The 57,671-nt window shown below is 45.3% G+C and carries 49 protein-coding genes (1 of these 49 running past the window's edge); 29 read left to right on the top strand and 20 right to left on the bottom strand.

Annotated features, from left to right (window positions below; translation table 11 throughout):
• Both A4R26_RS34620 and A4R26_RS13030 read right to left on the bottom strand, forming a co-directional pair.
• A partial coding sequence (locus A4R26_RS34620) for a HipA domain-containing protein (RefSeq protein ID WP_242674894.1) occupies positions 1-457 on the bottom strand: 457 nt, incomplete at its 3' end.
• A 320-nt stretch (positions 458-777) separates the two neighbouring features.
• Positions 778-1,050 (bottom strand): HipA N-terminal domain-containing protein, encoded by a 273-nt coding sequence (locus tag A4R26_RS13030; RefSeq protein WP_242674895.1) that lies wholly within the window; start codon positions 1,048-1,050, stop codon positions 778-780.
• A gap of 180 nt (positions 1,051-1,230) precedes the next feature.
• On the opposite strand from A4R26_RS13030, the gene A4R26_RS13035 reads away from it, so the two are divergent.
• Entirely contained in the window at positions 1,231-1,590 is a 360-nt protein-coding gene (locus A4R26_RS13035; RefSeq protein ID WP_081164200.1) for a hypothetical protein, read from the top strand.
• Positions 1,591-1,778: 188 nt separating this feature from the next.
• Here A4R26_RS13035 and A4R26_RS13040 read toward each other — a convergent pair whose 3' ends face one another.
• From A4R26_RS13040 to A4R26_RS13050, 3 genes are all read right to left on the bottom strand, one after another.
• A complete protein-coding gene (locus tag A4R26_RS13040) occupies positions 1,779-2,210 on the bottom strand; it encodes an FKBP-type peptidyl-prolyl cis-trans isomerase (RefSeq protein WP_242674896.1) in 432 nt (143 codons plus the stop codon).
• A gap of 236 nt (positions 2,211-2,446) precedes the next feature.
• On the bottom strand, positions 2,447-3,535 hold the full coding sequence (locus A4R26_RS13045) for a TFIIB-type zinc ribbon-containing protein (RefSeq protein ID WP_081164202.1): 1,089 nt from the start codon (positions 3,533-3,535) through the stop codon (positions 2,447-2,449).
• A gap of 21 nt (positions 3,536-3,556) precedes the next feature.
• Positions 3,557-4,567 carry an SPFH domain-containing protein gene (locus tag A4R26_RS13050; RefSeq protein WP_081164203.1) on the bottom strand — a complete coding sequence of 337 codons (1,011 nt, stop codon included), beginning with the start codon at positions 4,565-4,567 and terminating at the stop codon, positions 3,557-3,559.
• A gap of 524 nt (positions 4,568-5,091) precedes the next feature.
• Here A4R26_RS13050 and A4R26_RS13055 point away from each other — a divergent pair.
• The 3 genes from A4R26_RS13055 to A4R26_RS13065 all read left to right on the top strand — a co-directional run bounded on the left by A4R26_RS13055 (position 5,092) and on the right by A4R26_RS13065 (position 9,965).
• Positions 5,092-7,902 carry a beta/gamma crystallin-related protein gene (locus A4R26_RS13055; protein WP_081164204.1) on the top strand — a complete coding sequence of 937 codons (2,811 nt, stop codon included), beginning with the start codon at positions 5,092-5,094 and terminating at the stop codon, positions 7,900-7,902.
• Between the two features lie 119 nt (positions 7,903-8,021).
• Positions 8,022-8,498, top strand: a complete 477-nt coding sequence (locus tag A4R26_RS13060) for a hypothetical protein (protein ID WP_081164205.1) — start codon at positions 8,022-8,024, stop codon at positions 8,496-8,498.
• A gap of 315 nt (positions 8,499-8,813) precedes the next feature.
• Positions 8,814-9,965 carry a hypothetical protein gene (locus A4R26_RS13065; protein WP_081164206.1) on the top strand — a complete coding sequence of 384 codons (1,152 nt, stop codon included), beginning with the start codon at positions 8,814-8,816 and terminating at the stop codon, positions 9,963-9,965.
• 13 nt (positions 9,966-9,978) lie between these two features.
• Here A4R26_RS13065 and A4R26_RS13070 read toward each other — a convergent pair whose 3' ends face one another.
• Complete coding sequence (locus A4R26_RS13070) at positions 9,979-10,659, bottom strand: 3-keto-disaccharide hydrolase (protein WP_081164207.1); 681 nt, start codon at positions 10,657-10,659, stop codon at positions 9,979-9,981.
• A gap of 378 nt (positions 10,660-11,037) precedes the next feature.
• Here A4R26_RS13070 and A4R26_RS13080 point away from each other — a divergent pair, with 378 nt between their 5' ends.
• A complete protein-coding gene (locus tag A4R26_RS13080) occupies positions 11,038-11,673 on the top strand; it encodes a DUF6266 family protein (RefSeq protein WP_081164209.1) in 636 nt (211 codons plus the stop codon).
• 406 nt (positions 11,674-12,079) lie between these two features.
• On the top strand, positions 12,080-12,862 hold the full coding sequence (locus A4R26_RS13085; protein WP_081164210.1) for a PI-PLC domain-containing protein: 783 nt from the start codon (positions 12,080-12,082) through the stop codon (positions 12,860-12,862).
• Positions 12,863-13,004: 142 nt separating this feature from the next.
• On the opposite strand, the gene A4R26_RS13090 is transcribed toward A4R26_RS13085, so the two are convergent.
• Positions 13,005-14,819, bottom strand: a complete 1,815-nt coding sequence (locus A4R26_RS13090; RefSeq protein ID WP_081164211.1) for a bifunctional metallophosphatase/5'-nucleotidase — start codon at positions 14,817-14,819, stop codon at positions 13,005-13,007.
• Between the two features lie 214 nt (positions 14,820-15,033).
• Here A4R26_RS13090 and A4R26_RS13095 point away from each other — a divergent pair, with 214 nt between their 5' ends.
• The 5 genes from A4R26_RS13095 (at position 15,034) to A4R26_RS13110 (ending at position 20,556) form a co-directional block, all read left to right on the top strand.
• On the top strand, positions 15,034-15,459 hold the full coding sequence (locus A4R26_RS13095; RefSeq protein WP_081164212.1) for an SRPBCC family protein: 426 nt from the start codon (positions 15,034-15,036) through the stop codon (positions 15,457-15,459).
• 294 nt (positions 15,460-15,753) lie between these two features.
• Positions 15,754-18,141: a PHP domain-containing protein gene (locus A4R26_RS13100; RefSeq protein WP_242674897.1), complete on the top strand. Its 2,388-nt coding sequence runs from the start codon at positions 15,754-15,756 to the stop codon at positions 18,139-18,141.
• 13 nt (positions 18,142-18,154) lie between these two features.
• A complete protein-coding gene (locus A4R26_RS35610; RefSeq protein WP_242674898.1) occupies positions 18,155-18,703 on the top strand; it encodes a hypothetical protein in 549 nt (182 codons plus the stop codon).
• A gap of 6 nt (positions 18,704-18,709) precedes the next feature.
• Positions 18,710-19,867, top strand: a complete 1,158-nt coding sequence (gene dinB / locus A4R26_RS13105; protein WP_081164213.1) for a DNA polymerase IV — start codon at positions 18,710-18,712, stop codon at positions 19,865-19,867.
• Positions 19,868-20,163: 296 nt separating this feature from the next.
• Entirely contained in the window at positions 20,164-20,556 is a 393-nt protein-coding gene (locus A4R26_RS13110; RefSeq protein WP_081164214.1) for a response regulator, read from the top strand.
• A 191-nt stretch (positions 20,557-20,747) separates the two neighbouring features.
• Here the strand turns inward: A4R26_RS13110 and A4R26_RS13115 are convergent, their stop codons facing one another.
• Positions 20,748-21,209 carry a YMGG-like glycine zipper-containing protein gene (locus A4R26_RS13115; RefSeq protein WP_242674899.1) on the bottom strand — a complete coding sequence of 154 codons (462 nt, stop codon included), beginning with the start codon at positions 21,207-21,209 and terminating at the stop codon, positions 20,748-20,750.
• Positions 21,210-21,992: 783 nt separating this feature from the next.
• Between A4R26_RS13115 and A4R26_RS13120 the strand changes: the two genes are divergently transcribed.
• Positions 21,993-24,437 carry a right-handed parallel beta-helix repeat-containing protein gene (locus A4R26_RS13120; protein WP_081164215.1) on the top strand — a complete coding sequence of 815 codons (2,445 nt, stop codon included), beginning with the start codon at positions 21,993-21,995 and terminating at the stop codon, positions 24,435-24,437.
• Positions 24,438-24,513: 76 nt separating this feature from the next.
• Here A4R26_RS13120 and A4R26_RS13125 read toward each other — a convergent pair whose 3' ends face one another.
• The 7 genes from A4R26_RS13125 to A4R26_RS13155 form a co-directional block, all read right to left on the bottom strand.
• Positions 24,514-25,008: a hypothetical protein gene (locus A4R26_RS13125; RefSeq protein WP_081164216.1), complete on the bottom strand. Its 495-nt coding sequence runs from the start codon at positions 25,006-25,008 to the stop codon at positions 24,514-24,516.
• Positions 25,009-25,260: 252 nt separating this feature from the next.
• The gene (locus A4R26_RS13130; protein WP_081164217.1) at positions 25,261-25,983 is read right to left on the bottom strand and encodes a head GIN domain-containing protein; all 723 of its coding nucleotides are present in this window, start codon (positions 25,981-25,983) and stop codon (positions 25,261-25,263) included.
• 52 nt (positions 25,984-26,035) lie between these two features.
• Positions 26,036-28,369, bottom strand: a complete 2,334-nt coding sequence (locus A4R26_RS13135) for a TonB-dependent receptor (protein WP_081164218.1) — start codon at positions 28,367-28,369, stop codon at positions 26,036-26,038.
• Positions 28,370-29,006: 637 nt separating this feature from the next.
• Entirely contained in the window at positions 29,007-30,131 is a 1,125-nt protein-coding gene (locus A4R26_RS13140; RefSeq protein ID WP_081164219.1) for an LA_2272 family surface repeat-containing protein, read from the bottom strand.
• A 70-nt stretch (positions 30,132-30,201) separates the two neighbouring features.
• On the bottom strand, positions 30,202-32,274 hold the full coding sequence (locus A4R26_RS13145) for a peptidase associated/transthyretin-like domain-containing protein (RefSeq protein ID WP_133054658.1): 2,073 nt from the start codon (positions 32,272-32,274) through the stop codon (positions 30,202-30,204).
• A gap of 22 nt (positions 32,275-32,296) precedes the next feature.
• Positions 32,297-33,286, bottom strand: a complete 990-nt coding sequence (locus tag A4R26_RS13150) for a FecR domain-containing protein (protein ID WP_133054659.1) — start codon at positions 33,284-33,286, stop codon at positions 32,297-32,299.
• 34 nt (positions 33,287-33,320) lie between these two features.
• Positions 33,321-33,899, bottom strand: coding sequence for an RNA polymerase sigma-70 factor (locus A4R26_RS13155; protein WP_242674900.1), 579 nt, complete (start codon positions 33,897-33,899; stop codon positions 33,321-33,323).
• Between the two features lie 362 nt (positions 33,900-34,261).
• On the opposite strand from A4R26_RS13155, the gene A4R26_RS13160 reads away from it, so the two are divergent.
• The 12 genes from A4R26_RS13160 (at position 34,262) to A4R26_RS13220 (ending at position 46,219) form a co-directional block, all read left to right on the top strand.
• Positions 34,262-35,827, top strand: coding sequence for a coiled-coil domain-containing protein (locus A4R26_RS13160; protein WP_081164223.1), 1,566 nt, complete (start codon positions 34,262-34,264; stop codon positions 35,825-35,827).
• A gap of 421 nt (positions 35,828-36,248) precedes the next feature.
• Positions 36,249-37,079: a thymidylate synthase gene (locus A4R26_RS13165; RefSeq protein WP_081164224.1), complete on the top strand. Its 831-nt coding sequence runs from the start codon at positions 36,249-36,251 to the stop codon at positions 37,077-37,079.
• A 136-nt stretch (positions 37,080-37,215) separates the two neighbouring features.
• A complete protein-coding gene (locus tag A4R26_RS13170; protein WP_081164225.1) occupies positions 37,216-37,593 on the top strand; it encodes a four helix bundle protein in 378 nt (125 codons plus the stop codon).
• A 43-nt stretch (positions 37,594-37,636) separates the two neighbouring features.
• Positions 37,637-38,143, top strand: a complete 507-nt coding sequence (locus tag A4R26_RS13175; RefSeq protein ID WP_081164226.1) for a dihydrofolate reductase — start codon at positions 37,637-37,639, stop codon at positions 38,141-38,143.
• 84 nt (positions 38,144-38,227) lie between these two features.
• Positions 38,228-39,025 carry an O-methyltransferase gene (locus tag A4R26_RS13180; RefSeq protein WP_081164317.1) on the top strand — a complete coding sequence of 266 codons (798 nt, stop codon included), beginning with the start codon at positions 38,228-38,230 and terminating at the stop codon, positions 39,023-39,025.
• Between the two features lie 192 nt (positions 39,026-39,217).
• Positions 39,218-40,330 (top strand): Re/Si-specific NAD(P)(+) transhydrogenase subunit alpha, encoded by a 1,113-nt coding sequence (locus A4R26_RS13190; RefSeq protein WP_081164228.1) that lies wholly within the window; start codon positions 39,218-39,220, stop codon positions 40,328-40,330.
• Positions 40,331-40,486: 156 nt separating this feature from the next.
• Complete coding sequence (locus A4R26_RS13195) at positions 40,487-40,819, top strand: NAD(P) transhydrogenase subunit alpha part 2 (RefSeq protein ID WP_081164229.1); 333 nt, start codon at positions 40,487-40,489, stop codon at positions 40,817-40,819.
• A gap of 14 nt (positions 40,820-40,833) precedes the next feature.
• Complete coding sequence (locus A4R26_RS13200; RefSeq protein ID WP_081164230.1) at positions 40,834-42,261, top strand: NAD(P)(+) transhydrogenase (Re/Si-specific) subunit beta; 1,428 nt, start codon at positions 40,834-40,836, stop codon at positions 42,259-42,261.
• 1 nt (position 42,262) lies between these two features.
• Positions 42,263-42,754 carry a hypothetical protein gene (locus A4R26_RS13205; protein WP_081164231.1) on the top strand — a complete coding sequence of 164 codons (492 nt, stop codon included), beginning with the start codon at positions 42,263-42,265 and terminating at the stop codon, positions 42,752-42,754.
• A gap of 159 nt (positions 42,755-42,913) precedes the next feature.
• Complete coding sequence (locus A4R26_RS13210; protein ID WP_081164232.1) at positions 42,914-43,525, top strand: toxin-antitoxin system YwqK family antitoxin; 612 nt, start codon at positions 42,914-42,916, stop codon at positions 43,523-43,525.
• A gap of 193 nt (positions 43,526-43,718) precedes the next feature.
• Positions 43,719-45,083: a methyltransferase RsmF C-terminal domain-like protein gene (locus A4R26_RS13215; protein WP_242674901.1), complete on the top strand. Its 1,365-nt coding sequence runs from the start codon at positions 43,719-43,721 to the stop codon at positions 45,081-45,083.
• Between the two features lie 149 nt (positions 45,084-45,232).
• Entirely contained in the window at positions 45,233-46,219 is a 987-nt protein-coding gene (locus A4R26_RS13220; RefSeq protein ID WP_165760258.1) for a LysM peptidoglycan-binding domain-containing protein, read from the top strand.
• A 249-nt stretch (positions 46,220-46,468) separates the two neighbouring features.
• On the opposite strand, the gene fmt is transcribed toward A4R26_RS13220, so the two are convergent.
• Complete coding sequence (gene fmt / locus A4R26_RS13225) at positions 46,469-47,488, bottom strand: methionyl-tRNA formyltransferase (RefSeq protein WP_081164235.1); 1,020 nt, start codon at positions 47,486-47,488, stop codon at positions 46,469-46,471.
• Between the two features lie 239 nt (positions 47,489-47,727).
• On the opposite strand from fmt, the gene A4R26_RS13230 reads away from it, so the two are divergent.
• Positions 47,728-48,183 (top strand): FKBP-type peptidyl-prolyl cis-trans isomerase, encoded by a 456-nt coding sequence (locus A4R26_RS13230; protein WP_081164236.1) that lies wholly within the window; start codon positions 47,728-47,730, stop codon positions 48,181-48,183.
• Positions 48,184-48,365: 182 nt separating this feature from the next.
• Positions 48,366-49,031: a hypothetical protein gene (locus A4R26_RS13235; RefSeq protein ID WP_081164237.1), complete on the top strand. Its 666-nt coding sequence runs from the start codon at positions 48,366-48,368 to the stop codon at positions 49,029-49,031.
• Positions 49,032-49,156: 125 nt separating this feature from the next.
• Here the strand turns inward: A4R26_RS13235 and A4R26_RS13240 are convergent, their stop codons facing one another.
• A complete protein-coding gene (locus tag A4R26_RS13240) occupies positions 49,157-49,708 on the bottom strand; it encodes a hypothetical protein (protein WP_081164238.1) in 552 nt (183 codons plus the stop codon).
• Between the two features lie 57 nt (positions 49,709-49,765).
• Positions 49,766-50,656, bottom strand: a complete 891-nt coding sequence (locus tag A4R26_RS13245; RefSeq protein WP_081164239.1) for a CPBP family intramembrane glutamic endopeptidase — start codon at positions 50,654-50,656, stop codon at positions 49,766-49,768.
• 53 nt (positions 50,657-50,709) lie between these two features.
• Between A4R26_RS13245 and pepT the strand changes: the two genes are divergently transcribed.
• Entirely contained in the window at positions 50,710-51,957 is a 1,248-nt protein-coding gene (gene pepT, locus A4R26_RS13250) for a peptidase T (protein ID WP_081164240.1), read from the top strand.
• A 143-nt stretch (positions 51,958-52,100) separates the two neighbouring features.
• Complete coding sequence (locus A4R26_RS13255) at positions 52,101-53,249, top strand: OmpA family protein (RefSeq protein ID WP_081164241.1); 1,149 nt, start codon at positions 52,101-52,103, stop codon at positions 53,247-53,249.
• 180 nt (positions 53,250-53,429) lie between these two features.
• On the opposite strand, the gene A4R26_RS13260 is transcribed toward A4R26_RS13255, so the two are convergent.
• Positions 53,430-54,746 carry a T9SS type A sorting domain-containing protein gene (locus tag A4R26_RS13260; protein WP_081164242.1) on the bottom strand — a complete coding sequence of 439 codons (1,317 nt, stop codon included), beginning with the start codon at positions 54,744-54,746 and terminating at the stop codon, positions 53,430-53,432.
• 494 nt (positions 54,747-55,240) lie between these two features.
• Here A4R26_RS13260 and A4R26_RS13265 point away from each other — a divergent pair, with 494 nt between their 5' ends.
• Positions 55,241-56,380, top strand: a complete 1,140-nt coding sequence (locus A4R26_RS13265; RefSeq protein WP_081164243.1) for an OmpA family protein — start codon at positions 55,241-55,243, stop codon at positions 56,378-56,380.
• Positions 56,381-56,756: 376 nt separating this feature from the next.
• Here A4R26_RS13265 and A4R26_RS13270 read toward each other — a convergent pair whose 3' ends face one another.
• Positions 56,757-57,671 carry the 3' portion of a YpdA family putative bacillithiol disulfide reductase gene (locus A4R26_RS13270; RefSeq protein ID WP_081164244.1) on the bottom strand. Its footprint extends 66 nt past the window's final position, so the window shows 915 of its 981 coding nt (coding positions 67-981); its start codon lies beyond the right edge, outside the window — the gene reads right to left on this strand; it ends in the stop codon at positions 56,757-56,759.

Below are 57,671 nucleotides of genomic sequence, written 5' to 3' on the forward strand. Positions count from 1 at the left end.
AATCAAAATCATTTTTTTTAAGTTTTCTTTTTCGACCGTTAATAGTTAAGGCCATTTCTTCTTTGTCTTCAGGCATGGCTACTTTGGTACTTTCCAAATCAAAGGCCGGGGATAATATAATATCGTTATCTTCATTGGTAAGCAGTGCAAAATTTTTCAAGTGCATATCAGCATTGCCAATTAAAAAGCAGAACAATGTAGTTTCAAAGAAAGTGATGGCATCAATGCCAGGGCGTGATGAAAATTTCAGGATTTGTTTTCCCACTTTTTCCATAGAGCTCCGGTATTTATCTTCTGTTAGGGTTTCCGTTAGTTGGCACATATCTTCCATCGCTAATTTGCTGTCATTAGTTCGGTCAAACCGCTTTGTGAGATATGCCAATTCTCCTGATCTTAACCGTATTAAGCTGTGATCAACTGAAGGGATACCAAACACATTGCTAAGATGCATGGTCACGTCTTCATTTTCCGGTAAATGAGGGAACTCCTCTGTAGGTGGTTTCAATATGAACCTGCCCCAAAGACCAACGATGGTAAACCTTGAATGCTTGGGGTCGCCAGGTATTTTTTCCAGTGTTATTGATAATTTGGGTTATACACCGGTTGCTGCAATGCTTTTGATTACAATTTGCTTTGCCAACTCCTGCATTTGCGCATTATCATAATCCAGGAGGGGTGGGGCAGAAGTGCCAAAGAATTTACGGCAGCATTTTTCATGGAACTCATCAGTGTCTTTAGCTAAAGGCTGATAACAATATAAACATCGTTTATTACTCATTATTCTTCTTTCGTTTCAATGACTTCAATACTTACCGCGCCTAAGCAATCCTTACAAGCAACCAATAATAAACCCATCCTTTCCCGGCTGTCCAGTTTCCAATTTTTAAGTGTTATGTTTAATAACCATCCTTCAGGAATCAAACCGTCAAAAAAGGGAATCATGGTATTACTTTTATACGGCTCGGGCCTAAGCGGCAGTGTAAGACTAACAGGACTGGCATTTTGATTGTAAATAATGAGGGGTATATTGGAACCCGTATCCTTCCTCATCCTGCCAAATGATCCCTGCTTCCCGATTTTGAAAAAAAACTTTTCCTGAGCGACTCGACAATCTGCCGGCGGACTCCACTCCTTTGCCCTTGACTTTCAGGGGCTTTTTGTTGCCCGAAAACTAATTAAAAGAGCGAATCCCCGGTACTCATTATATTTGTAACACTTTTGGCAAACAATATGACATACGAAGAACTGGTAAAAAAACATCCTGGCTCCCTGGTGGAGAAGATCGTTACGGAAGTAGTGAGCAAAGATGCCGTTGACGTTTACTTTGAAGATGAGGGCGACGAACAGTGGGCGGTAATCAAAGTGCATATTTATGAAGAGGACAAAGAAATGGCCATCCGGCTGCTATCTGATAGCAGATGGGTATTGCAGTTCGGATACTATGATGACGAGGATGAATTCATTGAGCTGCTTCAGCCGCTTACTCAACCCGAAATCGACCTGATTCCAAAAGGGCTTCAAAAGGTTATGCTCAAGGTCGTAGCCAGTGAAGAAGGCTTGCGGCTTCCGGGAAATTTTTTGTCCAAATAGGATTTTATTTTTATTCCGCTCAGTAAACGTATTCACTTACATAATAACAGCCGGACGGATAAAAGTATGCCGGTCCTGCCTGGAATTAATCGATCCGGGGGAGTTTCGTTTATTTTTTGAAACATCCCCTTTTTTGGGATGAAGCCGTCAGCTGGAAGATTGTTCCGGAGTTGTTGCACTCCCCTGGCTTATTGCACTTCCAGTAATTCCACATCAAAAACAAGTATGGAATTGCCCGGAATACCCCTGTAATCATCACATCCATAACCCAGGTAAGGCGGAATGATCAATTTTATCTTTCCTCCCTGGTTGATAAGTGGAATACCTATTTGCCAGCCCGCAATTACGCCCGACAATGGAAAACTTGCTGTTCCCCCGTCGAAGGTAGTGTTGTTGGTGAATTTACCTGTATATGTTGCTTTCACAGTTGAACTTACTGTGGGGGTTGCTCCACTGCCCGCCTCAATGATCTGGTAATACATTCCACTGGCATGTTTGGTAGCCGTAATGCCATTGGCACTTATATAACTCTGCATTTTGGCATCATCTTCTGCTGCGGTTGTACATCCACCACCTTTGTCCTTATTACTACATCCCGTGAGCGCGAGGGCTAATATCATACTAAAAACAAGATTGATCGAACGCATGCATCTTTAAGTTTAGGGACAAATATATACACAACTCCACATTATATTTCAACAATAAGTCAATGATTGCCTTTTTATTGAATGAGCCCGGTGGCCGGCCGTTCTTTTGAAAACGCATTAAGGTTCAATTGCTTAACCAATAAATTACATAAGCCATCGCTATATTGGCTGTGAAGTAAAAATTGTCAGCCATTCATGATCATTTTATCCTATTGCTGTGAGAAAAAGTAAATGGCAAGGATAAGCGCCAGCGCCAGTACTATTACAATACTTACTTTTACAGGCGATACCGGCTTTTTGCCATAGATTTTTCCTGTTTGTCCGTTTATAAGAAAGTGATACGATTTGTTCTTGTATTTATAAGAGCAAACCCATAACGGCAACATAATATGTTTGTAGGTTTGACCTTCATACGTGGTATCCACTTCCAGGTCGCGATAGGTATCTATGCGGCAAAGGTTCGCACATTCGTCATAGATCACCCGTTCCATAAAGTCCTCGGCTTTTGCATATCCATCCTGTACTGCAATGTCATATACATCGGCCTTGAATCCAGATATGTACCGGGCGTCGAAGTTCACCAGTTCTTCGAGGTTATAAGGATAAATACTTTCGTATTCGTTTTGTGTTAATTCTGTAGCGCCGCCAATAAGAATGTCGTCGAAGGCTTGTTCGTAGTTCCCTTCACGATAGATCCATTCCGTTCTTTGTTCCTGCCTGGTGGTTTTGTTGCCATTGGCATCCGTATCACTTACGGTAACATAATAATGCCGGCCGCCATAACCGCTCCAGCGGCTATAGGTTTGCGCATCGTAGGTCCAGAAGGGAACATAAATGCCATGCAGTGCATCCTGCCGCGCAAACTCTTTGAGGTCGCGGGGCGCCCACCAGCCGTTACCCAGCCAGGTTTTAAAAATTTTGATCGATGATTGCTGATCGACTTTAAAAGGAATAATACCAGCGGGCTGAACGATGCGGGTTTTATAAGCTACCGGGTTCACTACCTCGAAGTTGCAGAAGCTGCAGACAAAAGTGGGTGTATCGGAAACAAAAACGGTTTGCGAACCACAGCGATCGCACTTATGTACTTTTTGCTCAATAACAACCGTGGGGTCGCCGGCTTCAGACATTTGCTGGCGCAGGCTGTTTTCCTTAACGCGGTCGGCGCCATTATCGATAGCTACTTTTACCCCGCAGTATTCACACTCCAGTTGCTGATGCTGTGGGTTGAAATATAATTGTGCTTTGCATCCCGGGCAAGGGAATAGCAACAGGGAATCTTGTTGTACTTGTTCCATAAGATGGTCGTAGGGATTCGGTTACAGCTTGCCTAAGATCTCGGCTTTCTTTTGGTTGAATTCCTCTTCCGTGATAACACCGGCTGTTTTCAGGTCACCCAGTTGTTTCAACAGATCGATCATTTTCTGGTGATCGTTGCCGGCAGTAGCATTACCTGCGTTTTGCTGTTGTTGCGGCTGGGGTTGCGTATTTGCCTGCATCATGTTGTTGAGTAAAATACCGGTTCCCAAACCGCCCATGTTTGCTGCGCCGGGGTTATCGGCCATTTTTTCGAGGGCGATACCAGCCTGCATCTGGTTAAACTGGTTTAGTTTGTCGCCCATCATATTCACCTGCGTAGCCTTGTCGAACATTTTTTCCACTTCTTCAGGCAGGCTCACATTCTCTATATAGAACTGCCCCAGTTCAATACCCCAGGCGTCGAAATCAGTTTGGAAGATGGGTTTTAGTCTATTGCCTATTTCGGTGAAGTTGGCTGCGAGGTCGAGTACCGAAACACCTGCTTCAGCGAGGCCTTCAGCCAGTTTGCTGGTAATGGCATTACGGCATTGCTCACTGATGGCGTCTACAGACACCCAGGGGTTGGTGCCGGCAAATTCCTTTATGAACTTTTTGGCATCCTTTACCCTGATGGTATACGTACCGAATGATCTTACACGCACCTGTTTAAATTCAGGGTCGCGCATGATAATGGGGTTAGAAGTTCCCCATTTCAGATTGGTGAACAGTTTCGTATTGACATAGAAGATATCTACTTTAAACGGCGATTCGAATAAATACTTCCATGATTTCAGCTGCGTTGTGATCGGCATGTTCTGGGTAGTAAGTTCATGCCGGCCAGGTTTGTATTCATCGCCAAACTCGCCCTCATTCATCAAAACCACAACCTGTGATTCCCGCACAGTTAACTGGGCGCCGTTCATGATCTGGTTGCCTTTATCGGGAAATTTATAAATAACGGTATTGTTGGTGTCATCAACCCAGTCAATAACTTCGATGAACTGGTTCCTGATAAAATCGAATAATCCCATATACTGTTGATTTTAGGAGTTGGTCGAAATTGGTTGTTTATTTATTCACTCAATTAGTAGTGAAACCTGGAAGAAAATTACGCTAATCTGTTTAAGAATTACAATACAGGCGAAAATTAAATGGAAGTATTTGATAATGTGAGTAATTTTTGATCTTTGCCAGCCTTTCTACCCTAAACTCTGGCCAAAACGGGGGCATTTACTATTGCGTGCAATTTGCTAAACAGGATATCTTTAACACTTAAGATAAAAACCTGTCCGAATGAGAAAAGTTATACAACGAAAAAGTAATACGACGTAATTGCTTCAATGAAAATATAGCCATAGGTATATAGCTGTTACGTAACGTTCCCTCCCCAACAAAATGTACAGCGGGTACCTGCCACTGCAAGTCGGGCGCTAATGAAATCCTTCTTCATGATGCCATTCGGGCAAGCTGTTTCCTGGTAAAATACCATGAACAGGCACTGTATGCACATTCCCCAACACGAGCTTTCATTTAACCATTAAAAATCGAGTGTATTATGAAAAAACTGTCATTATTGCTATCCGGCCTGCTGCTGCTTGGCATGGCCGGCTATAGCCAGGTAAAACCGGTACTACTGGGCCGGGCTACCGATGTGCTATCGGATCTTCGCAAACAAATTAACACAACACCTCAACAGCGTGTTACGGGTCGTTTGATGTTGCGTGTTACCGCTGCATATTCACTGCCCGGAAAGGTCAACTTCCGCCAATCTTCAGCTGCCGGTAACGAATACCTTGTTGGAGAAATAGAAAATGTGCCCGGTTCTTCTTTTTTTATTCGTATTGAAGGCGGGAGGGCAGAAGGCAATATTATTTTACGCCGAACAAAGAGGGCATTTGTTTATTCTTCAGACAATGACGGCAATATTTACATTACTGAAACGGATATACAGAAGGTGTTGTGTATCGATTATGAAAAAGCGCCTTCAGCCGCTAAAGTAAGTGCTGCAGCAGCGCTAACCGCCGGTCAGTTATACAGCCTGCAAAGCTTTCCCAACGCCAATGGTTGTGTGCTGCTCGATTTCGACGGACAATATGTTTCAGGAACCGGTTGGAATGGCGGCAACCCCATCAATGCGGCGCCGGCAACTTTATCAGATGCAGAACGGTACGAAGTGTGGCAACTGGTAAGCGAAGATTTCAGTCCGTTCAAACTCAATATCACTACCAGTGAAGCTGTGTACAACAGCTATCCGGCAAACAGGCGTATGCGTTGCATTTTTACTCCCACCAATACCGCTGCGCCTGGTGCTGGTGGTGTAGCTTACCTGAATTCATTTACCTGGGGCAATGAAACGCCCTGCTGGGTTTTTAACGGCGGTATTAAAGGCGCCGGTGATGCGGCCTCGCATGAAGTAGGGCATACCTTCGGACTGAGTCATGACGGCAGAACAAACCCCGTTGAGGAATATTACATAGGCCAGGGCAACTGGGCGCCGATCATGGGCGCCGGTTATTACGAGCCTGTTGTACAATGGAGCAAGGGCGATTATGCCAACTCAAGCCAAACGCAGGACGACCTGGCTATCATCGGTAACAATGCCAATGGGGTAGGGTTCCGTGCTGACGACCATGGTAACACGAGATCAGCCGCATCAACGGTTTCCATCAGCAGTACGGGAAGCGCATTTATTGCCGGTAATATCGAAACTACCAGCGATGCCGACTTTTTTACCTTTACAACAACTGGCGGCGCGGTTTCTTTGAACATCGCTCCGGCAACAAAACATCCCAACCTCGATGTGCTGGCTATTTTGTACGATAACGCCGGAAATGTGCTCGCCACATCGAATCCTGATGGTTTAAATGCGACATTGAGCGCAACGCTTTCTGCCGGTACGTATTTTATCTCCGTTACAGGTATCGGGTCCGGCGATCCGGCCACTACCGGTTATACGAACTATGGCTCGCTGGGGTATTATGCCATCAATGGTTCAGTTGCCGGTGGAACCGCCAATGCGGTAACTACTTTTTATAAGGATTGTAATTATACCGGAAGTTATTCCATAAGCCTGGCACCCGGGGCATATACCGTTGCTGACCTTGTGGCCAGTGGCATTATTGATAAGGACATTTCTTCCTTTACCGTTAACAACGGTTACGAAGTGTTGCTGTATAAGAACAATGCATTACAGGGCAGCTACACCAGCTTTACAGCCAATACGGCCTGTTTGGTAAGTTTTGGATTGAACGATTCAACTTCATCGCTGCGCATCAGGTCGCTTACGAACCAGGCGCCAACGGTTAGCTTCCTGAAACCGCTGGCAGGCGCTCAATACCTGGCACCAGCTACTGTTGCCATTACCGTAAACGCAGCCGACTACGACGGAACTATCAGCAAAGTGGAGTTCTACAACGGCGGTACAAAACTGGGTGAAGCTACAACCGCGCCATTTGCCTACAACTGGACCAACGTGGCAACCGGTTCTTATGTTATTACTGCTGTTGCAACCGATGACCGCGGCTCGCAGTCTTCTGCACAGGTAGCGGTAACAGTTACCAATACGCCTGTTGCAACCGTTTATAGGAATTGCAGTTTCGGCGGCACCGCTGTTGGCTTACTGCCCGGTAGTTATACATTAGGCCAGTTACAAAGCGTGGGTATCCTCAATGATGATATTTCTTCCTTACGCGTAACAAATGGGTACCAGGTTGAATTATTTGCCGACAACAACTTTGCCGGAACTTCTGTTGTCATTACGGCCGATAATAGCTGCCTGGTGGCAAACAATTTCAATGATCTTACTTCTTCCCTTAAGATCAGTGCCATAGGCGCTATATCAGCAGCTACAGTATATAAAGATTGCAATTATGGCGGCTATGCAATAGCGCTTGCCCCCGGAAATTATACACTAAGCCAGTTACAGGCGTCAGGTATTCTGAACGAGGATATTTCATCATTGAAGGTGAACAGCGGTTACCAGATCCAGTTATTTGCCAATGATAATTTTACGGGTAATTCGCAATCGTTCAGCACTGACAACCCATGCCTGGTTACCCATGGCTTCAATGACGTTACAACATCCCTCAAAGTGTTTGCGGTAGCGCCGGTGAAACCACAGCCTGGGTTAATCACTGGTATTTCCGGTTTGCAGGTATATCCAAATCCCGTACTTAACGAGCTAAGGTTCCGTAGCGAACAGGACCTTACCGGTGCGCTGATAAAAGTGTACGACTTTTCAGGAAGAGAAGTATTGCAGGCGAAGAATGTGAACAACAGCCTGAATGTTTCTAAACTGACTTCAGGTTTGTATATAGTAACAGCGGTGAAGAACGGTAAAACGATTACCGGAAGATTCATTAAGTAAGAGACAAATTATAAATTTTAGTCCCGGTTCGGGTAAGCGCAGTTTTACCGGAACCGGGATTATTATTATATTTAACTGCTCTTTTTATCAAGCGTCTTTATGAGTAAAAATAATAATGCGTGACCATCTACAAAGCCAATACAAAAAGCGAGTGGTACTACATTTTTGCATATGTGGCAGTGATGTCAGTTGCAGCGTTTGTTACGGGAAAGCCAATGATTGCCGTGTATGCGAGTGGCATTTTTATACCGCTGATCGTTATTTACAATCTTTTTTTATCAAGATTAAGTGAGGTGCAGGTAGATAAAGAGAAGGGCAGGCTCATTTTTATTTACCGCAACTATATCAGGAAGAAAAAAGAACTGGTATTCGGGATCTCAAACATAGAGTTTACCTATAAGCATGGCGATACCTATAAGAAAAATGAAGATAAAAACATTTGCACCTTATATAATGAAGGCAAAAAAATAGTGAAAATGCGCCATGGCGATGACGGCTGGACGAGCGATCAGATCTTCGATCTTATACATGAACTGAAAGACCTCGGCGTAAAACGAAAGTTCACCGGCTACATGATGAAAGATGCGGAGGTGTAAGTAGGTTCGAAACAAACAGTTACTTAAAGCATTGCAAATTGCCGGTAGTGATCTTTCATGGTAACCACCACGAAGTGATTGATTATTGCTCATTTCTGAAACTGCGATCCCATTTCAAACGGCAGGATGCCCGTATTACCCTGGAGGGGCAGTCACACAATGGAATAACCGATATTCCCGTTTACCGCACGGAGTTACAGCGGAGCCTGGCGAGGTAATGACAGGATAAATGCCGTTCTGGCAGAAGGAAAAAGTGCTTATAACCTTGCATAAACCAATCCTTTTCCGACATTTGCCCCAGAAATCCCCTAAACTATGAACAAACTGGTAGTGTTCCTTACCCTTATTACCGTGCTATCTGGTTGCCAGAACCCCATTGGAACCGAAACTGCTTTAGTAAATGGCCAGATGAACCCAATAGATACCATGCAGGCCGATGCGCTTATAGAAACCCACATTTCGGAACCACCGCAAATTGAATATCCCGGGTTTTCGATCTCCCGCACTGATTTTATGCTGATGTCCTATATTTCTTTTTCTGAAAATGAAATCATAAAGTACGACCGGAAAAGCAATATTCATGAAGAATGGCTTTTTGATAGCGTGGTAAAAACCGATACCGCCGAATACCTCGTATACCAGATCGGGCACGATGTTGCCGATGAAGGCAGCGAGAACCAGCGTTTCGTTACCGCTCAATGGGTTTACCTCGATACCGCCAAAGGTGTGCTGTATGAATACGATGTGCCCAATGAATGTCTTGATAAATGGACCTATGAAAATGACCGGCAGCTATTCTACCCCGTATATGAACTGTCGCCTAAAACCACTGCCCTGGTAGTTCCATTGAGCGCCATTGGCGAACGCAGGGGATTACTCGATAGTATCTTCAATGAGATTGCCAAAGCAGACGGTATTTATGCAACGGAGGGCATCCCCAAAACGCATACCATGTACGATTCTTCCGGTTATTATAAATTGCTGAAAAGCAGTAAGCTGGAAACCGCCTTCAGACAATACTTCGACCGGGAGTTCTATGTTTACGGCACCGAAGGTTTTACGAAAACCAAAGTAAAGGATATTGTATATGGGCTCGACCAATGCATGAGCAATATTTTTGCATTTTGTTTCGACAGGAAAACCCTGAAGTCCATTGGCCATCCTGTTTTTTGTTCCGACAAATTGATTGACCTTAATTATGGAAAAGATTACAGTATAATAGAAAAAACTATCCAGGACTACGATGCCCGGCACCCGGGCGACTATTCAGACAGTATAAAAACCAAAACATTTGCCCATGTGGGTGAGTTTTATTTTACCTACAACGATGACTTTCTGTGGGCACAGAAAAATAACAAATCAAAATGTAAGTTCCCGTCCCGCGCCATTTATTGGGCAGATACCAAAGGTTCGGTAGATCATTTTTGGGCCGATGGGCTCGACCTGTTTGGAATACCCTGCGACTGATGTATTCCGGCTATCACAACCGGGTGATCACAATTTTCCGGAACTCAACTTCTGAACCTTCGGCCTGTAAAGCGATCTGTCCCTGCGAGGCGGTGCAATCGGTACCGTCATTCACCAGATCGTTATTCACCCATACTTTAATGTTATCTTCTTTGCATTCAATGACCATGGTATTCCATTGCCCCAATGGTTTTTCAGAGTTGTCGGTAAGGTTCTTTACGCGGCGTTGTTTCCCTTCGGAAACACCCCATTCATTTTTGGGTCCACGCCGTTTTTCCATATCAGGCACGGTAATATCTTCCTGAATGCACCAGAAGTCACCGGCATTCTCATGCATCATTTGCACTTCCAGTGACTTCGGGAACATCTTATACAGCGCCCTTGGCGTTGATGCATGTACAAGCACGCCGCAATTGCCGGGTTTGCCCGGAAAACGATATTCTACCTGCAGCCGGTAATTCTTATATACCGAATCGGTAAGCAAATGTCCCTTGGGATTTCCGAGGCTTACCAGCATACCGTCTCTTACAACAAAAGGATTTTTAGCAGAAGGGTTATTGTCCATGTCAGGAACATCGGCATGCCAGCCGCTGAGGTCTTTGCCATTGAACAGGGAGTAAGATACGTTTTGTGAGAAGGCGGTGCCGTGATTAAGCGCAATAACAATGATCGATAAGAGGAACGTTTTTTTCATAATGCAAGGTGTAAAGTTGGTGCGGGATAAATTTACTGAAATGCTTTCATCCCGCGCAACTCAGGGGCCAGCTGCCGCGGATAATTTGAAATTTCACAATTTTAAACGGTCTTTTTTTCAATTGCGCTGCCACCAGGCATTTCCGGCCGGGGCCGTCTTTCTTTTTACCGGCTGTAAGGGAAACGATGGCTGACTGGTTGTGGTTTCTGTGCTTTAAATCGCACGGCAAATGCAGACCAAGCCCAGACCAAACCCAGACAAACCCCAGGCATTTTCTGCGTTTTGTATGTGTTTAATGTACGTTAAGTATTAAAATATTTTGCATTGTATGCCATTAATCTATATTGTATTACGAATCTTCACCATTAAATCAACTTTATGGCAACTTATTTTGATGGCATAAACGGCAGCTTCAAAGGCAAAGTAGGTACAGTGATCGGCTCCTCCTGGAAAGGGATTCCTTATATGAAATCGCTGTACCATAAGCGTACAATTCCGCCACATGAAATGGAGCAGCAAAACCGTAACAAATTCGGCATGGCGCATCGTTGGCTGCAGCCTGTAATAGAATTTGTGCGGGCGGGTTATAAGGGCTACAGTTCAACCGTGGAAGGTTTTCTTGCCGCCAAATCATGTATTTTAAAAAATGCATTTGTGGTTGATGGTAAGAACATGGTTATAGATCCGGCGTTGGTGCAGGTAAGTTTTGGCGATCTGCCCTTGCCGGCAAATATAACGGCGGTAAAGACCGCGCCTGATGAATTGCAGATACTTTGGGATGCGGTTGACAAAAGGTATGAAGAGGCCTATGATCAGATAATGATGCTGGCATATGATATAGAAAATGGCGAAGCAAATTATAATATCACCGGCCAGTTCAAATACAGCGGGTCAGATACACTGCATATACGGTCTGCCATCCCTGAACGAACTTATCATATTTATGCGGCATTCGTTGCTGCAGACAGAAGCAGGCAGTCGGCAAGCGTATACCTGGGAACGATCAATAATTAAACATCATTCTACCTAATTAGGTGTGTCACACTTTCAAAGTGTGGCACACCTTTAAGCATTTTCTATACAAAGGTTAATACATGCTTAACATGCATTGTTGCCTGTGTGTCAGGCTGTTTTACAGGCACTGGGTTATAACAGTGCATTTGGCAATATTTTTTAGCGGTTTTCGTTTATAGGATAACTTTTTCCATATTTATACCACGATGAATTATTTGACAGAAAGGTTGCCTGAAAAAGTAATTTTTTTGTATGTGGTATTGTTTTTGTTTTAGGTGTGTTAATGACATTTAATTTGTAATATTGCGTCACACTAATATCATTTTCACTCCGATTGCAGGAAGTATCCGAATTGCCAGATGGACATTAATTGTTAACCCTGCAAAAAAGATCCAATCCAATTTTTATGCGAAAGATTATGTTTTTAGTTGCTGCTTTTTCATGCTCGGCAGCCTTTGCTCAACCCAAGTCTTATTCAACGAACAATGCGCACTCGCACAATGACTACCAGCAGTCGGCTCCGCTCTTCTCGGCCTACAATCTGCAGTTTGGTAGTGTTGAAGCCGATGTGATGCTGGCAAATGATGAATTACTGGTAGCCCATACCGAGCGGGATATTCCCCAGCACCGGACGTTGGAAGAGTTATACCTGAAACCTATTCAGGGATATATTCAAACCAATAAAGGCTATCCTTATGCCGATACTTCACGCTCGCTGGTATTGATGGTAGATATTAAATCTGAAGCAATTCCTGCGTTGAACAAAATAATAGATCTTTTACAGAAGTATCCTGAACTTACCCGTTCACCCAAATTTAAAGTATTGATCAGCGGTAACAAACCTTACCCTAATACCTATATCTCATATCCTTCATTTGTAGTGTTCGATGGCTTGTTAAGCAACCGCTACTCAAAGGAAGCGTTATCGCGCATAGCCATGCTGAGCGATAACTTTATCAACTATTCAAAATGGAAAGGAAATGGTCCTATTCCTGAAAAAGACCTGGAAAGACTGCAAAAGAACATCAATAAAGCACATAGCCTGGGAAAGCTGGTACGTTTATGGAATGTGCCTGATTTCGATGATGCCTGGACCGAAGTTCTTAAATTGGGTGTTGATTATATCGACTCCGATAGTATCAAGGCCCTCGCTGCTTTCCTGAAAAAGCAACAACAATTAAAAGGTTAATCAGCTCCTAAGCGCTCGAATAAAAAGATTGGAACCTGGAGGAATGTTATCGAAAGATGCATTCCTCCATTTTATTTTAAAGAAGCCGGGCCGGAGGCCTATCTTAACATTCAGGGTGGCGTTCTAAATGGCTCCCGTTATTTTACCTGAACTCATAACCCAATCCTGTTACCTGGGTAAGCAGGGTAGCGGGCGCATCGGTGGCCGTGCACCTTCCTTCCATTACGGGTGCAATAGGAGAGTGCACCGCCAGGTATTCTTCAATGACCTTATGCATGGTGTGCCCCAGCAGTTTAGGTTGTTTAACGCCCTGCACGCGGCAAATGGTGGTATCGGGGTCGCCCTCGCGTTCACAGGCAATAAAACTGTATTCCCTGTTCAGGTCAATGGGCTGGCCGGCCACTTTGATATAGTTCACTCTTTTGCCCGCATCGTTACCCAATGTAAAATTTACCTCCATGCCTTTGAACCGCACCACCCAGCCGCCAAGCCGTTTCGCAGGGTCTTGGGCAAAGGCATTTTCCAGTTCCGTTTCCATCCATTGCCATAATTGTTTGCCCGAAATAGAACCTTTTTTCGCTTCGCTATCAACCGGCAACATGCTCCATAAATAATCCACGGTAATGTGGGCCATGCCTGTGGCGGGGTCGGGTACCAGGGGCGGACAAAACCGGAAACCATTGCTCAGCGCAATATCGGGTTTGAACTTCCACATGATGGCATCGGTGATGAAATTATCCATAGGCGATTCAATTACATAATACCTTACCAGTGGCAGTTTTGTTTTTCCTATTACCCGGTCCAGTTCTTTTTTATAAGGCTCTTTTGCCGTAGAAATAAGGCGTTTCATTTCTTCATCCGCTTTGTATTTCTCAGGATCGACATCGAGCAGTTGATATACCTGGTCTTTGATAACGCCGTTTTCCATTACGATATCCAGTTTGGCAATAAAGGAACCAAAGGCGCCCGGTTCGGTCACTTTTGCATATTTTCCCTGCACTGGTTTTCTCAGCCGTTCGTGGGTATCGGCGCCAAGAATATAATCAACTCCCTTTATCTGCTCCATATTCGACAGGCCAAATTGCTGCGCGAGGCCCATATGTGTAAGCAGGAATACCAACTGGCATTTTTCATACTCCTTCAGGATCTTAATGTATTTAGCTACATTGTTTTCAGGCGGTGTGAATTTGATGCCGTCGCAATAGGCGGGCGATTGCCGTTTTGGCGTAAGCGGATCATTGTAACCGATGAACCCTGTTTTGATGCCGGCAATATGTTTTACGAAGTAAGGTGGAAAGATGAGATCACCCTTCATTTCATCATTGGTATCGTGATACATATTGGCGCACACTTTCAACGCGTTATAACCAAACATGTCCTGCATCATCATTTCCTTGCCATAAACCACTTCCCAGTTGCCCGGCAGCATTATGTCGTAACCAATATTGTTCATCAATGGTACAATGGCCCTGCCTTCGCTCAGGGCGGCGATACCACTGCCCTGAAAACAATCACCGCCATCGATGACGAGCGTATTCACCGCATTTTGTTTGCGCAATGTATTGATCATCGTTTTCAGGCTGGCCAGTCCGCCCCGTTTTTTAAAGACCGGTTTCCCGTTCTCGATAAAGAATTCATCGTGTGCCATCACCTGCGAATGAATGTCGGCAGTATGTAATAAGGTAAGCATGGGCGCTTTGCCATTTTGCACGGCCTTGTTGCGTTGCATGCTGTTGGCTTTATACGTAGCGTCTTCATCGTGTAATGCGGCAGCGGCGAGCGGCGTGGTTATCAGTCCACCCCCGATACCCAGGCCCAGGCCAAGCCGGCCTGCTTTTTTTATGAATTCACGGCGGCCGTTTTCGGAGACTTCTATATGCAGTTCTTTTTCTGCACGGCTGATCTCATTATCATGGCAAACCGCGCAGCTGCATTGGTGTGAGTGAGTGGCAGACATAGCAATCGTTATTTTAAGTAATGGCTGGTATTGAATTGAAACATGCTAAATTACCTTGTTTATGGCTAAAATTCGCCATGCGTGTGGGTGAAACACAATAAGTCGTGAATTACCCCCTTAATTGTCCCTTTCGCCCATCAGGCGTTGTGTAAACCTGGCGTAAGTTTGTGTTGTCAATCGAGCATATCTTATTAACTAATAAAAAAACAAAAAAATGTCAACAACTAATGTAACAAGACTCACAGTAGAAAGCACAATTAATGCGCCTGTTGAAAAAGTTTGGAAATTCTGGTCATTGCCTGAGCATATAACAAAATGGTGTTCTCCTTCTCCCGACTGGCATGCACCCAGAGCTGAAAATGATTTAACCAAAGGCGGTAAATTCAATACCCGCATGGAAGCAAAGGATGGCAGCTTTGGTTTTGATTTTGAAGGCGTGTATGACGAAGTAAAAACAAATGAACTGATTGAATATACAATGAGCGATGGCCGCAGGGTGGAGATCAAATTTGCAGGCAAAGGCAACGAAACCAAAGTAACCGAAACATTCGATCCTGAGAACGAGAATCCTCTTGAAATGCAACAGGCTGGCTGGCAGGCTATTTTGGACAATTTCAAAAAGTATACCGAGGAAAACTAAGCTGAACTTTTTTGGATATTACCAGGCCCCGTTTAAAAAAACGGGGTTTTTAATTGAAAATACAACATGTATTTTTTAATGCTGAATCATAACAAAATAAGTTACGCATCATCCTTTTAAAGTACGTTCCGTACTTCGACCACTGTATTGCAAGCCTTGTTTCTAAAGCTTTTGCTTCGAAACAATTTATTGTATTGAAGATTGTTATGATCTTTCGGGTACTAATGCCTTTAGTTGTTGTATGCTAAAAAAGTTAGTAATAGTGCTAGCTTTGATGTAAAGCAACGGGGCATTATGTACTTAAACTGCAGAACATATTTTAGTGTACGATACGGAACTTATTCAACGGAAGAACTGGTGAACACCGCTGCTGAACATGGTTTACATGTGCTGGCATTAACGAACATCAATTGTACCTGCGATAGCTGGGACTTTGTGAATTTCTGCCGGCAGAAAGAAATAAAACCGGTAGTGGGGGTAGAAATAAGAAATGAAGATACCCTGCTTTATATTTTAATAGCCAGGAACAACAAGGGTTTTGCGGGTGTCAACGAGTTTTTATCATTCCATCTTCAACAAAAGGCAAACTTTCCCTACGATGCGGCCGCTTATTTTCAGGGCAGTCCTGATGTGTACATTATTTATCCCTTTGATAGAAAGGCTCCCGGTGATCTGTTGCCGGGCGAGTATATCGGCATACTGGCCGCTGAGTTAAATAAATTGTTTGGTACCGACTGGAAGAGTTACGACCACAAATTTGTCGTGCGCCAGCCGGTGACCTTTCAAAACAAACAGTATTACAACCTGCACCGGCTGCTGCGGGCAATTGATAAGAATACTTTATTGTCGAAACTGCCTGTTGAAACACAGGCTTTGCCCGATGAAATATTTGTTTCCCCGGCTACCCTGCTCGAACAGTTCAGGCAATTTCCTGCTATTGTAACGAACACCTACAAACTGCTTGACGATTGCCGCATTGAAATGGATTTCAAGGTTGATAAAAATAAAAAATGCTTTAGTGCCACCGTTGAAGATGACAGGGTGTTGCTGGAAAAGCTGGCTTCAGAAGGATTGATTGCGCGCTATGGCCGCCAAAATAAAGCGGCACAGGAACGGCTGCAAAAGGAATTGAAGATCATCAATGATCTTGGGTTCAATTCCTATTTTTTGATCAACTGGGATATTATCAGGTATGCCCAGTCGCGCGGGTTTTATTATGTAGGGCGGGGGAGCGGCGCCAATTCCATTGTAGCTTATTGTTTGCGCATTACCGATGTAGACCCTATAGAACTGAACCTTTATTTCGAACGTTTCCTGAACCCGGAAAGAACTTCTCCTCCTGATTTCGATATAGATTTCAGCTGGACCGACCGCGACGATATCATGGATTATATCTTTAAAAGATATGGAAAGAAGCATGTGGCGCTTTTAGGTTCGTATGCTACGTTTCAGCATGATGCCATCATCATGGAACTGGGAAAGGTGTTTGGGCTGCCCATCGACGAAATAAAGAACCTGCAGCGAACGGCCAGCCCTACAGATAAAATACAACGTATCATTTTGCAATATGGCGCGCTCATGAAGAATTTTCCCAACAACATCTCCATTCATCCCTGCGGTATGCTGGTGACGGAAAAACCCATCAATGAATATGCCGCCCTGTTTATGCCGCCTAAGGGATTTGCCACCACGCAGATGGATATGTTTGTGGCAGAGAACATAGGTATAAACAAGTTCGATATCCTCAGCCAGCGCGGGCTGGGCCATATAAAAGAAAGCCTGCGGTTAATAAAGGCCAATAAAGGCATAGATGTGAATATTCACGACTTCCATAATTTCAGGCACAATACAGCCATCAAAAAACAAATACGGGAGGCGGAGACCATCGGTTGTTTTTATATAGAATCACCGGCCATGCGGCAATTGTTGAAAAAGCTCCGGTGCGATGATTATGTAACGCTGGTGGCTGCCAGTTCCATCATCAGGCCGGGTGTGGCGCAATCGGGTATGATGCGCGAGTATATCACCCGCTTCCATAACCGCGATAAAGTGGTTTACCTGCACCCGCTTTTTGAAGAACATTTAAGTGAAACGTTTGGGGTAATGGTGTTCCAGGAAGATGTTATAAAGATAGCGCATTACTTTGCCGCACTGTCGTTGGGCGAAGCCGATATTCTGCGGCGGGCCATGAGCGGCAAGTACCGTTCGAACAACAAGTTCAGGCAAATAAAAGAAAAGTACCTCACGAACTGCCGCCACCTGGGATATACCGATGAACTGGCAAATGAAGTATGGCGGCAGATGGAAAGTTTTGCCGGTTACAGTTTTAACAAGGCGCACTCGGCCAGTTTTGCGGTGGAGAGTTATATGAGCCTGTATCTGAAAACTTTCTTCCCTAAAGAATTCATGGTGGCAGTGATCAATAATTTCGGCGGCTTTTATTCAACCGAACTGTATTTTCTTGAACTGATGAAGGCCGGCGGTATTATACATGCACCCTGTGTCAATAACAGTGATATCTATACTTCCATAAAAGGTGATGAAGTGTATGCCGGTTTTATTCATATAAAAGCCTTGCAGGATAAAGCGATGCAGTTGATCGTTGAAGAGAGGAAGACCGGCGGGGCGTACCTGCATTTAGGATTTTATAGAACGCACCGATATTGGCCTCGAGCAGCTTAATATACTGGTGAGTGTGGGCGCGTTCCGGTTTACCGGCAAAACAAAAAAGCAATTGTTGTGGGAAGCCAACTTCCTGCAAAAAAAGAATAAGGCGCATATCCCGGTCAGTGATTCATTATTTGAAGAAAAACCGGTGGAGTTCACCCTGCCGAAGCTAACTGACAATGCCATCGATGACCTGTACGATCAAAAAGAGATCCTGGGTTTTACGTTGACCAATCCGTTTGCCATGGTTGATGAAGAACCGGCCGGTTATATACCTGCCCGGGAAATAGGCAGTCATTTGCATAAAATAGTTACCGTGCTGGTTTATTATATCGCTACCAAACATGTGCAAACAAAAAATAACGATCTCATGTTCTTCGGAACATTTATCGATCATAACCTCGATTGGGTCGATACCGTTCATTTTCCCGATACGGCCCGCGCATATCCATTGCATAGCGGCGGGTTTTATAAAATAACCGGCCGGGTGGTCGATGATTTCGGCGTGTACAGTATAGAAGCCCGCAAAACGGAGAAGGTTGGTTTTAAGAAACGCAGTTACGATACCATTAAATAGCAAACCATGTTATTATCGAAGGACAGACATATCGCTCATTTTGACCTGGATGCATTTTTTGTATCGGTAGAGGAATTGCGCAATCCAAAGCTGAAAGGAAAACCATTGCTGGTAGGCGGGGGCAGCGACCGCGGGGTTGTGGCTGCCTGCAGTTATGCGGCGCGAAAATACGGTGTGCATAGCGCCATGCCGATGCGGGTGGCCCGCCGGCTTTGTCCCGATGCCATTGTTATCAAAAGCGATTTTGAGTCATACAGCAAATATTCCCGGCTGGTCACCGATGTGATCAGGGATACGGTGCCGCTTTTTGAAAAAGCAAGTATCGATGAGTTTTATATCGATCTCACCGGAATGGATAAGTTCTTCGGGTGTTTGCAATTCACCGACCAGCTAAAGAAAAAGATCAGTAAGGAAAGCGGTTTGCCCATTTCCTGGGGGCTGGCCTCCAATAAACTCATAAGCAAAGTGGCCACCAATGAGGTAAAGCCGAACGGGCAACTGGAAATACCTTTTGGGAATGAAAAGAATTTCCTGGCCCCGCTCAGTATTATAAAAATTCCGGGCATTGGCAGGGAAACCGGTTACAAACTGTTGAAAATGGGAGTAGAAACGGTGAAGGTGCTCAGCGAGATCCCCATTGAAATGATGGAGAACCTGATGGGTAAACCGGGGATCGATCTGTGGCGGAAGGCAAACGGTATCGATGAAACACCGGTGGTGCCCTACCATGAGCAGAAATCCATTTCAACCGAAACAACATTTCAAAGCGATACCATCGATACCGGTTTTCTGCATAGCCAGCTGGTGCGGATGACAGAGGAAATTGCTTTTCAGCTTCGGCAGCAGAACAAACTCACGGGCTGCATTACCGTAAAAATACGGTATTCTAATTTTGAGACTTTTACCAAACAGGTAACTATCTCTTACACCAATGCCGACCATGTTTTATTGAAAACGGCGAAAGAACTTTTCAACAAGCTATATGAACGGCGTTTACTCGTAAGGTTATTGGGCATCCGGTTCACTCATTTAATTCCGGGCAATTACCAGATCAGTTTATTCGACGATACACAGGAAATGATCAATCTGTACCAGGCGATCGACAGTGTGAAAAAGCGATTTGGTGAGAAAACACTGATCAGGGCTGTTGGAGTGGGGGCATAACCGTAATGGCCGGTTAATGGTTTGTCGTTTATAGTTTGTTGTTCTTTTTCTCCCGGCTTCCGGCCGGTGGCTTGCTCACTTTAGTATATGCGTGCTTTTTTAAGTGCAAATACTTATAAAAAAATAGAAAACTATTCATTTTTGAGGTTTCTGAAATTTTCTTTTGTCGAACTGTTCACTCCGGTGTATTAATAATAAAGGGATGCACTCATCTTTTTTGAGTGAGATTCCCTGAAACCTAAAACCTAATTAACGATTGTGTAGCGAGATTTTCAGAAAAAAAGAATGAAGTAACTATGAAAAAAGAACTCCCCATCACCGTAGCAGTTGTAGATGACAACGCCCTTATTCGTGAAAGTGTGAAATTCCGACTTAAATCATTGGGTTACAATGTAGTTATGGAAGCCGAAAACGGTCAGGAATTCCTTGACAAGTTGCATGTGGGTAAAATGCCGGATATCTGTGTGCTCGATATAAACATGCCGGTTATGGATGGTCTGGAAACCACGGTGCATTTGAAAAAGGACTGGCCGGCAATGAAGATCATTTTCTTTTCCATGGAGGACAGCAGCCTTTATATCAACAAAGGGATTCAGCTGGGAGCAGACGGTTTTGTCGCAAAAGACGCACCCTTTACAGATTTAAATAATATGTTGTTGTCGATCATAAACCGGGGGCAGGTAGCCTAAAAACTGATAAAAAACTCAATAAAAAGACGCGCCTTCCATTAAACCAAATAAAAAACAGCCCCGACGGGAACGTCGGGGCTTGTTTATTTTCTGGTGTATTTTATAGTTGTTAATGCTGTAATTATTCCGGGGCTGCCCTACAGGGGCCTTTATTGGCTTTTAGCTTTAGACTTTTAGCTATAGGCTTTCCCCTAATATCTTCCATCCTTTTTATCCATCGAACGGCCTACGCCATAACCAACACCGCCACCCACTACACCACCGATCACCGCACCCAAAGCCCGGTTGTTTTTTACCAGAATCGCACCGGCTGCAGCACCGGCCCCGGCGCCAATGGCTGTTCCTTTAGCCGCTTTACTCCAGCCCTTTTTCTTTTTGACAGGTGTAGCAACGGCTGGCGTTGTTTTGTTTACCGTATAATGTTTGTGCACAACGACCGGCCTGGTTGTTTTGGCGGCAGTTGTCGTTTTAGTCGTATTCTCCAGTTGTTGCTGCTGTTTCCACTCTTTGAACTCTGTATATTCAGTTTGTGAAATGGAAGCAGGCGTTACGGGAACGCTTTCCGAGGCCAGCCTTGTGTCGCTCTTACAGGCGCTCATCAACAATGCTGCGCTAATTACAATTGCTGTGGTTGAGTAAAATATCCTTTTCATAATTCTGTGTTTTTAGGTTTATCAATTAATTTCTTCGGCACAGAATAGATAGTTGAAAAAGCGTGCCATAAAAAATGGCATTTGTTAAAAGCCCTGAGAGAACGTGATTGCCGTCCTCATTGTCAATGAAATAGCAACGGCTTCATATTAACATAAAGAAATTTTAAAGGCAGCCCATGTAATAGCCTGTTAAAGGATTCAAAAGCATTATAATTTTTAGATTGTTGAGTAAACAATGCTGCCTGTTACCGACTACCGGAATAAAGCCGGTTATAACGCCGGGTACCTTTTCACAGCCTGACCCGATTTTTCGGGATTTGCCATTTGCCCCTTCACGCTTGTCGCCGGTTATTGTTCAACGATAGTCAATTGCATGGGTTGCGGCTCCGGGAACGTTTGCGTAAAAAATATGTATCCACATTATTCTTTTTAACTCACTTCTTTTTTAACTTTCCATTAGTTACATACCCATCTCCCAAATTTTCTACAATTACCCGTAACAGAATCATCCGACCCGTTTACCTGATCCCGTTATGCTAATAGCGATTGCCTGCTTATTGCTTTTCAGAACTACTCCCCTGAATAAGCCTGCGATCTGCTGAGTTAGCTTCATCAATGCTGAACGCTTAAAGCTTAAGGCTGAACGCCAATACCCGAAATTCGGGTAGCGTCTGCTGTTTCATCTTCGCAGAATATGCGAAGCGTTACCGCCTGCGCATTAGCGAACTGGCATTGTGCGTTTTGCGTTCCGTGTATTATTATTTATTATCTAAAGCTTGTTTTATGAAAAAAATGTTATTCTCATTGCTTGCCCTGTTTACTGTTTACCTGGGCGCGTATGCTCAGGACCTGTACGTTTCTCCATCCGGAAGCGCATCCAATTCCGGTACATCTATCACAGCGCCAACCACACTGGCGAATGCACTGGCCACCGTTGCCGCCGGAGGTACTATTTATATGCGTGGCGGCACATATAACTTAACCTCAACTGTTGTAATTACCGAATCGAATAGCGGAACAGCGTCGGCTACTAAAAAATTATTTGCTTATGGAAGCGAAGTGCCGGTTATCAGTTTTGCCGGAATGGCCATTTCCTCTTCTAATCGTGGTATAGTGCTGGATGGCAGCTACTGGCATGTAAGGGGGCTTATCATCGAAAGCGCCGGCGACAATGGCCTGCTGCTGTCGGGCGATAACAATACCATTGAAAGATGCATTTTCAGAAGGAATGCCGATTCGGGTTTACAGTTAAGCCGCTACAATACTTCCTACAACTCTATCAGTCAGTGGCCCAGCAATAACCTCATTTTGAATTGCGAGGCACATGATAACAAAGATCCCGATAATGAAGATGCGGATGGTTTTGCCGCCAAGTTAACCAGCGGCAATGGCAATGTGTTCCGGAATTGTGTATCGCACCATAACATCGATGATGGCTGGGACCTGTATACAAAATCCGATACAGGCCCGATCGGTGCGGTAACCCTCGAGCATTGTATTGCGCATTCAAACGGCCGGCTCACCGATGGTTCTACTTCAGGAAACGGCGACAAGAACGGTTTTAAACTGGGGGGTGAAGATATTTCAGTGAACCATATTGTAAGAAGATGTGTGGCCTTTAATAATGGCAAACATGGGTTTACCTATAACAGGAACCTTGGTACCATTGAAATGACCAATAATACCGGGTACAATAACGCCGAGCGGAATTTCAATTTCGATGGCGGTACCAGTGTATTCAAAAATAACCTGTCGTACCTCAGCGGATCGAACGATCGTATAATTGGTACGGCAACGGCGCCCAACTCATTCCAGGGCGCTGCCGGCGGTTTTACTGTAAATGCGGCTGATTTCGTTTCATTGTCACCAGGCGCCAATGCAGCCCCAACCGCAGGCGGGTTCCTGAACCTTGCTTCGGGCAGCGACCTCATCAATGCGGGCGTTACTTCAACGGGCATCTCATATAACGGTTCCGCACCTGACCTGGGAGCTATTGAGTCGGGCAGCACTTCTACGAACTATTCATTGACCACCAACGTTTCACCTTCCGGCGGCGGTACAGTGAGCCGCAGTCCCAATGCAACAACCTATGCATCGGGCACTGTAGTCACCATCACCGCTTCACCTGCCAGTGGTTATACCTTTACCGGCTGGAGCGGTGATGTTACCGGAACTTCAACTTCGGTAACTGTTACCATGACGGCCAACAGAACGGTTACAGCAAATTTCACCAATGGCACCGGAACAAGTTATACGTTAACCACTACGGTTAGTCCGGCCGCAGGCGGCAGCATTACCCGCAGTCCGAACGCATCCTCCTATACGGCCGGCACGGTTGTTACATTGACCGCAACACCTGCTTCGGGTTACAGCTTCACCGGCTGGAGCGGCGGCGCCAGCGGCACAAACGCCACCACTACAGTTACCATGAACGCCAATACCAGTGTTACTGCCAGCTTTACTACCAGTGGCGGCGGCGGTACCACCCTGCGCATCGATGATAAGTCGGGTACTGGCATCGGTTATTGCAGCGCCAACGGGTCGAGACAAAATTCCTATACCGGCGCTGATGGCGGATATTATATCAACCTGAGCAATTCGAGCGGACAGGGCATTACCTGGGCTGTAAGCGCCGGTGCAGCAGGCACCTATAATCTTCGCTGGCGATATTCCAATGCCGGTTCGCAAAGCGCCACAACGGCAAGGGTACTTGTCAACGGCGTACAGGTAAATGCAAGCGTAGCCTTCCCCAAAACCGCCACCTGGAGCACCTGGACCACCACTGCACAAATACCCGTTACCCTGGTGGCAGGCGCCAACAAGATCAGGCTTGAAACAACCGTGTCCTCAGAGTTTGCGATGATCGACTGGATAGAGATCAGTGGTACCAATCCAACGGAAGCCTCGTGCAGTGCGGCAACCGGTTCGCGTATGGCGACAGAAACGCCCGTAACGCAGGTCGACATGTTGCATTCAGCGCCGCAGGTGCTGCCAAACCCCACAACCGGCGTCTCTACCTTGCGATTTGGCGTTAGCGGTTGGGAAAAGGTGATGGTGAACCTGTATTCGGCAGATGGCCGCCTGATAAGAACCATAGCCAATAAGGTATTTTCACCCGGCAATTATACACTGCCTGTTGATTATGCCGGCTTACAGAAAGGGATCTACTTCATTACGATCAATAACGGCGGCAGGCGTACCGTTCTTCAAAATATGTTTGTACGTTAATTATAAGCCCGACATAACAAAGCCCCGCGGCTCAGCCGGGGGCTTTTGTTTTTGGTAACATAAATGTCCAAAAATATTAAGCTATCGTGGTTGGAATGTATTCGGTTTGTTCGGCTGGGGTGAGCGGAAACAGGTACCAGCAAATGCCTAGTAAAAAGCAGGCATACTCTTCATTGCTGTATTTGGTAGCCGACAGCGAAGTGAAGGAGGGCGCTTCCGTCATATCGCAAACGGCAAATGGGGCTGATACGCTATTTTCAAAGATCACAAGTTCCGAGCCGTTCTGAATGGTATAATTGTATCTTTTTCCTTCCATTTCAATAATGCCTGTTCCATGTACTTTGTCAATTGCCAGGCGGCCGATCTCTACACCGTATTCATTCTTTAAAATGGTTTTGTTATGCCATAAACCGGTTTTACCGATAAAAAAGAGCCGATGGTTTTCTTCACTACTGATACGTACTGTTTGCTGATCGAGGTTAAACTTTATTACCAGTTTGGTATTTCCATCTTCTGTCAGTTCATATTTTCTGATATAAGCAGAAGGCTGGTTAACATACACCCATTTCATAATGCGGCAATTAGTGGGTTAAGAAATTATTAGGGAAATCTCGTTTTACGCCACCAAAAATATACCTGTTCGCTATAGGAAAATGCGGTGTTGATGTTTTATTTTTCTAATGTGGAAAAAACGTGAAAGATGTTGATAAAAGTCAAGCCTTTTCCACAGTGATTACGACCTTATATTAAGTTTAGGTTATCGAATTGTTACCAGTTGCTTTTTTTCAAAAATTATTCGTAAGTGTATTGTTGTTCTATAGCGCTACTGTTGTATTACCGATCCTGAACCGGAAATATGTTTTGAAACCGTTGGCGAGCCTTTATAAAAAATAGTACCGCTGCCCGAGATATTTGCCTGCAGGGTTTGCGTGGCGAATAAACTGATATTACCTGAGCCCCTGATGCTGGCGTCTGCATCTTTTACCATAATACCTGTTATATTCATCAGGCCGCTGCCGCTGATACTTACATTGGCTTCATTGGCGCTTCCACTGCTAACGTTGATATGTCCCGACCCGTCGATAGCGGCATTTACTTCTGAAGTGGTGACGTTTTTCACCTTAATGCTGCCCGAGCCCTCCACGCGCAAATGCAAATTGGCCGGGGTAATGGGGTTCGATGTTTCGATGTAACCCGAACCATCTACATTAAACGAACGTACGTCGGGACCGCTCACAAATATTGAAATGCCATCATTTGTCCTGAGCCGGGTATCGGAATGACGCAGGCGGATGGTCAGGTTGTTATTGATAACCGTGGTTTCAATTTCATCGAGGATGTTCTCCTGCGCATGCAGCTCCACCTTAAACACGGAATCCTGGGTGAAATAGGTGTCGGCCGGAACTTTAAGAACGAGTCCATCAAAAGAAGCTGTATTGCGGCTTTCGATAACGACGGGGCCTTTACCTGTTACTTTTTTGCATGATGTGGACGACGAAACAACGAATAACAGCATTACGCAAAGTGCTAAAGGGAAATTTTTCATGGTGAAATGTTTGAAAATAATAAATGAATGTCGCCGGCAGGGCAGGGCTTGTTTACCACTCAACTTTGTAGTTCAGTACGGGTATAATGCCGTTCTGATAGTTGGTGATGGTTGTGTTTTTCAAAAGATCGTAATCCTGGTTAAAGATGTTTTTACGGTTGATCACATTTTGAATATCGAGCGACAGGGTACTGGTCAACCGCTGCCGGTTCCATTTTATGCTGAACCGGCAATCGGGGCGGAAATAGGCCGCATTCTGTAAACTATAGGCTTCTTTTTCTTTATAAATAGTATATCCTTCCTGTTGCGATGCGGGCAGATCGATAGGCGTTGTTCTGTAGCCGCCTGAATAAATGACCTTGAAATTTATTCCCAGCACGCGTTTTTGTCCGGCAAGCGGAAATTCTTTTCCTGCTACCGCATTGAAAAGGTAATTTCCATTGAAACGGGTGTTCCTTTCCACGCCATCTGCAGCGGTATATTTCGATTGATACAGGGAGCTGTTCACTGTATAATAGAAATTGTGATCGAGGTATTTCTCCAGGGTAAGTTCAATACCGTAATTTCTGCCTTTGCCATTATTGGTAAGCGGATCGGTTACGAATTCGTTCTGGATGTTGAGGGTGGAAAATGTTTTATTGGCGTTTACGGTTACCGGTACGTTATACAATTGCTGATAGTATATTTCAGCTTTTGCCCGTAAGCGATGACCCACCAGCCGGCTATAGGATAATACGAAATGATGCGCTTTGGTAAGATCAATAAATTTGTTGGGGTTGGTGTTACCGGCGTCTTTGGCAAAGTAAACGCCGAGTGCCTGCAACTGGCTGTGTAAACCATAACCAAAGGCAAGTGAACTTTTATTGTCGGGGTCCCATTTAACCGAAGCTCTAGGCTCTGCACTACCGGTGTTATTATATAAAAGCGCGAGGTAATGCATGCCAAGGTTGAACGTAAGGTTATTGTACGGTTTGTATTGCCATTGAATATATGCCTGTACGGTTTGCGTATTGCCCGAAGTGTTTATGGTTTCGAGCAGCGGTGCATTCTGGTTTTCTTTGGAAAGTTTGTAATACTTAAAGAAAATGAAATTCACATAGGCGCCGGCACGGAATGCATTACTGGCATTTACCTTATGGTTGAGGGTAGAAGATACCAGGATCTTTTTGGTGATGTAATTGTCTTTGTAATTGTCTACAACAAGTTTGCTGTTCTCGGCATACAGCTCATTGAACTTATTGGCGGTGTAGGAAAAGGCAAGCGCCGATTTCAGTGTGGTTTGATCATCGACGGGAATAGTATGCGTGATGCCGGTAGCGCCGGTATTAGCTACAAATTTACCGGCGTACCGGTCATCCTGCATTTCCCATTTAGAACTATCGGTTTCAATGTTTTGATTTTGCGAGCTAAGCCCGCCGAAACCAAACACAGTAAAAGTTCCTTTGTTTTTAGTTGGTATATATATGTTGTACGAAAGATCCTGAAAATTGGTTGTGCCTTCAGCGAGGTCAAGTCCCATCTTGTTAAGCAGCGATAAAGTTGAATACCTGTAATTCACCAGCCATGAGCCTTTATGCGATGCCGATAGCGGCCCCTCGGCAGCAGCGTTCAGGCCCAATACACCTGCCTGCAGCGCATACTCCCGTTTTTCATTATTACCTTTCCTGAGTTTGAGATCGAATACGCCGCTTAATGCATTTCCATATTCGGCGGCAAATGCGCCGGTTAGAAAATCGCTGTTGGCCAGGAGTTGAGAACTTAGGATGCTGATACCGCCGCCGCTGCTGCCTGCTTCACTGAAGTGATTGGGGTTAGGAATATCAACGCCTTCCATGCGCCATAACAACCCGGTTGGCGCATTTCCCCTGATCACAATTTCATTACCGCCGTCATCGGCGCTGGCCACGCCGGCAAAACCGGTAACCATTCGCAACGGATCATTCACCGCTGCCGCATATCGTTGAGTTTCTTCAACCGTAAATGCACGGGCGCTTACAACGCTCATATCGTTGAGTGGCCTGTTCTTTTTGCTTCCGGCGGTAATTACGACCGCTTTTTCTGTTTTAACCCTGGTTTCCATTGCAATAGTGAGCACTACTTCCTTACCGGTATTAACTATAATGTTACTGGCAACGGCATCGTTATAATTGATGTGTGAGATCACAAGCGTATAGGTGCCCGCAGCCATATTGGGTATTCTGAAATTACCCATGGAATCGGCAACTATTTTTTTATCGGTGCCGGTAATGATCACTGTTGCGCCGGCTACCGGTGTTTGAAGCAACTGGTCGGTAACCGTGCCTCTGATGGTTTGCGTTAACTGCCCCATAGCCGTGAGGCCATATAGCATACCTGCTATAAGCAAAGTGAACAATTTGTTGCTCATGGGTTGGTTGTTTGGTATTGTGACAACTAAGTAAAATGTTACCCCTATAGTAGTTTTTAGAATTTTTTTATAGAAGTGTGAAATGAGGATGTAGCTACAAGCTACAAGCTGCAAGCTGCAAGCAAATACAGAGAACAGCCGAAAGGCGAATACAGCTGCACGCTACAAGCTGCAAGCCGCAAGCAAATGCAGGGAACAGCCTAAAGGCGAATACAGCTGCACGCTACAAGCTGCAAGCCGCAAGCAAATACAGGGAACAGCCGAAAGGCGAATACAGCTGCACGCTGCAAGCTGCAAGCCACAAGCAAATACAGGGAACAGCCTAAAGCCTAAAGCAAATACAAATACAGTTGCAAGCGAATACAGCCGAACGCTGAAAGGCGAAAGCGAATACAGAATACAGCTGCAAGCTACACGCTGCAAGCTCCAAGCGAATACAAAATACAGCTGAGCCGAAATCGAATACAAGTTAAAGCCTAAAGCGAATACTGTATTCACTTCGATATTGGAAATTCATTATTCAAAATTCTTCTGTTATTCTGTATTCCCTTTTTCATTTCTCATTTTTCATTCTTCATTTATCATTTCCCTGTTTTCATTTCGATATTCTACATTGAACATTCAATATTCATCTGTTTTAAAGGAAACTAATCCCTGCCGTCCAGCCAACCCAGCCGGTGACATTGCTATGCCAGAGCTCGAATGAGTTATAACTATCATCGGGTACCAGGAATTTGTATCCTTTAACAGCTTCGGGCTGATCTGAATAATAAACGTTGAACGCCGGGCCGGCAAAAAGCGCGATTCCCTTTGCCAGTTTGAAGTTGGCCAGTACCTGAAACCTGCTCAACTGGTTTATATAATTCCAGTTACCGAGGTACAGGTATTGTGTAGTAAGTTCGGGGTTAACGGTGAACCATTTGGCCATCTTCATTTCATGCCCGATGCCATAACCGTAGGAAAAGATCTTATCGTCATTCCCTGCATTGACGCCCACCATAAGAATATTGTACAGTTTGGCATTACCCGATTTGATGGCAAGGTTAACGTTCAGTACTTCGTTGGTGCTTACAGCTATCTTGTGATATCCTTTGCGAACGATGTTCAGCAAACCGATGCTATATCCGCTGGAGGTATCGGCAATATTGATAAGGCCCAGCTGAAATCCTTTTAAGTGTTTGGTGTAGTTGACTATGCCTGCTATCTGAGCGCCGTTGGTAGTTTTGTTATTGATGTTGGCTATACCTGCCAGTTGTAAACCTTTTACCGATTGCCCGGTGTAGTTGCAAATGCCGGCATATTGTGCGCCTGTAACGCTTCCTGAAACCTGGTTGTACAAACCGGCCAGTTGTAAACCACGCACATTCCCTTTCACATAGTTCATGAGGCCGCCGTATTGAGCGCCTGTGAGGTTGCTTTTATCACTGTTGAACATCCCTGCCATTTGTAAACCGTTCACATTGCCCCTGGTGATATTGAAAAGCCCTGCATACTGAACGCCCTGCATGCGTTTCGTGTTTATATTGAACAGGTGACCGAGCTCAACGCCATTTATGCCGCCGGTCATTCCGCCGAATAAGTTCAATGAAAAGTAGCTGGTAGTAATGGAATCTTTTTTACCCTGCGTACTGATGCCGGGTATAACTCCGATGCGTACAGGTGTATTTATATTTGGTGGTAGACTGTTATTTGATTGCGCAGATACAACACTTTTCAACACAAGGCAGGCCCCAAGGCATACTGCAATTTTCCCATTTATCATAGAAATATAATTTGCAGTATGACACCTGAGCGAAATTGTTCCCCTATGTTATATGAATAAAAACTGTGTTTTAGAAAATGCTGATGCCAACATTCCAGCCTATCCATCCTTTGACGTCATTGTCCCACAATTCAAAAGTGTGATAACCCGGTGCAGGTATATCGATGTTGTTGGCAGGCCCGGCTTTTGTTTGTTTTTGATAATATGCATTGAAAGAAGGGCCGCCGAAAATGGAGAAGTACCTGCCTATTTTGAAATTGAATTGTAAATGGAACTTACCCAAAGTGTTTGAGTTTGATTCATCATCGTCTTTTTCTTCGCCGTCATCGATAAAAAGATGCTGGGCTGTAAACTCGGGATTGATACTGAACCATTTTGCGATGGAAAATTCATGGCCCAATCCGTAACCGAATGAAAAAATTTGTGATGTATCTGAATCCCAGTCGTTCGATGAGGTTCTTCCATAGCCGGCGAGCAGGATGCTGTATAGTTTGCTGTTGCCGGTTTTGAAAGCGACGTTGTATTTCAATACTTCATTCGTAGAGAAGGCTAATTTATGATAGCCTTTGAAAACGATATTGATGATGCCAATACTGTAACCGGCCGAGGTGTCGCATACATTGATAAGGCCGATCTGCACACCCCGTAATTTTTTGGCGTAATTGAACATGGTTCCAATTTGTGCACCGCTCATTTCGCGATTGGCAAAATTGCCGATAGCCGAGAGCTGCGCACCGGACACTTTTTTGTGGGCGAAGTTTACAATAGTAGCTGCCTGCAAACCGAATACACTGTCGTAGCAAACATTATGGATATTACTGAGCTGCAGCCCGATAAGTTTGCCTTTTACGAAGTTGGAAATGTTACTGGCCTGTATACCGGTAAACGATCCGGATACGTGATTGTGAATAGCGCTTAACTGAACGCCGGTAAAATCGCCTTTTACATAACTGGCTATACCTGATGCCTGCAAACCGGCAACATTACCATGAACATGATTATATATTCCGCTCGCTTGTACCCCGGTAACGGAACCTTTTATAAAGTTGGAGATGCCGGCTGCCTGAAAACCGTTTACATCGTGTAATACGTGGTTGTGAACACCGGTGAGTTGAGCGCCTTCCACACCGCCGCCGGTTATATTTAACAAGCCGGCCGCCTGCAAATATTTTACATCTTTTTTATTGATATTGAATGCGCCGGCCAGTTCAACACCATTTACCCCGGCGGTATAACCGCCGACGATATTGGCTGAGAAATTGTTGACCACCTGTGCGCTTAATTTGCCATGTGTGCTTAAACCGGGTGTTAACGAAACCTGGAAAGTACGGTCGGCAAAGAATTTCTTCAGGTTAATACTTTGAATATTTTGTTTGGCCGATAACAGGCGTTTGCCCCAGCGGGTTTTTTCTACCTGGTTTACTTCTTCTTTTGCAATGGAAGCGGTTGTAAACGTATCGGTGGGTGGTTTAACGATGATGGTGTCGGGTAATTCATCTTCAACCGGGCTAATGGTTACCACAGGTTCGCTGGCGATGACGGGGGTCATAACAATGGTTACCTGCTGGTCGAATTTGGGTTGAATAAGAACGGTGGTATCTTCAAACATTTCCCGGCTTATGGTAAGCGTTGCTGTGCTGTACCGGCTTTTCAGTTTTATTTTGAAATAGCCTTTGTCGTCAGACATGGTTGAAACCAGCCGTTTTTTTTCATAAATGGTCACATTGCCCACCTTTTCACCGGTTTCACCATTCAGAACGATTCCGGAAACCGTATACAGTTTTTCGGGAGTGGGGGTGGGGTTGGCCACCAGCACAGGGGCGGTTACAGGCGCTTTTCGTAATATTATGTAATTGTTATTTTGTTGCCATTTGTACCGGCTGCCGCAAAGCTGATCGAGTATTTGTTTTACTGATCTGTTGTACGCCGAAAATGAGATAAGGCTGTCGCGGGCTATAATACTGCTGTTATAGGAGAAATAAAAATTTCCTTTGTTGCTGATCACTTTTAATACATCTGACAAACGTTGGTTATTTGCTTCAATAGTGATCCTTCTATCGAGCACGCCTTGTGCAAATGAATTCGTACTTATAAGACAAAATAATGCTATGATCGAAGGAAGGGCTCCCCGTAGTTTTGTCATGGTTATTAATTCTGCGTGCAAGTTAACGTAGAATGATCTTTCCTTTTTCTTTGATTACAGAGGTATTAAAAGTTGAGCTAATGATATTCAGAATTTTGTCGAGCGGTTGATTGTCGAAAACAACGGTATAGGGTTCATTGCGAACCGCCTCGTTTTCGATAACGATCTGCACATCGTATGCTTCATTTAGTTTATCTATCAGCTTCCACAAAGGGGTTGAATCGCATACAAATTTTTTACTGCGGTAGTAATTATACAACTGGTCGGTGTTGCTTTGTTTCTGCAGGATGTCTTCCGATAAACCGGTAATGGCCTTCTGGCCCGCTTTCAGCATTACAGTGTGTTTTCCGGTGGCTACTTTTACAATGCCGGTTTCAACTATCACTTCGGTGGTATCGCCCCGGCTTCTTACGTTGAATGAAGTGCCTACCACTGTGATGGTCACATTGCCGGTATGTACTTCAAAGGGTTTTTGTTTATTGGGTACTACTTTAAAGAATGCTTCCCCGTTCAATTGCAATACTCTTTTACCGCTGCTGAATTTTTCGGGAAAAGACACCTGTGAATATTTGTTTAAGGTAACCACTGATCCATCGGGCAGGGAGTCGGCCTTTACCATGTTGGTGGCCTGGATGGTAGCCATGCGCACTACCGTACCCGGATTGTTATGGAAAAGTACATAGGTGAAAATAGCAATGCCTATGACCAGGCCGGCGATAACGGCTGCCCGCGTCATGGGGCTGTTCATTGACCATACCCTGGGTTTGGGGTGTTCGAATGAACGCTGTTGAACCCGGTTTTGAAATCGCTGCCAGGCCAGGTGTTCGTCTACCTGTGTGGTGCCGGCCAGTTGAACGCTTTCTTCCCATATCAGCCTGAAGTGCTCGAAGTAGTGCCTGTTCGCTGCATCTGATGCAAGCCACTGTTCTACCTGAAGCAATTCCTCTTCCGTAGCCTCACCGGTAAGGTGTTTTACCAGCAGATCGTCCATATGTTGTGTATAGCTTTTCAATAAGGGTAATTTTTAATAAGTGACATATATATAATTATATGTAGAAAAAGGCTAACATGAATATTGGTAAATAATCGATCAGCTTTACGCGTAATTGTTTCAACGCCTTGCCCATCTGGTTCTCTACCGTTTTTACAGATATCCCCAACTGATTGGCGATCTCCTGGTACTTCAACCCGTCGAACCGGCTCATCTGAAAGATGGTACGGCATTGCTGGGGGAGGGCATTCATGGCATCGCGCAGCTTTTCTTCCAGCTCTTTCACCAGTATTTTCCGGGATGCGCCCTGATCGTTATGGTTATTGGTTTGCTGCATAACATGCACCTGGTACCGGGCTTTTATTTTCTGATGCTTCAGATGGTTCAGGCTTTCATGGTAGACCGCTTTGTATAAATATGCTTTGAGCGATGTTTGAATATTGTCGGGGACCTTCTTCTCCCATATTTTGTAAAAAACGTTCTGCACCGTTTCCTCGGCAATGGATTCATTCTTCAGTATAGTGAAAGCATAGGCATACAGGCTTTTAAAATGTTCTTTGAAAAGCTGTTCAAATTCCAGTTCGCTGTCGGCCGACAGCGGCTTCATGGTGATGGTTGTATTCGGAATTGCCACTTTAATGTGTTGATAATCCGCTCCAAATATAATTGCTTCCAATAAGTTTTATCATAAGAGACAACTGAAAGTTATCATACCCCTACGAAACTTTAAAGTTTTGTTATAACCTGAAGATAAAAACATATACGTTAAAGATAACATGTGTTAATGACGACCGTATTTTTTCATGTCATTTTGTGGAAAAAACAAACGTCCAATGCTTGTTTTAACCTTTTTTTGGTATTATTATTGAGCCCAGATGCAGTTGCTTTTAGAATGTACCATACCCCTCACACCGTAGTATACATAATTTAATCCAACCGTCCCTCTGAAGCCATTTGTCGTTTCTGTTAGCTAAACGTGTACCTAAAACTTTTCATATGTTGGGATTTCTGCTCGTTTCCATGTACGAGTTAAAACAGTTTCTGCAAATAGTGCTGTGGATCGCTATTCCCGGGACTATCATTGCATTTATGGTAACCACATTCTTTCACTATAAGCGCAAAAAGAAAAGTGCTGAGGGCGGCGAACCTGCTTATATGGAGAATGGAGGTTTTCATACGGTTGTGGCAACAGAATCTAATGGTGGTAACCAGCCGGTGCCCGACTGGCTTGCAAGCGGCAGCAATCCCGACAATCAGCCCCTGATAAAGAAGTACGAGCAGGAAGTACGCCGGTACCGTGAGAACTACGCAACGCTCGAACAGGACTTTCGTGAACTGGAAGGCAAATACTCCGATCTTCTCAATAAAGCATATAGCACCGAAAAGCAGAATGACGATTCCAGCGCCCGCGTACAACTTGAAATAAACGGATATAAACTGAAGGTTTCGCAATTGCAACAGGCGCTTGAAACGGCGCAGGCCAATGCCAAACTGAACAGTGGCGATCAGCAGGTGCCCGAAGCGCTGGCCGCAAGCCAGCTGCAGGTACAAACGTTGCAGGACACCGTTGCTCAGCTACAGGAAAAATTACGCACCCAGCAGGAATTGAAAGACAGGAATGCTGCAGAATTGACCCGCCTCGAGAATTTGCTGAAGAACATGGAATACTCGGCAAAATCATCTCAATCGGAATCGGAGGAACTGCAGCGTTATTTTGCCAAACAGGTCGATGAGCTGGGTTTGCAATACAAGAATGAGAAGAACGAACTGGCAGCGCAGGTACAACAACTGCAAATGACATTGCACCAGTTAAAAGAGGAAAATGCCGCATTGCAGCAGAAGGCACAGGCCAACAGCGAGCACAAATATGGCAATTACGAGCAACAGATAAAAGAGATGCAATTGTTGCTTACAAAAGCGGAAGAAGAAAAAACGGCACTGAAGAACAAGATCACTGATCAAACATACCTGCAGGATGTATTACAGGAAAAGAAACTGCAGATCGAATTCCTTCAAAACCAGCTGGAGCAACGCATTAAAACCTTCCGTGAAATAGAGAAGGAAGCGGCTGATAAGACGATACAGGTGCAGCAAACGCAAACGCAGAAAGAGAATTTCGAGCGCGAGATGCACGCATTGCGGGAAGAACTGCAGCAACAACGGGAAGAAGTGAGCGCATGGCAACAGGCTGTTGAGCGCAGCCGCGAAGAGAACAGGCAGCACCAGGATAACCTGCGTTCAAAGACCGGGCATATAGAGAATCTCGAGCGCAACCTGCACGAGGTACAACAGCAGCAGGCTGTATTGCAGCTGGTGCTCGATGATAAGCAGAATATGATCACTTCGCTGCAGGAATCATTGAGCCGTGAACAGGCAAAAACAAAAGATCTGGAAGGCAAACTGATCACCAACAATCAGTTGCTGTCAAAGATCTATGGCGATCTGTCGAAATCGCTGAGCAATCCACCGGCAGCACAACAGCAGAACGGGACCAAATTAAACGGGTCGAACGGGCATGTGGTGAACGGCAATGGATTTAACCTGGCCGGCCAGAACCATTAGATGGAACCTTCGTCAGCCTGGCGTAGGCGTTGTTTCCGGTTACCGGGTGCCGGTTTCGGAAACACCTTGAATGGGCTATTTACATATAGGTTTTATGGATTTTTATCAGTAGCGCCGAAACTAGCTGCTTTTATTTTTTTTCGGGAAATGAGAAGTTTGAAATGAAGAAGTACAAATGAGAAAGTGAATTCAGCTTCCGGTATATGCAGATCGGGCGCAATTGGATGGGCATGATACATTTTTTTGTAAAATACCGGTGCCACGCTTAAGGCAAATCCTGCTATTACTTCGAATGCTCCATTAGCACATTAGCACATTAGCTAATTAGCACATTATTCCTACTTATCCCCAACTTTGGTCGGAATTATCACATTATCGCCTTGGCAAATTAGCACATTGTCTGTTTTCGTAACTTGCGGCCATGGAGCAATACCTGTCACTTTTAAAGCATATCAAGGAAAACGGTGTATATAAATCAGACCGCACCGGAACGGGCACTACCAGTTGTTTTGGCTACCAGATGCGTTTTGATCTGCAGCAGGGATTTCCGTTGGTGACCACCAAGAAATTGCATCTTAAAAGCATTATTCACGAATTATTATGGTTCCTGAAAGGGGAAACCAATATCAAATACCTGAAAGATAACGGGGTTAGCATTTGGGACGAATGGGCCAATGAGCAGGGCGAGCTGGGACCCATTTACGGCAAACAATGGCGTAGCTGGGCAACAGGCGGGGGGGCAAAAACCATCGACCAGATCAGTGACGTCATAAAGCAGATAAAGACCAACCCCGACAGCCGCCGCATGATCGTAAGCGCCTGGAATGTGGCCGAGCTGCCCGAGATGGCGCTGATGCCCTGTCACGTGTTGTTTCAGTTTTATGTATCTCCTCCTCCGCCAGCTGGCGGAGCTGCCGGGAGACGGCCGCGTTTGTCGTGCCAGTTGTACCAGCGTTCGGCCGATGTATTTTTGGGTGTTCCGTTCAATATTGCTTCTTACGCTTTGCTCACCATGATGATCGCCCAGGTGTGCGATCTGGAGCCGGGTGATTTTATACATACGTTTGGCGATGTGCATATTTACAGCAATCATATGGACCAGGTGAACCTGCAGTTGAGCCGCGAGCCGTTTCCATTGCCTGCCATGCAGCTGAACCCCGCGGTAAAAGACATCTTTGATTTTAAGTTTGAAGATTTCACCCTGCAGAACTATCAGTGTCACCCGGCGATCAAGGCGCCGGTGGCGGTGTAGGATGTTGAATGTCGAATGTCGAATATCGAATGTCGAATATCGAATGTAGAATGTCGAATGTAGAATGTCGAAATAAATACAAGTATTAATGAGGAATGATGAATGAGAAATGGTAATAATAAAATCCCTCATTAATATGGAAAATAACATTAAGAAGTTTGATCTCGAAGACAGATTGGTGGCATTTGCCTGTATGGTACTGGAAGTTTGTGATATGCTACCGGGTACAAGAGCAGGAAATAATCTTGAACATCAGTTATCGAAAAGTGGAACTGCGCCGGGTTTAATGTACGGCGAGGCTCAGGCGGCGGAATCCGGAACCGATTTTTTGCATAAAATGAAGATGGCACTGAAGGAATTGCGGGAAACAAGGATCAATCTTCGTATAATAAAAGACAAACCGTTAATTAAACACACGAAAGTTGATAATGCCTTTGAAGAAGTAGATCAATTAATAAGGATTTTTGTTAAAAGCATTGACACAGCCAGATCAAAAAGCATCCTTAAGAGGTAAACTTCGGAGTTCATTATTCAACATTCAATATTCAATATTTCTTATGCTTTTAAGCCAGGTGGTCGCAGCGGCCGAAAACAATGCAATCGGGAAGAACAATCAGTTGTTATGGACGTTGCCTAATGATATGAAGTTCTTCAAAAATACTACCTGGGGTATGCCCGTGATCATGGGCCGCAAAACCTATGAGTCGCTGGGTAAACCGCTTACCGGCCGCACCAATATCGTCATCACCCGGCAAACCGGCTGGCAGCCAGACGGCGTTCGGGTGGTACATGACATCAAAGAAGCCATGGCTGCCGCCGCCGAAGCCGATGCGAAAGAAGCGTTTATCATTGGCGGCGGTGAAATATATAAACAAACGCTGCCCATTACCAACCGGGTGTATCTTACCCGCGTACATACTTCCGTCGATGGCGATACTTTTTTCCCCGATATGAATATAGCCGACTGGGAACTGCTGTCCCAACTCGATTTTACCGCCGATGCAAAACATGCGTATGATTATAGTTTTCAGGTGTGGCAAAGGCGAATGTTGAATACCGAATAACGAATGCAGCATGTTGAAGTTTTAAATGCATTCGTTTTATTTCGAAATTCAGTATTCATCATTCGATATTCAATATTTTTGGCCATGTTTTCCTCCTGGCAGCTCATAAAAAAATATTCCTCCTATTATTTCACCGCGCTGAATGGCAGGGGCCATGGCATTCATTCGCCATTCGTTTACGACTTCGTACGAAAGGTGCTCGTAGACAGGCGGAACTTTTATGCCTACAACCAGGTAGAAGCATTGCGCCGCAAACTGCTGCAGGATGAAACCATTCTCGAAGTAGAAGATTTTGGTGCGGGTTCCACCATCAGCAAAACCAATCAGCGGTCAGTGGCTTCCATTGCCCGCCATGCCGCCAAATCGAGAAAATGGGCGCAGCTTTTATTTCGTATTGTAAATTATTATCAACCCAAACATATTCTGGAGCTGGGTACCTCGCTGGGTGTATCAACGGCGTATATGGCCCTGGCCAATCCGCAGGCGAAGGTGATTACGGCAGAAGGAAGCCGCGCCATAGCCGCGCAGGCGAAAAAGAATTTTCAATCTCTTCAGTTATCCTCCATACAACAGGTAACCGGCAATTTCGATGATACCCTGCCCGGTATACTGGGCGCTTTACCGCAACTCGATCTGGCATTTATCGATGGCAATCACCGGTACGAACCCACGGTGCGGTATTTCAACCAGCTGTTGCCCCATTTGAACGATGCCAGCCTGGTGATCTTTGACGACATTCACTGGAGCGCCGAAATGGAAAAAGCCTGGGAAGAGGTAAAGGAAAACCCGGCAGTAACGCTTTCCATCGATCTGTTTTTTGTTGGACTGGTGTTTTTCAGCGATCAGTTCAAGGTAAAACAGCATTTTACGGTTCGGTTCTGAAAGCGGTCTTCAAAATAGTTGGCATCAGGAATTGAAGGGCTGCCCCCATCGTACCGGAAACCACCGGGGCGCATCCCCATTTACCCCTGCTATTAATTTTCGGTAAGAATGCAATAAAAAATACTATTCCGGCGTAGCGCCATTCATAACTTAAATTTTCCTTACCTTGAATCACATAACTACTACCTGATTATGACGATTGGAGTTTTAAAAGAACCATCCGAAGAAAGCCGCGTATCATTTTTGCCCGAAGCCGTAACTGCCCTCACCAAAAAAGGCGTTACTGTACAAATTGAATCGGGCGCCGGCGAAAGATCCTTTTATAACGATGAAGACTACGTTAAAGCCGGTGCGGTAATAAAAACCCGGCAGGAAGTTATTCAATCATCCGACATACTGGTAGCTATTCACCCGTTCGCAGAGGCGGCAAGCCTGAGTGCAAAGATCCTGATAGGGGTATACCAGCCTTTGTTCAATGTGGCGGTGATGCAGCAATGGGCAAAGCAGGGAATTACTTCATTCAGTCTCGATATGCTGCCACGTACAACGCGGGCGCAAAGTATGGATGTGTTGAGCTCACAGGCCAATATCGCCGGTTATAAAGCGGTATTGCTGGCGGCCAACACCTATAGCCGCTATTTTCCCATGTTCATGACGGCGGCCGGTAGTATTGCTCCGGCCAAAGTATTGATCCTGGGCGCCGGGGTAGCCGGTTTGCAGGCTATTGCAACCGCCCGCCGTTTGGGTGCGGTGGTTGAAGTGTTCGATACCAGGCCCGCCGTAAAAGAAGAAGTAATGAGTTTGGGCGCCAAATTCATTGAAGTGGAAGGCGCCGCCGATGCATCGAAAGCAGGCGGGTATGCGGTTGAACAGTCGGCCGATTATCAGCAACGCCAGCAGCAAAGAATTGCCGAAAGCATTGCCAAAGCCGACATCGTTATTACCACCGCGCAAATACCCGGTAAAAAAGCGCCTGTACTTATTACAGAAGAAATGCTGACCTCTATGCGCAAAGGATCGGTGATCATTGATATTGCGGCAGCTACCGGTGGCAATACGCCCGTTACGAAAAACAATCAAACGGTAATATATAAAGGCGTGCATATTGTAGGCAACAGCAACCTGCAGGCCACCATGCCTTCCGATGCCAGTAAACTGTATGGCAAAAACCTGCTTAACTTTTTACAACTGATCATCGATAAGGAAGGAAAGATCAATCTCAACTGGGACGATGACCTGGTGAAAGGTTGCTGCATTACCAATAATGGCGAGGTGGTGCACGACCGGGTTAAAGCAATTAGCTAATTTGCTAATGTGCTAATGGGGGAATACATTTTTTCCCGGCATTCTGAACGCTAAGTAGCTTTTCCTGCGTTGCATACCGGCGATAAATGCCGGCATCCCGACCGAAGCATCGGGACAGCTCTTTACTCAGCCAATAAATTATTACAAACTAACTATATGGAAGCAATTCTTACCTGGATAGCCGATAATCAGCAAATGATCTACATCGTTATATTGATGATCTTCGTTGGTATCGAGGTTATCGGTCATGTACCCAGCGTGCTGCATACGCCACTGATGAGCGGCGCCAATGCCATCCATGGTGTGGTTATCATTGGGGCCATCATTGTTATGGGCAAGGCCGAACAGCATAATTACGTGGCGCTCGTCCTCGGTTTTCTGGCGGTGGTTTTAGGAACATTGAATGTGGTGGGCGGCTTTGTGGTAACCGACCGCATGTTGGAAATGTTCAAAGGAAAAGGTAAAAAGCAAAATCCAGGTTCTAAGTAAAAACAAAACGATTTATGGAATTAAGTATACTAACCCTCTGCTACCTCGTAGGTTCGGTTACGTTCATTATAGGATTGAAGATGTTGTCGAACCCGTCAACCGCCCGCAACGGTAACCTGCTGGCGGCTGCCGGTATGGGCATTGCTATTATAGGAACCATCTTCCTGTATGAAGAAGATGGCAAAAGACTGGGCAACTATCCCTGGATCTTCGGGGGCATTCTTATTGGCGGGGTAATAGGAACGCTGGCCGCAAGGAGAGTAAAAATGACGGCCATGCCCGAAATGGTGAGTATGTTCAATGGGATGGGTGGCGCCTGTGCGGCCCTTATTTCGGCCGTTGAGTTCGATCACCTTTACAAAAATTACAAAGGCGATGATTTGTTTGGGCTGTCTGAATATGTAGCAGCCGGTCATTACCTTACTATCATTGCAGGCGCAATTATTGGTACCGTATCTTTTGCCGGCAGCATGATCGCCTGGGGAAAATTGAGCGGTAAAATAAAGGATATGTCGTTCCGCGGCCAGCATATCGTAAATCTGCTCATGCTGGCGCTGGTGTTGGTGGCGGCGGTAATGTCGTATCAATACCAAACAACCTATGCCCATCTTCTTTTTTATGCAACCGTTGCGTTATCGCTTGTATACGGGATTATGTTTGTAATGCCTATCGGCGGGGCCGATATGCCGGTGGTTATTTCATTACTGAACTCGTTTACCGGCGTGGCGGCAGCCTGCGGCGGTTTCCTGTACAACAACAAAGTGATGTTAACGGGTGGTATTCTGGTAGGTGCTGCCGGTACCCTGCTGACCATTCTTATGTGTAAGGCCATGAACCGTTCGCTGAAGAATGTATTGATCGGTTCGTTTGGCGGCGGCGCCGCTGCCAGCGGAGCTAAAAAAGACCAGGGCGCTTATAAAGAAATTACCCTGAGCGATACTGCGGTTGTCATGAGCTATGCCAATAAAGTAATGATCGTTCCCGGGTATGGCCTCGCGGTTGCGCAGGCGCAACATGCCTGTCACGAACTGGAAAAATTACTCGAAAGCAAAGGCGTTGAAGTGAAGTATGCCATTCATCCTGTGGCGGGGCGTATGCCCGGCCATATGAACGTTTTGCTGGCCGAAGCCGATGTCAGCTATGACAAACTGCTCGAAATGGAACACGCGAATGACGAGTTCCCGACAACCGATGTGGTACTGATCCTCGGAGCGAACGACGTAGTGAACCCGGCTGCCAAAACTGATCCTTCTTCTCCTATATACGGAATGCCCATTCTCGATGTGGAGCTGGCAAAAAATGTGATCGTGAACAAACGCAGTATGAAACCGGGTTATGCCGGTATCGAGAACGACCTTTTCTTTCAACCCAAAACTTCTATGCTTTTCGGCGATGCCAAAAAGGTGTTGCAGGACCTGATAGGGGAGATCAAGAATTTATAATATGGGTAGCGGGACCGCTGTTTTCGTCAAACCCTGGAATACGCCATTCCGGTTTATGCTGGTAACGATGATCGTATGTCTTCTTGAGTCGTTGCTTGCCCTTTGGTTCAACATGAAGAACTACGGCGTTTCAACCGCTGCTTTTTTATGGATGTTTTTATGGCCATCGGTTCTTCTGGTTGAAGTAGTATTTTATCGGGTGGTTCGAAGAAGAATAAAAGAACGAAAATTCGTTTGGGCGCACCTCATCCTTTCCCTGTTTTCCTTTGCAGTACTGCCATTACTTTATATTGGCGCATTGTTTTTTTCTTACCTGGTAATTCCCTCGAGCCCTGTAATGCAAAGCCTGTTTCGGGTTCAGATGTATAGTTACTGGGCGGGCGTTATAATTGGTCATATCTTTTTTGTCATAGTTATAGTTCAATGCTTTTCTGCCCAAAAACCGCAGCAGCCAAACGACGATAACGACCTGTTGAGCGAAATTGCCATGTAAAAAACACTAAATGCACCCCATCTTCCGTTATAAGCATTGCATAGCAGGGGATTTGCCGTGTTTGTGTGTTATTGTGTTTGTAAATAATTGGATGCCATAGTGTTGCGGGTGCAGTAAATCTCCAGTATTTTAGCCGAAAATAATTGACAACCGTACTATATGATCACAAAAAGTGCCTGTTTAGTAGCCGCTATCCTTGTAATTTCCTGCCATCTCAGTAAAGCGCAGGACGAAGGAAATACATTGTCTAAAGTAGATGATTCCGCCATAGCGAAGCCAAAGAGCAATCTCACCTACGAGTATCAATACCTGAACGACGATCATACCGAAGGCATTGAAAAGTCATTCCTGTTCGGCAAGCTGAAAACCGAGATCCACTTTAAAGAAAAAGGTAAGTTCCAGGCTGCCAAATCATACGATACAAAGACCGGCCGTTTATTAAAGACCGATACCATTGTGAATTTCAACAGGCTGGTAGGCACCACAACTACTTATTATGCCAATGGTAAACCCAAGGAAATGGAGCACCGCGATACCAGCGGCGTTGTTGACCAGTACAGCGCTTTTTTCCAGGGCGGAAATAAACGAATCGTGATTCATTACAAGAACGGTAAAAGGAACGGGTTGCTGACGGAATATAACCCTAATGGCACCCTGAAAGAAACCGGTACATATGTAAACGATAAACGCGAGGGCGTTTTCAAGTTCTACGATGTGCGCGGCCAGTTGATCACCACCAGGAAATTCAGAGCCGACAAAGTTGTAAAATAGTTGCTGTAACGAAAATGATCCATAGCTAAAGTCCCGCCCCGTGGCGGGACTTTGCGTTAATGTAATTCTAATGCCCTGCCTGGCTTCGCCAGAACTTCATTAACGCATTATTTCATAGTTTTGCAGGGTGCAGCTCCCCCAACAATTACTTGGCTCCTTAGCCGGTGTCGCAGGCTTCGATAAAGAAGCGTTCGTGCAAACACATGAAAGCGGCCGGCAGGTTACGTCGGTTCGGGTTAATCCGGGCAAAATTCCAATGGTGAATAGTGATGGGTCAATGGTCAAGGGCATTCCCCCGGGGCTTCAGCAGCACTTTTCCATAACATCCTCAGCAAAGATACCGTGGTGCACTTACGGCCTTTATTTATCAGAGCGGCCGGCATTTATTTTCGACCCGTTGATCCATGCAGGAGCGTACTATGTACAGGAGGCATCGAGTATGTTCCTTGAACAGGCGCTTATGCAAACATCAGATACCAGCCAGCCATTGCGGGTGCTCGATCTTTGTGCTGCGCCCGGCGGTAAATCAACCCTGCTGCAATCACTTATCAGTGCCGATAGTTTACTGGTGAGCAATGAAGTGATAAAATCAAGGGCCGCCATACTGGAAGAGAATTCGGTAAAATGGGGTGGGGCCAATGTCGTTGTTACCAATGCCGATCCGGTGGCATTTGCAAAGCTGGAAAACTTTTTCGATGTGATCGTTATCGATGCGCCGTGCTCGGGTTCCGGTTTGTTCAGGCGCGAACCGGAAGCCATTGCCGAGTGGAGCGAACACAATGTACAACTCTGCTATCAGCGCCAGCAGCGCATTCTGGCCGATGTGTTTCCCGCCTTAAAAGAGGGCGGCGTGCTTATTTATTCTACCTGTTCCTATTCGAAAGAAGAGGATGAAAATATTGGCGACTGGTTAATGGATGCGTTTACTGTTCACAGTTTGCCTTTGAAAACAGAAGCTGCGTGGGGCATTGTTGAAACGCGGTCAGACAAACATAAAACATATGGCTATCGCTTCTTCCCCGATAAAGTAAAAGGAGAAGGCTTTTTTATCAGTTGTTTTCGCAAACAGGAAGGAACCGGTAATACAGTTCGTATGCCTAAACGACCGGCACTGCAAAAAGCATCGAAGAACGAATCGGCTATCTTACAACCCTGGCTGCAAACCGGTAGCGGCATGCAGTTGTGGAAACAAAAGGAAGACCTGTTTGCCTTTCCGCAGCAACTCGAAAAAGAATTGCTCACCATTGTAGATAATGTATATGTGCGCCGCGCCGGCACTACCATTGGTAAAATTGCCGGTAACGACCTGGTGCCCGATCACGCACTTGCGGTAAGCACGCTGGTAAACGGTTCAATTGTTGCAGTAACGTTAAAAAGGGAAGAAGCCATACAATATTTGCGCAGGGATGATGTTACCATTACAACCGGTCAAAAAGGCTGGACCCTGGTTCAGTTCGAGCACTACAACCTTGGCTGGATAAAGGTTTTGCAGAACAGGATAAATAATTACTATCCCCAGGGATGGCGCATCCTGAAAAGAGCTCCCGATATTCCGTGAACACCAGTAACTGCCCGCGGAGCGATAGTTATCCCCGTTGGCGCTAATTAAAATATATATTGCATCTTTGCAACCGAATACGAAATGCATAACCTATGCTGAAGTTCAAAGGAGTTTTAATCATCGCGTTTCTATTGCTAACTCAGTTTGTGTGGTCACAATCTGATATGACAGTGCAGGGTACTTCTCCTGACCTTTACCTGTTGCATACGGTTCAACCCAAAGAAACATGGTATGCTATAGGCCGTATTTACAACACGCCGGCAAAAGAGATCGCCGCCCTCAGCGGTGCCACCATGGATAAGCTGAACATTGGTCAGGAATTGAAAGTGCCGTTGTCGGCCAACAACTTTACACAGGATGGAAAAAAGGGCACAGATGAGGTTTTCGTTCCCGTTTATCATATTGTAGGGGAAAAAGAATGGATGTACCGCATTAGCCAGAATCACAATAAGATCCCTGTTGAAACGCTTGAAAAATGGAACGGTATTACCAATGATCAGCTGATGGCCGGCATGAAGCTGATAGTAGGTTATCTGAAGGTAAAAACTACACAGTCGCCGCTGGCTGCCACCGGGGTAAAGAAAATAATAACGCCGGTTGCCGCATCGGGTGGCACCGTTACCAAACCTGTTACCGAGCAGTCTGTTGTAAAAACAGATAAGCCGGCAGAAACCAAACCAACGGAAACAAAAGCGGTTGAGGCTAAAAAGGAAGAACTGAAGAAAGAGGAACCGCAGAAAGAAGAAAATAAAATGGGCACACCGCCACCCGCTTCAGAAACGGCAAAACCCACCACGCCGGTTGGAAATGAAAGCAGCTATACCGGTTATAAAGGCGGTTATTTCCGTTCGGGTTACAATGGCAACGGTAAATCAACAGCGGGTAATGCCGGTATTTTCAGAAGTACCAGTGGCTGGAAAGACGGTAAATATTATGCCCTCATGAATAATGTACCGGTGGGTACTATTGTAAAGATCACTTATAGTTCTACCAATAAATCAGTTTTTGCCAAAGTGCTGGGACAACTGCCCGATATGCGTGAAAGCGTTGGCCTTACTGTTCGCCTCAGCGATGCAGCAGCGGCCGAGTTGGGTGCTGAAATGGGTAAGTTCTATGTAGATGTGACATACTGAGTTGAGTTCACAGGCTTTTGTTATAATTGGTGCATTTGCGGCTTGGGTCGCAAATGCTAATGTGATAATTCGATAATGTGATAATTCTATAATGGAATACAGGATCGCGGCAGGCGCTCGCGCTGCCGCTTAAACCGTGACGGCACCTGATCGCTTACGTTAGGCGCAACAGCATTCAGGACGCTGCATGCCGAATTCCCTTCTACATTCACCATTGAACATTCAACATTCGATATTGTATTTCCTTTTTCATTTCTCCTTTTTCATTTCCCCATATTTAAACCCTCTCAAAAACTCTTCCACCGTCATTTTCTTTTTTCCCTCCAGTTGCAGTTCGGTGATTTGAATATATCCATCGGCGCCGGCATATTTCAGATAGGTTTTATTATCCGTTTCAATGCTGCCGGGGTTTTTGGGTGATGGATGGTTTTCTTTTTTTGCTTTGTAGATCTTCAGGTTTTTGTCATTCAACGTTGTGAATGCAGCGGGGTAGGGCGATAAACCTCTTATGAGGTTGTATATCGCTGCAATGGGTTGGTTCCAGTCGATCTTACAGGTTTCTGTAAATATTTTAGGAGCATGTTTAAGATGAAGTGTTTCATTGGAAACCGTTGGAACTGTTTCCCGGTAGCTGGTAGCCGGTGCGTGAGCCAATGATTGCTGAGGGATCTCCTGTAATGATCCGTTTGTTAATCCGGCAACGGTTTTAACTAAGAGTTTTGCGCCGATGTCTTTCATTCTGTCGTGTACTTCGCCGGCGGTTTCGTCATCGCCTATGGGAAAACTTTCCTGTAGCAGGATATTGCCGGTGTCTATTTCATGTTGCAGTTTAAAAGTGGTTACACCGGTTTCTTTTTCGCCGTTGATAACAGCCCAGTTAATGGGCGCCGCGCCGCGGTATTGTGGCAACAGCGAGCCATGTAAGTTAATAGTACCCATGGGTGGCATGTTCCATACCACCTCGGGCAACATACGAAAAGCCACCACTATCTGCAGGTCGGCCTGTAATTCTTTTAATGTTTCCAGAAATACCGGGTCTTTAAGTTTAACAGGTTGCAGCACCGGTAACTGATGCTCAACCGCATATTTCTTTACGGCGCTTTCTGTAAGCTTCATACCCCGGCCGGCAGGTTTATCGGGTGCAGTGATCACTGAAATGATATGGCAACCTGCCTGTACCAGCGCATCGAGTGAAGCTACTGCAAACTCAGGCGTTCCCATGAAAATAATCCGTAGCTGACCGCTTATCGATGGTTTGTTTTCTTGCATTCGTCTTACGATTTCTTACCAATAGGTTGGTGTTGAAAAGGGAGGAAATTCCCCACTTTTTCAGCAAATTTCATCAAAAAACTTTTATTGGCTGCCCAAAATTATTCCTGTTACTTTGCAGCCAGGGAATTGGGCTTTTTTATCTGCTCGCTTTTGTTCACTTTTTGAGCTTTTTGAATGCAGCGATGTGGGAGGGGAGAGTTGATTTTCCTGACATTTTAAACACTAATAAAGATAGTATGCAACAAGTAAAAAGCGGCGATACCGTAAAGGTACACTATCATGGCCGTTTAACAGATGGAACAACTTTCGACTCATCAGCTGGTCGTGAGCCGCTACAATTTGAAGTGGGAAGCGGGATGGTAATTCCCGGGTTCGATAATGGTGTTATGGGTATGATAGTGGGCGACAAAAAAACCATCCAGATTCCGGTTGCTGAAGCGTATGGTCCCAAAAATCCCGATATGATCGTTGCATTCCCTGCCAGCGAATTCCCTGAAGATATGGAGCTGGAAGTTGGTATGCGTTTAAATATGACCAATTCTGAAGGACACGTAATTCCGGTGGTAGTAACCGAAATTGGTGAAGAAAATGTAATGCTCGATGCCAACCATCCCCTGGCTGGTGAAGACCTGGTGTTCGATATCGAACTGGTTGAGATCGGTGCTGCTCCTTCGCGCATCATTATGCCGTAAATTCCTGAATTAAGAAATAAGAAGTAGGAAGTAAGAAGCGTCAGATTGCTTACTTCCTACTTTGTCGTTTATACACCCCTGTATTCCCTTGTCAACCCATCAACTTGTCAATTCACCTCGTAGTTTTCCTATCTTGACCTGCCCGTTTTTTTTATCTATTTTGGCGGCATAATTTATACCCTATGATACAAACCACGAAACGCATAGTTACGTGCACGCTATTATTCTGTTTATCTGGTATTGTTTACGCTCAGGACCAAACCGCCACTTCCACAACCGATCAACCGTTACCGGAGTCCGATACGGCAATTGCTACCCGCAATGCCCTGCGGTTTGCCGATAGTTTGGTAAAAGCCGATTTTTACACCGATTGGAACACGTACATGAACCTGACCTGTACAAGTGCTTTTAAATTCTATGGCGGTAAAGAAGGGTTTAAGGAGAATGCGGTCGCCATCCATTACCGCGATGAACCTAAAAGCGAAGAAAAGATGCCCAAAACCAAATTGTTGCATCTGATGAACGACAACAGCGACCAATGGCAGTGTGTTGTTGAAAAAGTACGTGAAAAATGGGACGAGTCACGTGGAAAGGTAAAAGTGTATACCTACCTGGTAGGTGAGTCGAACGACAATGGCCTTAACTGGAAGTTTATCGATGCCAGTCACAATTCCCTTCCCAATATCATTTACATTCTGCCCTCCGTTTTCACAACTATGGAAATTCCCGAAGGGAAAACCGTGTATGAAGACGAAGTAGCGGCACAGCAGGCGGCAGAGGAAGCTGTTAAGGCGAACCAGGCAACACAGGCGAAGAAAAAGGCGCCGGTTAAAAAGGCCACTAAATAGTTATAAGTGTGCCACACCTTCGAGGTGTGGCACACTTACCTGCAGATCTCAGCATAGTTTTTCAGAAAAAAGAAGGGTGAGTTTCCCGCTAAGAGAAGCTCACCCTTTCTTTTTTATTTCAATTGTTATGCTTTCTTCTTCCCGTATAACCAGCCCAGCCAGATGCCCACGAGGCCCCAGCCCACAATGCTGTCATAGAAATAAGCCATCAGGTCGAATCCCTGGTACCAGATATGATTGGTGTAAGGCACATTGAAAAAAACGATCATGCCAACGAACAGGGCTGAAATAAGTATGGCTATAAAGTTCAGCGAATTCATGCGGCTGATGAGCGCGCAGAAAAAGCCAACGATCAGCATGTCGACGATGAGGCCACGGATCATGTTTGAACCCATGTTCATTTTCCATGACTGATGGTATTGTATCAATGCCCAGGGTTTTCCTTCCATCGTTTTCATAAGCGCTTCGTGTTGTTCGCGGCTTGCATCGGGGGGAAGCCCGGGTATGTGATATTGTCCTTCTTTATCGAGCTGCGTGCTTAAAAAGTTCATGATTGCGTCCTGCTTGTCAGTGTACTGGTAGGCGTTGCCGTGGAGGTTCAGAACAGTCCAGGAAAGAAACTGCCAAAGGAAAAGAAGAATACCGCCTACGAGGGCGCCAATGAGTAACTTTTTCATAATAGCCAGCTTTAGTTTGTAAAAAGGTAGAAAGAATAATCCGATTTTACAAATATGTTATTGGCTGGCCTTTATCATTTTGGCGGCAACGTTTCTTTCATATGCGATGTATAAAAGCAGCAGGGCAAGTGCAAACAAACAGGTTGTAATGAATGATCCTTCCAGTCCGAACCCGCCGCCGGTAAGCCACCAGGGACCCTTTAAAGCTGGCTGCAATACACCTTTTAACGGTAAGCCACTTACGGTATAACCTAAAACCGGTCCCTGTATGAAGTTCCAGCCAAAATGAAAAAGTACCGCGAACCAGATATTGCGGGTATAGATGAAGTTGATACCAAGCAGCATACCCGCCAGCATCAAATTGGCCATGGCAACAGATGAAATGCCGGGGTTACTGCTATGGGCCAGTGCAAACATAACGGCCGAAACGGCGAGCGCAGCCCATTTGTTCATCGATTCCATCAGGTTGTTGAGGATGTAACCCCTGAAAACAATTTCTTCGGTAAGCGCTATCAATACCATCAGCAGTAAACCTAATAAAAGATCCTGCCCTATGAAGTGCGCATCGATCCATTCTAGATTTCCGGTTGCAAATAACAGCAGGCTGGCGGCGCCCAGTATGGCGGCGCCCAAACAAAAACCGATCGATGCGTCGGCCTCGAAAGAGGTCCATTGCAGGCCGAGGCTTTTTGCCGGTTTTCGATCGATGATGCGGCGGAATGTCACCGTTAGGGCTATGGCCGCTATGGCATTTATGAGCAATGAGGTGATGGCTATATTCAGCAGCTGTTCATTTGTTACGGTGTTTTTCGAAGCAAACGGCGATATGCCCATTATAGAACCGGTGATGAGGGATACCATAACGGAACAGGCAATAAAAGCGAACAAGAGCAGTATTGCGCGCACCCAGCCTTGCTTTATTACGGGAGAAAACCTGTAGGAGCTCATGAGGGAATTAAGTTGATCGATATTTGAGTTATATTGCCAAAAATACAGCTTACATGTTTACTAAATATAGTTTTACCGTAAAGGAAAGGTTTTTACGCTACGTGCAAATTGATACGCAAAGCGATCCGCAATCAACCAGCGTTCCGTCTACCGAAAAACAAAAAGACCTTAGCCGTGTATTGGTGCAGGAATTGAAGAGTATGGGTATTTCCGATGCGCATCTCGATGATCATGGTTACGTGTATGCTACCATTCCGGCCAATACAACAAAAGAAGTGCCTGTAATATGTTATTGCTCGCATGTTGATACCGCACCTGATTGTACCGGCGCCGGGGTAAAACCACTGGTGCATACCAACTATGATGGCGGGAATATCGTATTACCCGATGATCCCACGCAGATTATTTCACCCGCTGATCATCCGTACCTGCTGAAAAAGAAAGGTGAGGATATCATTACGGCATCGGGCACCACCCTGCTGGGCGCCGATGATAAGGCGGGTGTTGCGGTGATCATGGATATGGCGCATTTTTTTATGACCAACCCCGATGTAAAACATGGCGCTATCAAAATACTGTTCACACCCGATGAAGAGATCGGGCGCGGGGTTGATAAAGCCGATCTGAAAAAGCTGGGCGCGCAGTTTGCCTATACGCTCGATGCCGGTGAACGCGGTGCATATGAAGATGAAACATTTTCGGCCGATGGCGTTACCATTACCTTTCATGGGGTAAGCGCCCATCCGGGTTATGCAAAAGACAAACTGGTGAATGCGATGAAAGTGGCCGGCGCGTTCCTCGAAGCACTGCCAACAGATACATTGTCGCCCGAAACCACCGAAAAGAGAAATGGTTTTGTTCATCCGGTGCGTATAAATGGTATTGCCGAAAAGGTTACGCTCGAGTTCATCATTCGCGATTTTATCACAGCAAAGCTGGCTGAATATGAAAACCTCTTAAAGGAAAAGCTGGCGCAGGTTTTACAACGTTTTCCCGGGGCGAAGGCCGATTTTGAAGTGCGTGAACAATATCGCAATATGAAAGAGGTGCTCGATAAATTTCCGCATGTTTCGGCTTATGCAAAGGAAGCGATAGCCCGTGCGGGTGTGCCGTTGATCGAAATGAGCGCGCGCGGCGGTACCGATGGGTCGCGGTTGTCGTTTATGGGTTTGCCCTGTCCGAACCTCTTTACAGGTGAAATGGCCTTTCATGGCAAACATGAATATGTGAGCGTGCAGGATATGCAAAAAAGCGTGGAAACGATCGTGCACCTGGCTTGTATCTGGGAAGAAAAAGGATAATGTGATAAATAGCTAATGTGATAATTTGATAATGCTTTAGAGTTCGCCATTCCCTATAAAACCGAAGTTCACGCGTACAGGGTGTATTCAATTGTCATATTATCTGATTACCGCATAATCAAATTTCGCATGCTCCGTTTACGATGAAACCTGTTCTTATATATTGCCTGTTGTTTTTCAGTTACAAAATTCTCCATTCCCAAAACCTTGTTCCCAACGGAGGTTTTGAAGATGAGAATATCTGCACTGAATATATACAGAACTGTGCGCCGGAAGGCTGGATAGCGACTTCCCTTCATGCCAATTATTATTTCGATGCTACGCTTCTGAAGAATGCGGTGAAAGCGCATAGCGGCACTCATTATGTTGGCGTAACCGCAGGCCACCTTGGGATGCAGGGTATCCGCAATTTTATTCGTGCCCGCCTGTTGTGCGGGTTGCGCAACGGCAATCAGTACAAACTAGAAATGTTCCTGCATTCGAAAAATCCCATCCTCGACAGTATAGGTATTTATTTTTCCGGGCAGGACTATCTGTGCGAGAAAAGATATTTCAAACATATTGAACCCCAGTTGTGGTCGGGCAATGGAAGGGAGAACACCAGCGAAGACAGCCGCAACTGGAAAAAAGTAGAACTGATCTATACCGCAAACGGAACAGAGGGATTTATAACCATCGGTTGTTATAAAAGGGTTGATTATAAAAACATGGTGCAGGATTTCAGGGGTGAGTATAATGTTTACATCGATGATGTTTCGCTTACGCCGGTTGACTCAACGGAGCAATTATGTTTTCAGGCCGATAGTGTAAAGAATGAAATTTATGCAGAGAACGAACGGCATACCATTCTCGACCGGAAAATATACCGGTACCGCCGCACCCCGCCGCCGGTAATTCCGCTGCCGCCAACGGTCACAAAAAAAATTAAGATCAGGCACATCGATACGCTGATCATCCCCGATATATTTTTCGCTACCGCCCGGTACGAGTTAAGTCCGGCGAGCTTTAATATGCTCGACAGCTTTGCCGGTAAACTGAACACCTATTTTATTGATTCCATGATAGTGGAAGGGCATACGGATAGTATTGGCAAACTGGCCTATAATGAAACGTTATCGTTTAACCGCGCCACTTCGGTTAAAGATTACCTGGCGAATAAGGTAGAAGGGCTCAGGGAGAAGTCGGTAACAAGAGGTTTTGCCTACAGGCGGCCTGTGGCCGGTAATAAAACCCCGAAGGGACGGCAGATGAACAGGCGGGTGGAGATCATCTTGTACAGGTATGATGAGTGAGTTGACGGGTTGACCGGAAGTTAAAAAGGTAATAGAGGTGATATAGTTGATATAGGAAGGTGCAGCGAATCGATGCGGAATCGCGAGCCCTGAATAAGGAAACCCTTTCACGTTTTACGATCTCAATAAAAAAGTCATTCCCGTTGAAAGGAATGACTTTTTTTAGTGTCGCCGATCTGTCTATTGTTTCAAAATTGTCTTGCTAAAGATCTCTGCGCCATTCTTAAACACTATATGGTATAAACCGTTTGTTAATCCACTCATATCTACATTTGAAATTACCGCGTTGGCCGACAAACGAATGTCCCTTATGGTTTGGCCGGTTGCGCTGATGATCTGAATATGTGCGGCTACGCCTGCTTTCGGGTGTTGGATCATCACGAAGTTTTTAACCGGGTTGGGTGATACACTAATATTGGTCGTTAGTTTAGCTTTCAGGCTAATGATGAAGCTGTATTTGAACGTGCCATCCTGTTCAACCATTTTCAGCCTGTAGTAGTTGTTATCTGCAGCAGGTTGCGCATCGGTAAAGCTGTATGATCTTAAGTTAGCCGCTTTTACATTGCCGATTACGGAGAAGTTCTTTCCATCGGTGCTTCTCTCAATAACATAACTTACGATGCCGCTTTCTTCTTCAGTATTCCAAACCAGTTTGGTGCCGAAGGTTTCTTCGCTGGCGTTAAAGCTGGTGAGCTGAACGGGGAGGGGAGCGCCAACAGGTGAAAGGGTGGCCCATGCAGCAGCTGAGTTGTCGCCGGCGGCTACGCGGAAACCATCGTAAGCAGCATCAGGTGAATCGTCTTCATCGGTTTGCCATATGCGCATTGCATTGATCTGCGAGCCATAAACAACTTCATCAGTATTTTGCTGGTTAGCGCCGGTAGCGCCTGTTGCAATAGCTGTTGAAGGTTCGGCACCCAGCGCCGGGTTTACCCATAAGTACGCATCGTCATTGTCAGCACCCGACACAACATCATATCTTATAACTATGAGGTAAGTCGTGTTGTATTGGAAATTGCCGGTAGTGTATTCCGGGTTTGCGGTTCCAACAGCAATACCAAACTCTATATCGTTGCTGGAGCCATTATCTTCCCTCATATAGAACCGGCAGGGGAAAGTTCCATTAGCTGTATTTTCAAATGTTATAGCATCATCAGGACCTTCGTTTAATTGAGGTAAATTAGTTACCCGCACCAGGAAACTCATAAAAAAGGTTTTGTTACCTGAAGTGCTAACCGAAGCGGAAAAAGGTTTGCGAGGGTCGGTTCCGTCAGTAGAAGAAACCACAGCATACTGAAAACCGCTGGTATAGCCTGCGTAGGTTAATGGTGTAGTAGTAGCAATTTGTACGTCGGTTCCAGTGCCTAATTGAACCCATCCACCCTGGGTACCAAGGTCGCCATTTGTAAAACCAGAGAAATTTTCATTAATAACCAATTGAGCGTTTGCAGTAATGGCAACAGCAGTTACCATTATAAAAGAGTAGATCTTTTTCATTTCTTTTGATTTTGGGATGAATAAATTTTGGGGTGCCCAGAGGAATTGGAGGAATGCTTTTCTTACGTGTATAAGAAGAAGCTTTGATCGGAGGTCTTCAAAAGGATGAATGAAAAATTTGTAAACTGGTGGAGACTTTGTTCCTGTACGCTGGAGTTTCGAAGGATTGTGGCAGATGTAAGCGCCGGGTAAATGTATAGACTATTTTTTCTATATGCAAGGGCGGGATAGTTTTATTGATATTGATCAAATATGTACTAGGCTGATGCTGATTGGTTTACTGACGGCCATCATGAAAATGGCAATTTGTGTACTGATCTTAAAGTGGCTGTCATGAAATCTAAATGGCCATAATGCAGATCATGTGAGCTATCAGTATAAATAAAATAACGTGTAGCTTTTTAAATAACTACAACATAATCAACGTAAACAAAACAACCTCCCGCACCGGTTTTTTTGACTAATTTAGAATCATTCCATTGTCAAACCTATCTATGAAGCTAATAAGTCAATTCGTCCCCGCCATATCCGTGGCATTAATAACCTGCTATGCAGGGTATTCGCAGAACCTGGTGGCCAACGGTGGTTTTGAAGAGGCCAATCTTTGTACAGAATTCCATAAATATTGCGCGCCGGAAGCATGGGTGGCCACATCGGGCCAGGCCAATTACTATTTTGGCGATATGGCCATAGCTTATGAAGGTTTCCACTATGTTGGTTTAACGGCAGGCAGTGTGAACAAACGCGGCGTGCGTAATTTTCTCATAACGCAATTGTTGTGCGGTTTGCGCAAGGGCAAACAATATATGCTTGAATTTCAGGTATGCGCCACCAATAAAGTGCTCGACAGCATCGGCGTATATTTTTCGCCTGAAGACTATTTGTACGAGCGAAGAAATTTCAGGGAAGTGCAACCGGCTTTATGGTATGTGCGCAGCGGCGCCGCTTTATCGCAGCCCCCCAATAAATGGCAAAAGGCGCGGTTTGTGTATACCGCCACCGGTAATGAAGCTTTTCTTACTATCGGGCTTTTTAAAAGAGCCGATTATACCGGTGCGCTAAAACCCGATTTCCAGGATGAATATCTTTTTTTGCTCGATAATATTTCATTGACGCCCGTTGATGTTAATGAGCGGATGTGTGCGGATGCCGAGCGCGAAAAATGGCGGATCTATAAACAGGATGACAGGCATAGCCGGCTTGAAAAAAGGATCAATAATTATTTAAAGAACCCGCCTGTTCCGCGGCCTAAGTTAAACCTTACCCGCGTTCCCCTGGTGAAGCATGTTGACACACTTGTTATTCCCGATATCTATTTTGTTTCTGCCAGTTATGAACTTTCAAAAAAAAGCAATGAACTGCTCGATAGTTTTGTGCGCAAACTGTCAGGTTCCATGGATTCGGTAATAGTGAACGGCCATACCGATAGCGTCGGCAGTTATGAATATAACAAGGAGTTATCGCTAAGCCGGGCCGTAGCGGTAAAACAATACCTCATGACCAAAATGCCATCGCTGGGTGTAAACTTTGTTGCAAGAGGATATGCGTACCTGCAGCCGATAGCCAGTAATAGATCTCCGTCGGGGCGGAAGAAGAACAGGAGGGTGGAGATCTTTGTTTATAGAAAAGAATAGGTGGTAATATTGAATACAGGGAAATGAAGAATGAAGAATGAAAAATGAAAAAGGGAATATAGAATAACAGAAGAATATTGAATAACGAATTTCCAATATCGAAGTGAATATAGTATTCGCTTTAGGCTTTAACTTGTATTCGATTTCGGCTCAGCTGTATTTTGCCTTCACTTGGAGCTTGCAGCGTGTAGCTTGCAGCTGTATTCTGTATTCGCTTACAGCTTGTAGCGTGCAGCTGTATTCGCCTTTAGGCTGTTCCCTGTATTTGCTTGCGGCTTGCAGCTTGTAGCGTGCAGCTGTATTCGCCTTAGGGCTGTTCCCTGTATTTGCTTGGAGCTTGCAGCTTGCAGCTTACAGCTTTGACCTGCTGTTTTCCCTACAATCCCATTTTCTTCCTTATAGAATTAATGATCAGCACCGCATGCTCGCGGCTGTTTTCAATAAACCACACATGGGTATTCATGCCGCCGCAAACCACGCCGGCCAGGTAAATGTTAGGTAAATTAGTTTCCATGGTATCGGGGTCGTAGGTTGGTTGAAGCACCCCATCGTCTGACAAATGAATGCCTACCTGTTGCAGAAAATCACAATGCGGCTGATAGCCGGTCATGGCAATCACATAATCATTTGCAATAGTAACCAACCCATCGGGTGTTTGAATATCCACTTCCTTTTCGCGGATGGCCATTAACGTAGAATTGGTATAGGCTTTTATGCTGTTTTCCTTAATACGGTTCTCAATATCGGGTTTTACCCAGTATTTAACCCGTTTGCCAATGCCTTCGTGCCGAAGGACCATACTTACTTCGGCGCCCTTGCGCCAGGTTTCGAGCGCCGCGTCAACCGCCGAGTTATTGGCGCCTACCACCAGTACCTTGTGCATGGCGTAAAAATGCGGGTCTTTATAATAGTGAACCACCTTGGGCAGGTCTTCGCCGGGAATGTTCATCATTACCGGGATATCGTAAAAACCGGTAGCGATCACCACGAAAGTGGTATGGTAGGTTTGTTTGGTGGTAACAACCTCGTATTTGCCATTATGTGGTGTAATGCCGGTAACTTCTTCCTGCAGGTGAATGGTAAGTTTATTGCTGGTGGCCACGCGCCGGTAATATTCCAGCGCTTCGGGCCGGGTTGGTTTTATGTTATTGCTCACGAACGGAATACCGCCTATCTCCAGTTTTTCAGAAGTAGAAAAAAAGGTCATATTGATGGGGTAGTTGTACAGCGAATTCACCAGGCAGCCTTTTTCCAGTATGCAATACTGTAACCCCGCTTTTTTAGCCTCCAG

This window comes from Niastella populi (genome assembly GCF_002078015.1).
GTDB lineage: Bacteria > Bacteroidota > Bacteroidia > Chitinophagales > Chitinophagaceae > Niastella > Niastella populi.

Excerpts from the sequence above, each read along its gene's own strand:
- A4R26_RS13255 (WP_081164241.1), top strand. The coding sequence starts at position 52,101 with ATGAAACCTGTTCTTATATATTGCCTGTTGTTTTTCAGTTACAAAATT.
- A4R26_RS13140 (WP_081164219.1), bottom strand. The coding sequence starts at position 30,131 with ATGATAAATGGGAAAATTGCAGTATGCCTTGGGGCCTGCCTTGTGTTG.
- A4R26_RS13145 (WP_133054658.1), bottom strand. The coding sequence starts at position 32,274 with ATGACAAAACTACGGGGAGCCCTTCCTTCGATCATAGCATTATTTTGT.
- A4R26_RS13125 (WP_081164216.1), bottom strand. The coding sequence starts at position 25,008 with ATGAAATGGGTGTATGTTAACCAGCCTTCTGCTTATATCAGAAAATAT.
- A4R26_RS13070 (WP_081164207.1), bottom strand. The coding sequence starts at position 10,659 with ATGAAAAAAACGTTCCTCTTATCGATCATTGTTATTGCGCTTAATCAC.
- A4R26_RS13205 (WP_081164231.1), top strand. The coding sequence starts at position 42,263 with ATGGGTAGCGGGACCGCTGTTTTCGTCAAACCCTGGAATACGCCATTC.
- A4R26_RS13170 (WP_081164225.1), top strand. The coding sequence starts at position 37,216 with ATGGAAAATAACATTAAGAAGTTTGATCTCGAAGACAGATTGGTGGCA.
- A4R26_RS13135 (WP_081164218.1), bottom strand. The coding sequence starts at position 28,369 with ATGAGCAACAAATTGTTCACTTTGCTTATAGCAGGTATGCTATATGGC.
- A4R26_RS13120 (WP_081164215.1), top strand. The coding sequence starts at position 21,993 with ATGAAAAAAATGTTATTCTCATTGCTTGCCCTGTTTACTGTTTACCTG.
- A4R26_RS13260 (WP_081164242.1), bottom strand. The coding sequence starts at position 54,746 with ATGAAAAAGATCTACTCTTTTATAATGGTAACTGCTGTTGCCATTACT.
- A4R26_RS13050 (WP_081164203.1), bottom strand. The coding sequence starts at position 4,567 with ATGGGATTATTCGATTTTATCAGGAACCAGTTCATCGAAGTTATTGAC.
- A4R26_RS13110 (WP_081164214.1), top strand. The coding sequence starts at position 20,164 with ATGAAAAAAGAACTCCCCATCACCGTAGCAGTTGTAGATGACAACGCC.
- A4R26_RS13200 (WP_081164230.1), top strand. The coding sequence starts at position 40,834 with ATGGAATTAAGTATACTAACCCTCTGCTACCTCGTAGGTTCGGTTACG.
- A4R26_RS13090 (WP_081164211.1), bottom strand. The coding sequence starts at position 14,819 with ATGTCTGCCACTCACTCACACCAATGCAGCTGCGCGGTTTGCCATGAT.
- A4R26_RS13045 (WP_081164202.1), bottom strand. The coding sequence starts at position 3,535 with ATGGAACAAGTACAACAAGATTCCCTGTTGCTATTCCCTTGCCCGGGA.
- pepT (WP_081164240.1), top strand. The coding sequence starts at position 50,710 with ATGTTTACTAAATATAGTTTTACCGTAAAGGAAAGGTTTTTACGCTAC.
- A4R26_RS13160 (WP_081164223.1), top strand. The coding sequence starts at position 34,262 with ATGTTGGGATTTCTGCTCGTTTCCATGTACGAGTTAAAACAGTTTCTG.
- A4R26_RS13080 (WP_081164209.1), top strand. The coding sequence starts at position 11,038 with ATGGCAACTTATTTTGATGGCATAAACGGCAGCTTCAAAGGCAAAGTA.
- A4R26_RS13095 (WP_081164212.1), top strand. The coding sequence starts at position 15,034 with ATGTCAACAACTAATGTAACAAGACTCACAGTAGAAAGCACAATTAAT.
- A4R26_RS13100 (WP_242674897.1), top strand. The coding sequence starts at position 15,754 with ATGTACTTAAACTGCAGAACATATTTTAGTGTACGATACGGAACTTAT.
- A4R26_RS13190 (WP_081164228.1), top strand. The coding sequence starts at position 39,218 with ATGACGATTGGAGTTTTAAAAGAACCATCCGAAGAAAGCCGCGTATCA.
- A4R26_RS13235 (WP_081164237.1), top strand. The coding sequence starts at position 48,366 with ATGATACAAACCACGAAACGCATAGTTACGTGCACGCTATTATTCTGT.
- A4R26_RS13115 (WP_242674899.1), bottom strand. The coding sequence starts at position 21,209 with ATGAAAAGGATATTTTACTCAACCACAGCAATTGTAATTAGCGCAGCA.
- A4R26_RS13030 (WP_242674895.1), bottom strand. The coding sequence starts at position 1,050 with ATGAGGAAGGATACGGGTTCCAATATACCCCTCATTATTTACAATCAA.
- A4R26_RS13175 (WP_081164226.1), top strand. The coding sequence starts at position 37,637 with ATGCTTTTAAGCCAGGTGGTCGCAGCGGCCGAAAACAATGCAATCGGG.
- dinB (WP_081164213.1), top strand. The coding sequence starts at position 18,710 with ATGTTATTATCGAAGGACAGACATATCGCTCATTTTGACCTGGATGCA.
- A4R26_RS13180 (WP_081164317.1), top strand. The coding sequence starts at position 38,228 with ATGTTTTCCTCCTGGCAGCTCATAAAAAAATATTCCTCCTATTATTTC.
- A4R26_RS13165 (WP_081164224.1), top strand. The coding sequence starts at position 36,249 with ATGGAGCAATACCTGTCACTTTTAAAGCATATCAAGGAAAACGGTGTA.
- A4R26_RS13195 (WP_081164229.1), top strand. The coding sequence starts at position 40,487 with ATGGAAGCAATTCTTACCTGGATAGCCGATAATCAGCAAATGATCTAC.
- A4R26_RS13065 (WP_081164206.1), top strand. The coding sequence starts at position 8,814 with ATGAACAAACTGGTAGTGTTCCTTACCCTTATTACCGTGCTATCTGGT.
- A4R26_RS13040 (WP_242674896.1), bottom strand. The coding sequence starts at position 2,210 with ATGATATTAGCCCTCGCGCTCACGGGATGTAGTAATAAGGACAAAGGT.
- A4R26_RS13245 (WP_081164239.1), bottom strand. The coding sequence starts at position 50,656 with ATGAGCTCCTACAGGTTTTCTCCCGTAATAAAGCAAGGCTGGGTGCGC.
- A4R26_RS13265 (WP_081164243.1), top strand. The coding sequence starts at position 55,241 with ATGAAGCTAATAAGTCAATTCGTCCCCGCCATATCCGTGGCATTAATA.
- A4R26_RS13055 (WP_081164204.1), top strand. The coding sequence starts at position 5,092 with ATGAAAAAACTGTCATTATTGCTATCCGGCCTGCTGCTGCTTGGCATG.
- fmt (WP_081164235.1), bottom strand. The coding sequence starts at position 47,488 with ATGCAAGAAAACAAACCATCGATAAGCGGTCAGCTACGGATTATTTTC.
- A4R26_RS13230 (WP_081164236.1), top strand. The coding sequence starts at position 47,728 with ATGCAACAAGTAAAAAGCGGCGATACCGTAAAGGTACACTATCATGGC.
- A4R26_RS13210 (WP_081164232.1), top strand. The coding sequence starts at position 42,914 with ATGATCACAAAAAGTGCCTGTTTAGTAGCCGCTATCCTTGTAATTTCC.
- A4R26_RS13130 (WP_081164217.1), bottom strand. The coding sequence starts at position 25,983 with ATGAAAAATTTCCCTTTAGCACTTTGCGTAATGCTGTTATTCGTTGTT.
- A4R26_RS13035 (WP_081164200.1), top strand. The coding sequence starts at position 1,231 with ATGACATACGAAGAACTGGTAAAAAAACATCCTGGCTCCCTGGTGGAG.
- A4R26_RS13240 (WP_081164238.1), bottom strand. The coding sequence starts at position 49,708 with ATGAAAAAGTTACTCATTGGCGCCCTCGTAGGCGGTATTCTTCTTTTC.
- A4R26_RS13085 (WP_081164210.1), top strand. The coding sequence starts at position 12,080 with ATGCGAAAGATTATGTTTTTAGTTGCTGCTTTTTCATGCTCGGCAGCC.